Source organism: Bradyrhizobium sp. 159 (assembly GCF_023073795.1).
Lineage (GTDB): Bacteria > Pseudomonadota > Alphaproteobacteria > Rhizobiales > Xanthobacteraceae > Bradyrhizobium.
In genome coordinates this window covers 1-57,004 of record NZ_JADPKE010000057.1, presented here as the reverse complement: position 1 = coordinate 57,004, position 57,004 = coordinate 1, and the positions used below count along the sequence as shown (strand labels likewise).

Sequence of the window (57,004 nt, the reverse complement as noted above, 5' to 3'; positions counted from 1 at the left end):
GCGCGGCGTGACTTGGGCAGCCCCGTGTCAGTCAGGATCAGTTCGCCCGTCCAGCGATCCCTGCCCCTCCAACATTGACAGCGCGGACCGGACTCTCTCTCGGAATCAATACACCTTCTTCGTGCGGGCAACCGATAATTCCGTCGACCACCGCTATCGATGCGCACCGAATGCCGCTTAAGAAAACCGACAATTTCCGCAAGCGTGGTCTTATCCGACCGCACATCTGCGGATTCGAAAGCAAACGGCGCAACTCAGGCTCGGCTCCTTCAGCCCGGATGCAGGAGAGACAGCAACCTTGGAAGCGAACGTGTTGTCAGGACCGTAGAAGGCGATCGTCCGGACGGCAAAACCGCGCATGCGCTGGTTCGCTTTTCTTTCGCAGCCATTTGTCAGGACGCGGCCCGATCTTCATTGGCGTGACCAAATCCGCTCGCGGAATTCCTTGACCGGTACGCTCCGACGTCGCTGGATGAAATGGCGGAGAGGGAGGGATTCGAACCCCCGATAGGCTTGCACCTATGCCGCATTTCGAGTGCGGTGCATTCAACCACTCTGCCACCTCTCCTGAAGGTGCCGATAAGAGGTAGGAACCCCCTGTGGTCGGGGCGTGTAATAGGCGAGGATGGCCGGCCAGACAAGGCGCGAAAGGCGAAAATCCGCCGCCTGTTTCATCTCTTGGCCTGGAGCTCCGCTCCGGTGAATCGGAACGGAGCTTTAGATTTTAGTTTTGACGCGTTTTCTTGACGCCAACTGGTGTCACTTCGCTCGAAAACGCTGCTGCATTCCGAAAGGAACCGCCGTGGAGCATCTGACCGTCCCCGCCAATGGCGCCAATTTCCACCTGGTCCGCGCCGGGCGGGGCCAACCGCTGCTTTTGCTGCACGGTTGGCCGGAATTCTGGCTGACCTGGGAGCCGGTGATGATGCGGCTTTCGGACCGCTTCATGCTGATCGCGCCCGATTTGCGCGGCTTCGGTGACAGCGACAAGCCTGACGGCCCTTACGGGCCGGATGGCCACGCGGCGGACATGCTGGCGCTGATGGACCGGCTCGGCATCGAGCGATTCGGCGTCGTGGGTCATGACGTCGGTGGCGCCGTGATGCAGCCCCTGGCCCGGCGGGCACCGACGCGGCTCGCCGGGCTGCTCTTCTTCGATTTCGTCTATCCCGGCATCGGGCCGCGCATGGTGGCGCCCGACCGGCTCAACCACATCTGGTACCAGTCCTTTCACCAGATGGAGATGGCAGCCAGCCTCGTCGGCGCCAGCCGCGAGACCTGCCGGCTCTACATCGGCCACTTCCTGAAAGGCTGGGCGCACCGGAAGAGTGCTTTCGACGACGTGCTCGACGCCTTCGCCGACAACTTCCTCAAGGACGGCAATCTCGCCGGCGGCTTTGCGCATTATCGCGCCTCGCATGCCGGGCGCGTCGCGATGATGAAGGGTGAGGCGCCGCGCCTGCCGCCGATCAATGTGCCGACCTGCGTGCGCTGGGCCGAGCACGACCCGCTGTTTCCCTATGCCTGGACCGATCGGCTCGGGGAAACCTTCAGCGAGCTCGATCTGGCGATGTTTCCGGACGTGGGGCACTTCCCACATCGGGAAGATCCGGAGCGCGCGGCTGCGGAGATCGCGGCGTTCTTTCAGCGCATCGGCTGGAGCTGAATCAAGGGGAGCTCGTGCGATGATGGAGGTGCACTCCCTCTCCCGCTTGCGGAAGAGGGTCGGGGAGAGGGTGTTTCCGCAATGGGATTGTTGGATTGCTGAGGACGTCCCGACGCGGCGAGAACCCTCACCCGCCGCGCTCTGCGAGCGCGTCGGCCTCTCCCGCTTGCGGGAGAAGCGGGGGCAAGCCCGAGCTACGTCTGATCGCATATACTTCCAAAAACGGGGTGGGACCGCCAGACGCGGTAAACACTGGCGGTCCCGATGCCGCTCATTGAAATACTGGCCAGGAAGGGCGGCTTCGCCGGCCGAGTGAAGCGACGGTTCGACGGTAGCGCGCAGCCGGCATGGCGCAACGCAATCCGCCCCTTAACCTTGCCAGTCAAGGTTACTCCTTGTTGTCCTTGCCCTTTTTCTTCCCGTTCTCCGTGGAATCACGGTCTTTGCCGTTGCCGTTGTCCTTGCGGCGGTTGGTGAAGCGCGCATTGCCGAGCCCGGTGCCGATGGTGAGGACGCCCCAGCGGTCGACATCCTGCATGAACGGTACTTCCGAAAGGCCCTGAACCACGCCGTCATTGTGCATCAGGATCGCGGTGTCGTGCTCGCCGATCTGCGGGATGGCTTCGGTGAGGCTCGCCGGCAGGTTGAACTTGCTGCTCTCCCAATTGCCCGGGAGATTCTGCGCGCCCTTCTCGATGGAGCCGTCCGCGTTGATCACTCCGGGACAGGCGATGCCGATGAACGGCGCGAGCTTGAAGCCTTCGGCTTCGGCATCCTCGATGAGGCCTTCGAGCATCTTGACGAGCCGCTTCACCGCGGCCTCGCGGCTCGGCTCATCATCGGCATGGCGCCACAGATCGGATTTGAAGACGACGGCCTTGGACAGATCGGGCGCCTTCTTCCAGCGCGTCTCAACGATCCCGCAGCGGATGTTGGTGCCGCCGATATCGACCGCGAGGATGCTGTCATAGGCCTCGAAAATCCAGGACGGCGCAAGGTGCAGGGCTCCAATCAAGCCGGCGTCGTCAGGATCGAAGCGGATCGGCACCAGATCGACCTTGAAGCCTTCCGACTTGAGGATGATCTCGGCCCGGGCAATGGCGATTTCGCCGAGCCGGCTCGCACGAAAGCCGCCGCCGACCACGATGCACTCGGTCTTGGCCCAGGCCTTGGTCTTGAGGAACCGCCGCGTCACGTAGGCGAGCTCCTGCGCGAAATCCTCGATCGCGCTGTGCACGACGGCCGTGGCCTCGGTATCGTCGCCGACCAGAACGGCATCGAGGACCTTCTTGCTGATCTTGTCGGACGGTTCGTCGCCGAAGGGATCCTCGCCGCTCTTGCGAAGCGGTTTGCGCCACTCTTCGAGGATCTCGCGAAATGCGCCCTTGCTGGCGCGATCGCCCAGAAAGCCCTCGTCGTCCTTGATCTCGATGTTGAAGCTGTCGACGTCGACCGACGGCAGGCGGCTCGCCCCGTGCTGGGCGATGCTCGTCGTCTTGACCAGCTCGTCTGTTGCCATGATAGCCCTTGCCCGCGTGTTCGATTTGCGAGGACACAACGGGGAGGGAACTCGTTGGTTGCAAGCCGGCCGCAGATTCAGCCCAAGCACCGCAACGGGCCCAAAATCCTTCAAATCCTGGCCGTTTTCGGCGGTTTTCCTTGACTTGCGGCGTCCGGCGGCTATAAGTCCCACAACCGGCGCGGGGCGTTTCTCGCGCCGCTCGTTTTTGCGTGGGTTTTCAATGGGATAAGTCCCGCCCGCACAAAACTCGCATAAACCCGTAGCGACTGACAAAAAGCCGGCCCCGACGCTTCTCGTCGCGAGGCCGGGATTGAACACGAAGGAAAAAACGATGTTCGCAGTCATCAAAACCGGCGGCAAGCAATACCGCGTCGTGCCGGATGATGTTCTCGAAGTAGGCAAGATCGAAGGCGAAGTCGGCTCGATCGTGCAGCTGAATGACGTTCTGGTGGTCGGCGGCGACACGCCGGTCCTGGGCGTCCCGACGGTCGCAGGCGCGTCCGTTGCGGTCGAGGTGCTCGACCACAAGCGCGGACCGAAGGTCATCGCGTTCAAGAAGCGCCGCCGCAAGAACTCGCGCCGCAAGCGCGGCTACCGCGACGAGATCACGGTGCTGCGCGTCAGCGAGATCCTGACGGACGGCGCCAAGCCCACCAAGGGCCCGCGTCCGAAGAAGGAGAAGGTGGCCAAGGAGTCCGCACAGGAAGCCGCCGAATAAAAGATTTGATCACGCCAATTCACGAATTGATGCGTGAGAAATCGTGAAATGATTCCGTCAAGGAATTGATCTAGACATACGTAGGATTTCGGAGACGAGCCATGGCTCACAAAAAAGCAGGCGGTTCATCGCGTAACGGACGCGATTCGAAGGGCAAGCGCCTCGGCATCAAGGCGTTCGGCGGGGAGATCGTCACCCCCGGCAACATCATTGCGCGTCAGCGCGGCACCACCTGGCACCCCGGCCTTAATGTCGGCATGGGCACGGACCACACTTTGTTCGCCAAGGTCGAGGGTCGTGTTGCGTTCCAGGCCAAAGCCAACGGCCGCACCTTCGTATCGGTGCTCCCGATCGCTGAGGCGGCTGAATAGACGGTGGACCAAATTGGAGTCCGCCGGGTCCTGACCAAACCGGCGGAGTCCTAGAGATCAAGTGATCGAAGGCTCCAGGGGAGGCGGGAAACCGGCCTCCCCTTTTCTTTGACTTACTCACTTTGGAATTAGTGACTTTCCAGGAGCCGGACATGTTGCAGGATTTCTCGAGCGTGACCTTGCAGGAGGCGAGACCGAGCGTCGTCGCCACCGAGCGGCTGACGTTGCGGCGGCCGACACTGGCCGACGTCAGGACCATCGCGCGGCTCGCCAACGACCGCCGCATCGCAGAAAACACCCGCCGCCTCCCGCATCCCTATTCGCAGGATGACGCTGTTGAATTCATCCGCGCCACCGCCGCGCTCGGCAGCGAGACCGTATTCCTGATCGAGCACGATTCTGGGCCGATCGGCATGGTCGGCATCGACTGCTCCACACCGGACAATGCCGAGCTCGGCTACTGGCTCGGCGTCCAGCATTGGGGCCAGGGCTTTGCCACCGAGGCCGCGCGCGGCGCGATCGACTTCTTCTTCGAGGAGTTCGAGGACGACCAGCTCTATGCCGGCGCGCGCGTCACCAACCCGGCCTCGCGCAAGGTACTGGAGAAGTGCGGCTTCCAGTGGAGCGGCGTCCAGCTGCACCGCTTCCTGGCGCTTGGATCGTCCACGCCCGTCGATTGCTTCCGCCTGTCGCGCGGCGTGTGGGCGTCGCTCAAAAGCTGGAGCAGTGCAAGGCGGGTGAGGTAGTGGGCGAATCACCCTCCCCTGGAGGGGGAGGGTCGATCGCGCGAAGCGCGAGCGGGGGGTGATCTCCCCACTCGGGTAGCGTTCAATGCGGAGAGAGCGTCACCCCACCCCGCTACGCATTGCGCTTCGCTGCATGCGTAGCGACCCTCCCCCTCCAGGGGAGGGTGGGGATCAAGCCGGCGGATTCACTTCTGCGCTTTCACGCCCGAGATCGCGCTCCCGCAAGTAGATATAGAACCCGGCACCGATGATGATGGCTGCGCCGACGAGCGTTGCGACCTCAGGCACGTCGCCGAACACGACGAAGCCGAAGATCACGGCCCAGACGATCATCGAATATTGGTAGGGCACCACGACGCTGGCCGGCGCGAGCTTGAGCGAGCGGTTGACGCAGAACAGCGCGGTGACCGAGACGCATCCCGCCAGTGCGAAGATCAGGAGGCTGCCCGATGTCGGCGGCACCCAGTGAAATGCAGAGAGCACGGCCCCCAGCGAAAACGTGCCGATGAATTGCGAGGACGCCATCACGATGTCAGGCGTCTTGCGCAGGCTGCGCGTGATCAGCATCAGCGTCGCAAACGACAGGCTGCCGCCGAGCGCGATCAGCGCCGGCAGGCTTACGGTCTGCGCGGATGGCCGCAGCGCGATCAAGACGCCGCAGAAACCGATCAGGATCGCGGTCCAGCGCCGCCAGCCGACCCGCTCGCCCAGAAAGATCGCCGACATCGCGGTGACGAAGATGGGGCCGGCCAGATAATAAGTGATGACGTCGGCGAGCGGCAGATAGACGGTCGCGAGGAAGAAGGCGGCCACCTCCAGCGTCGACAGCACGACGCGAAACAGCTGCAGCCGCGGCCGCTCCAGCTCCAGGAATTGGCGACGCTGCCGCCAGATCAGCGGCGACAGCAAGAGCAGCGCCGCGCAGGCGCGCAGGAACAAGAGCTGCCCCACCGAATAGGTGCCGACCAGGAACTTGCCCATGGCGTCGCCGAACGAGAACAGGAAGATCGACAGCACCATCAAGGCGATGCCGGCGAGCCGTGCCGAGCGGTCGTCATAGGCGGAGAGAGACTTGAAGAAGGGCATTTGCGTCGTTTTAATCGCGTGGGCGCGCCGGACAAGTCCACCTCTGGTGAATTGAACGCATTGTCGCACTGCGCGGAGCGCGATAGGGATCATGCACCGGGTCCGTTCCGAATGGTGTAGCGCATGACCGACTTCGATCCCTCCCAGCACCGCATGATCCCCACGCAACGCTGGTTTGAGGATTTCGTCCTCGGCGAGCGCTTCGTGCTGCCCAGCCGCACCCAGACGTCCGCCGTGTTCGCGGCGTTCCAGACCGCGAGCGGCGACACTCATCCGGTGCACTACGACGTGGAATATTGCCGCAGCCGCGGCATGCCGCATCTGCTCGCCCACGGCTTTCAGACCTTGATTCACACCGCGCCAGGGGCCGGCCTGTTTCCGTTCATGGTCGAGGAGTCGCTGGTCGGCTTCCTCGAGCAATCAAGCCGGTTCCTCAAGCCCGTGTTCGCCGACGATACCATCTATCCCACGCTTGAAATCACCGAGCTGGTGCCGGGGCGCACGACCGGCGCCGTGACGCTCAGAAGCACCGTGTTCAACCAGCGCAAGGAGCTAGTGCTGGAGGGCACGCAGAAATTCCTGATCCGGCGGCGACCAGCGGGTTAAGCACGGGGCAAAATCGCCGAAATTCGGCCGATTGACGGAGAAGTTCGGGTTGCCGCGCGGGATCGGCTGGCCTACCTATGGCCCATGAAATTCCTCGACGAAGCAAAGGTCTATATCCGCTCCGGTGACGGCGGGAACGGCTGCGTGGCGTTCCGCCGCGAGAAGTTCATCGAATTCGGCGGCCCCTCCGGAGGCAATGGCGGCCGCGGCGGCAATGTCATTATCGAGGTCGCCGATGGCCTCAACACGCTGATCGACTATCGCTATCAGCAGCATTTTAAAGCCCAGAAGGGTGAGAATGGCTCGGGCTCGGACCGCCATGGCGCCAATGGCAAGAACATCGTGCTGAAAGTGCCGATGGGCACGCAGATCTTCGACGAAGACCGCGAGACGCTGATCCACGACTTCACCAAGGTCGGCGAAAGATTCGTCCTTGCCGAGGGCGGCAATGGCGGCTTCGGCAACGCGCATTTCAAGACCTCGACCAACCGCGCCCCACGCAACGCCAATCCCGGCCAGCCCGGCGAGGAGCGCTGGATCTGGCTGCGGCTGAAACTGATCGCGGATGCCGGACTCGTCGGCCTGCCCAATGCCGGCAAGTCGACCTTCCTCAGCAAGGTCAGCGCAGCAAAGCCGAAGATCGCCGACTATCCCTTCACCACGCTGCATCCGCAGCTCGGTGTCGTGAATGCCGACGGCCGCGAATTCGTGCTGGCGGACATTCCGGGTCTGATCGAAGGCGCGCATGAAGGCGCCGGTCTCGGCGACCGCTTCCTCGGCCATGTCGAACGCTGCCGCGTGCTGCTGCATCTTGTCGACGCGACCTGCGAACATGCCGGCAAGGCCTACAAGACGGTGCGGACCGAGCTCGATGCCTATGGCGGCCAGCTCACGGACAAGATCGAGATCGTCGCGCTCAACAAGATCGATGCGGTCGAGCCGGACGAATTGAAAAAGCAGAAGGACCGCTTGAAGCGCGCCGCCAAGAAGACGCCGCTGCTGCTGTCCGCCGTGACCGGCCAGGGCGTCAAGGAAGCGCTGCGCGCGCTGGCCGACGTGATCGGCGAGAACCCGGTCTCCGCCAAGGCCAAGAGCGCCGCCGAAGCGGAGCCGTGGTCGGCTTGAGGAGAGCGACGCGCTCCCTCCACACCTCTGCGCAGCGGGCCAACGTCCGACAAGAGAGCGGACCCCTCACCCGGCGCCGTAGCCGAAGCTTGCTTCGGCGTTCTGCTAAGTACGGCCGCCAAGGTCGGCCGATGCCGACCTCTCCCTTCGGGAGAGGTTTTCTTCGCGGCATCGATAGCGCAATATCCAGCAAACGAAGTCAGGAGCGAGACGCATGGCGGGCGCGAAGAACGTTCTCTGGATCATGTGCGACCAGCTTCGCTATGACTATCTCGGCTGCACCGGCCATCCCACGCTGAAGACGCCCAACATCGACGCCATGGCCAAGCGCGGCGTGCTCTTCACCAAGGCCTACGTGCAGTCGCCGATCTGCGGTCCGTCGCGGATGTCGTTCTACACCGGACGCTACATGCGCTCGCACGGCTCGCACTGGAATGGCTGGCCCTTGCGCGTCGGCGAGCCCACGCTCGGCGATCACCTCAACAAGATCGGCGTGCGCAACGTGCTGGTTGGCAAGACCCACATGGCGCCCGATCTGGAAGGCATGAAGGCGCTCGGCATCCCGCCGAAATCAGTCATCGGCGTGCATGTCTCCGAATGCGGCTTTGAACCTTACGAGCGTGATGACGGCCTGCACCCGACCGGTCGGCCGCGCCCGAAATACGATGAATATCTGCGCCAGCAGGGCTTTGAGGCTACTAATCCTTGGGAGCATTGGGCCAATTCCGGCGCGGCCGACGACGGCTCGTTGCAGAACGGCTGGCTGCTGGTGCATGCCGACAAGGCCGCGCGCGTGCCGGACGAGCACTCCGAGACGCCCTACATGACGCGGCGTGCGATGGACTTCATCACCGAGGCCGAGACCGATGGCAGCCCGTGGTGCCTGCATCTGTCCTACATCAAGCCGCACTGGCCCTATATCGCGCCAGAGCCCTACGCCAGCATGTATTCGACGTCAGACATGATTCCGGTGATCCGCTCCGAGCGCGAGCGCCAGAATCCGCATCCGGTGTTCGGCGCCTACATGGACATGCGCTACTCCCGCAACATGGCGCGCGACGATGCCCGCGAGAAAGTGATCCCGACCTATATGGGCCTGATCACCCAGATCGACGACCAGATGGGCGTGCTGATGAAGTTCCTGGAGGCGCGCGGCCTGTTGGAGACAACCATGATCGTGTTCACCTCCGATCACGGCGATTATCTCGGTGATCACTGGATGGGCGAGAAGGACCTGTTCCACGAGCAATCAGCGAAGATTCCGCTGATCGTGATCGATCCGTCGCAAGAGGCCGACGCCACGCGCGGCACACGTAGCGATGCACTGGTCGAGGCGATCGACCTCGCGCCGACCTTCCTCGACTATTTCGGTGGCAAGGTGCCGGGACACATTCTCGAAGGGCGTTCGCTGCTGCCGCTGCTGCGCGGCCGCACGCCATCAGATTGGCGCAGTGTGGCGTTCTCCGAATATGACTACGCCATGCAGGATGTGCGGCTGAAGTTGAACCAGCCCATCGAGCGCTGCCGCCTGTTCATGGTGTTCGACGGCCGCTGGAAATATATCCACGCCTCCGGCTTCCGCCCCATGCTGTATGACCTCGAAACCGATCCGGACGAATTTGTGGACCGCGGCGATGACCCCGGTTGCGCCGGCATCATCGCGCGGTTGCAGGCCGAGCTGTTCGACTGGGCGCTGCATCCGAACGACCACATCACGACGCCGCGCGAGAAGATCGCGGCCTATGCGGACAACCAGCTCCAGGTGAAGGGCGGCATTCTGATCGGCGTCTGGGACGAAGCCGAACTGGCGACGATCAAGGACGGCATTGCGCAGCGAGGGAAGCTCTAAGCCCCTCATGGTGAGGAGGCGCGAAGCGCCGTCTCGAACCATGCAGGCCTCGCTGCGACAGCGCGGGCCTTTCATCCTTCGAGACGCCGCTTTGCGGCGCCTCAGGATGAGGGATAGAGAGCGCGCTGCTCGCTCAGCTCGTCATGCCCGGGCTTGTGCCGGGCATCCACGTCTTGCGTCGAGCGCGGAAGCGCATGGATGGCCGAATCAATCCCGGCCATGACGGCGGGGTGCGTTGTGCGAGCAACGCCTTAATTCTCGATCCTGTATCCCGTCGCCTTCACGATCGGTTGCCATAACGCGATGCTTGCTGCGAGCTCTTTCGTCAAGCCTTCCGGTGTCGACCCGACCGGAATGAGCCCGATCGCCGTCAGCTTCTCCTTCACCTCGGGCTTGGCGAGCGCGGCGCGCGCGGCGGCGCCGAGCTTGCTCGCGAACTCCTGCGGGCTGCCCGCCGGAAGCCACATGCCGTACCAGGCGTCGGCGACAAATCGATGCCGCTCTCCCTCAGCGTCGGAACGTCTGGTGCAAACGGCGATCGTTCCGCGCTCGCGACCGCGATGATCTTCACGCCCTTGGCACGATGTTGCGGCAGAGCATCGGCCAACGTGGTGATGCCGAACGAGATGTGGTCGCCGACGATGTCGTTGAGGATGGGTGCGCTGCCGCGATAGGGCACGCGGGTCAGGGGAATGCCGAGGTCCTTCTCGAGCTTGGAGCCCATGAAATGTGGGATGGTGCCATTGTTGGGCACCCCGAACGAGGTCTTGTCCGGATGCGCCTTCAGCCATGTCACAAAGCTCTTGAAATCAGTGGCGTCGACCGCCGGGTTGATCACCAGCGCAAATTCGAACCGCGCCAAGAGCGACACCGGCAAGAAGTCCTTCGCCGTGTCGAAGCTCGGCGTCGTCTCCACCATCGGCAGCAGATACATGGTCGGCCCCGTCGTCACCAGCACCATGCTGCCGTCGGGACTGCCGCCTTTGACCGCCTTGATGCCGATCAGCCCGTCGCCGCCGGTGCGGTTCTCGACCACGATGGTCCGTTGCAGCACCGGCGCCATCTCCAGCGCGATCAGCCGGCACAGCGTGTCGCCGCCTGCTCCCGCTGCGAACGGGAAGATGATCTTTGTGAGCCCGGCCTGCGCTTGCGCCCCACCCGCCTGCGCCAGCAGCGGCAGCCCGAGACATCCGGCCATGAATTTGCGGCGATCCATTCGTTTCCTCTTCGGCCCTTTATCGTTGACCGCAATTAGAGCCGGGCGGACGCCCGACACAAGGCCGACATTCGCCGTTTACCATGGCGGCTGCCTTGCGCCCGTCACCGTCCTGCTGCAAAAGCAGGGCTCATCGGCGCCGTCTGCTCCGCCGTTTTCCGAACAATCGCATCCAGCGCCAACACATCTACCCACATGGCCAGCCCCGAACTCAGTCAATTCCGCCGTATCGTCGTCAAGGTCGGCTCCGCGCTGCTGGTCGATTCCGACAGGGGTGAGGTGCGCGCGTCCTGGCTCGCGGCGCTGGCGGACGACATGGCCAAGCTGCACCGCGAGGGCCGCGATGTGCTGGTGGTCTCCTCCGGTTCGATCGCGCTCGGCCGCAGCCGCCTCAAATTGCCGCGCGGCCCGCTGAAGCTCGAGGAGAGCCAGGCCGCCGCCGCCGTCGGCCAGATTGCGCTGGCGCGAATCTGGTCGGAAGTGCTCGGCGCGCACGGCATCGAAGCCGGCCAGATCCTGGTGACGCTTCAGGACACTGAGGAGCGCCGCCGCTATCTCAATGCGCGCTCCACCATCGGCAAGCTGCTGGAATGGCGCGCCATCCCCGTGATCAACGAGAATGACACGGTGGCCACCAACGAGATCCGCTACGGCGACAATGACCGCCTTGCCGCGCGCGTCGCCACCATGGCGAGCGCCGACCTGCTGGTGCTGCTGTCCGACATTGATGGCCTCTACGATGCTCCGCCCAAGAACAACCCGAACGCAACACTCATTCCTGTGGTCGAGAGCATCTCCTCAGAGATCGAGGCGGTGGCCGGGGACGCCGAGTCCGAGCTATCGCGCGGCGGCATGCGCACCAAGGTCGAGGCGGCCAAGATCGCCACCACGGGCGGCACGCACATGCTGATCGCCTCCGGCAAGATCGAGCACCCCCTCCAGGCCATCGCCGATGGCGGCCGCTGCACCTGGTTTCTGACGCCGGCCAATCCCATCACCTCGCGAAAGCGCTGGATCGCGGGCACGCTGGAGCCGAAGGGCACGCTGACCATCGATGCGGGCGCGGTGACGGCGCTGCGCGCCGGCGCCAGCCTGTTGCCGGCCGGCGTGATCAAGGTCGAGGGCCAGTTCGCCCGCGGCGACGCCGTGATCGTGCGCGGTCCCGATGCCAGCGAGGTCGGCCGCGGCCTGATCGCCTATGACGCCGAAGTCGCCGAGCGGATCAAGGGCCGCTCGTCCCCGGACGTGATGGCGATCCTCGGCATCAGCGGGCGGTCGGAGATGATCCACCGCGACGACCTGGTGGTGGGCGGTTAAGGCCTTTGCCGTCAGGCCGGGCTTGTCCCGGGCATCGACGTTCTTCGAGCCGCAAAAGGCGTGGATGGCCGGGTCAAGCCCGGCCATGACATCGCGGTTGGGCCAATGGCCTTGTTGCACCAGTTCGCCGGGAGACCAGCCATACCGTCCCCGCCCTTCGCAGACGCAGGATTTCCGTGCTAGGACACCGCCTTAGCAGAAGGTTGACTCCCATGGCCGCCCCCCTCAAAGCCGTTGACGGCAATGCCGATCTCCAGGCGCTGATGTCCGATCTCGGTACCCGTGCCCGCGCAGCCGCGCGCGTGCTCGCGCTGGCGCTGCCGGAGCAGAAGAACCGGGCGCTGGAAGCCATGGAGCGGGCGATCCGCGGCAACGCTGCGGCGATCCTCGCCGCCAATGCCGAGGACGTCGCTGAAGCCCGCGCCTCCGGCAACGCGACCGCCTCCTTCATCGACCGCCTGACGCTGACGCCGGCGCGCGTCGCAGGGATGGCGGAGGGCATCAGCACCGTGCGCGGCATTGCCGATCCGATCGGTGTCGTTACTGAAAGCTGGCAGCGGCCGAACGGCATGACCATCGAGCGCGTGCGCGTGCCGCTCGGCGTCGTCGGCGTGATCTTCGAGAGCAGGCCGAATGTTGCGGCCGATGCCGGCGTGCTGTGCCTGAAGTCCGGCAATGCCGTGATCCTGCGCGGCGGCTCCGACAGTTTCCGCTCCTGCCGCGCCATCCATGAATGCCTGGTGCAAGGCCTGCGCGAAGCCGGCCTGCCCGAAGCCGCGATCACGCTGGTGCCGACGCGCGACCGCGCGGCGGTCGGCATGATGCTGTCAGGATTGAATGGCGCGATCGACGTGATCGTGCCGCGCGGGGGCAAGAGCCTCGTCGCGCGCGTCGAGCAGGAAGCGCGCGTGCCGGTGTTCGCGCATCTCGAAGGGGTCAATCACGTCTACATCGATGCCAGCGCCGACCTCGCCATGGCAAAATCGATCGTGCTCAACGCAAAAATGCGCCGCACCGGTGTCTGCGGCGCCGCCGAGACGCTGCTGGTCGATCGTGCGGGAGCCGCAAGGAGCCTGAAGCCGCTGGTCGAGATGCTGTTGGATGCCGGGTGCGAAGTGCGCGGCGACGATGCGGTGCAGAAGACCGACGCACGCGTAAAGCCTGCCAGCGAAGACGATTGGAATACTGAATATCTCGATGCGATCATCGCAGCGAAAGTGGTCGACGGCGTCGACGGCGCGATCGCGCACATCCGGAACCACGGCTCGCATCACACCGACGCCATCGTGAGCGCGGACGAGGTCGCCGCGAAGAAATTCCTGAGCGAGGTCGATTCCGCGATCGTGCTGCACAACGCTTCGACGCAGTTTGCCGATGGCGGCGAGTTCGGCTTCGGTGCGGAGATCGGCATCGCCACCGGCCGCTTCCATGCCCGCGGACCTGTTGGCGCCGAGCAGCTGACGAGCTTCAAATACCGGGTCCTCGGCACCGGGCAGACGCGGCCGTAGCCGCTCGGGGCGGGCATTGAGCAACAATTTCGTCGTGCCGCGCTTCGTGGCGCAAGCGATCCCGCCCTACACCCAGGGCATGCGCGTCGGCCTGCTCGGCGGCTCGTTCAATCCGCCGCACCAGGCCCATCGCGCAATCAGCCAATTCGCGCTGAAGCGATTACAGCTCGATCGCGTCTGGTGGCTGGTGACGCCAGGCAATCCGCTCAAGGAGAACGGCACGCTGCATGAGGTCGGCGCGCGCATGCAGGCGGCGCGTGACGTCGCGGCCGATCCCAGGATCGAGGTGAGCTGTCTCGAATCCGTCATTCGCACGCGCTACACTATCGACACGATCAACATCTTGCGCCGCCGTTTACCCGGCTTGCGCTTTGTCTGGATCATGGGCGCCGACAACCTCGCTCAATTCCACCGTTGGCAGGACTGGCGGCGGATCGCCGCCCAGGTGCCGATTGCGGTCATCGATCGCCCGCCGCAAAGTTTTCGTGCCCTCGCCTCTCCTGCCGCCAAGGCACTGGCGCGCTACCGCTTGCCCGAGAATAAGGCGGCACTGCTTGCGGATCGGCCGGCGCCGGCCTGGGTGTTCCTGACCGGATTGAAGCTGAATCTCTCGTCGACGGGCCTGCGGAACCCGGACGGGAGCTGGAAAGGTACGAAGTGAGAAAAGGTACGAAGTGAGACGGAGTGTGTGGATTTGAGGCTCTCTGGCATATTGAAACCCTTAACCCCACATGATGTAGTGTAACCGGTGAGCGCCGGATTCGGCGTTCGCGATACAGTGAAAGGAATGGTCCCTGGCCACATCTGTATTGTCCAAGTCTGTTTTACCCAAGGTTGCTAAGCCTACGCGTAAAACATCGTCCAAAGCTGCCTTGAAGGCGCAACCCGACGCCGACAAGACGCTGAGCCTGATCCTCTCCCGCCTCGAGGACATGAAGGCGGAAGAGACGGTCACAATCGACCTTCGCGGCAAATCGGCGTACTCCGACTACATGATCGTTACCACCGGCCGGGTTAACCGGCACGTTGGCGCGATCGCGGAAAACGTCACCAAAAGCCTCAAGGAAAACGGCATCAAGAACATCCATGTCGAGGGCTTGCCCAATTGCGACTGGGTGCTGATCGATTCCGGCGACGTGATCGTGCACGTGTTCAGACCCGAGGTCCGCGAGTTCTACAATCTCGAGCGATTGTACACGCAGGGCCCAGGGGCGGCGAAGGCGATCTAGAGGCCTGACGAGCCGATTTCGAATCGGCTGACGCGCATGCTAGCGTCGTGCGCGCGTCTGATGCGCGCGACCTTGAAAACACGACGCTGAAGCCATCATGCGTGTTGCTGTCATTGCGGTGGGCCGGCTGAAGCAGGGCCCCGAACGGGAGCTTGCCGATCGCTATTTCGAGCGGTTCGCCGAGGCCGGCCGCAAGCTCGGATTTCGCGACCTCTCGATTTACGAACTTGCGGAGAGCCGGGCGCGCGACGCAGCAACGCGGATGGCTGAAGAGGCCGCGGCGATCTCGGCCCATATTCCGGAGAAGGCGGTCCTGGTGGCGCTGGACGAGCGCGGTCAGAATCTGGACTCCACCGTATTCGCACGGCATCTGGCGCGCTGGCGGGACGAAGGCGCCGGACATACTATCTTCGTGATCGGAGGGGCGGACGGACTTTCGCCCGAATTGCGCCGTAAGGCCAAGCTCGCGATCGCGTTCGGCTCTGCGACCTGGCCGCACCAAATGGTCCGCGTCATGCTTCTGGAACAGCTTTATCGGGCCGCCACCATTCTGGCCGGCCACCCCTATCACCGCGCGTGATGCGCGCCACAACGAGCACCTTTGCCGACGAGATGCGTGCGCCGATTCTCAACCTGCTGCTGATCACTGGCCTCGCAGGCACAAGCCTCGCGCACGCTCAGACGGCGACGCCGCCGCAGACCGCGGCTGTCTCGCCCGATGTAATCAAGCAGCGCGAGCAGGAGCTCGAGGCCGCGCGCGCCAGGCAGAAGAGCGCGGAGGAAGCGCAGGCCAAGCTCAAGGCCGAGATCACCGCGCTCGGCCAGGACCGCACTCAACTCAATCAGCAGCTGATCGACACCGCCGCCAATGTGCGCACCGTCGAGACCAAGATCGACGAAGCCGAAGCCCGGCTGCGGACGCTGAACGGCCGCGAGCAACAGATGCGCGCCTCGCTCGATTCGCGCCGCGCCGACATCGTCGAAGTGCTGGCCGCCTTGCAGCGCGCCGGAAGGCGCACGCCACCCGCGCTGCTGGTGCGCCCCGAAGATGCGCTGCAGTCGCTGCGCACCGCGATGCTGCTGGGCGCCGTCGTGCCGGAGTTGCGCGGCCGCGCCGAGAAGATCGCCGGCGACCTCGGCGAGCTCGTCGCCCTGCGCAAGAACATCGCCACCGAACGCGACCAGCTCGCCCTCGACCGCGACCGGGTTCGCAACGACCAGAGCCGGCTCACTGCTTTGGTCGACGAGCGGCAGCGCCAGCAGGCGGCGCGGGAAAAGGACCTCGACGCCGAGAATTCGCGCGCGATCATGCTGTCAAAGCAGGTCGGCGATCTCCAGGGCCTGATCACCAAGATGGAGCAGGATCTGCAAAGCGCCGCCAAGGCCGCTGAGAAGGCGGCCGAAGCGGCAAAGCAGGCCGAGGCGAAGGCGGCCGCCAGCGCCAAGTCCGGCCCGGGCGCTTTCAAGGACCGGTCCCGGACCACGCCCGCGATTGCCTTCGCGTCGGCAAAGGGGCTCCTGCCTCTTCCGGTGAATGGTAACAAGATCAGGGACTTTGGTGGTTCCGACGGGATCGGCGGGGTCCAGAAGGGCATTTCACTGGCCACCAAGCCCGGCTCTCAGGTCACAACGCCGTGTGACGGCTGGGTGGTCTATGCCGGCCCCTTCCGCAGCTATGGACAACTCTTGATCCTCAATGCCGGGGGCGGGTATCATGTCCTGATCGCCGGGATGGAGCGCATTTCGGTCAACATCGGACAGTTTGTGCTCACGGGGGAGCCGGTCGCGACCATGGGGTCGACCTCTCAGGTCGCCTCCATTCTCGCCACTAACGCGAGTCAACCTGTGCTGTATGTCGAGTTCCGCAAAGACGGCACTCCAATCGATCCAGGCCCATGGTGGGCCGCAAATGAAGGCGAGAAGGTTCGCGGATGATGCGCAAGACTTCAGTAATCCTCCTCAGCGCGGCCACCGGCGCGGCGCTGACGCTGTTCGTGACCCAACCGCGCGCCGTGTTCATGGGCTCCAGCGCGCGAGCCGCCACCGCGGACACCTATCGCCAGCTCAATCTGTTCGGCGACGTCTTCGAGCGCGTGCGCTCCGACTATGTCGAGAAGCCCGACGACACCAAGCTGATCGAATCCGCGATCAGCGGCATGCTGACCGGCCTTGATCCGCATTCGAGCTACATGGACGCCAAGAGCTTCCGTGACATGCAGGTGCAGACCCGCGGCGAGTTCGGCGGCCTCGGCATCGAGGTCACGATGGAAGACGGCCTGATCAAGGTGGTCTCGCCGATCGACGACACACCGGCCTCGCGCGCCGGCATCATGGCCAACGATATCATCACCAATCTCGACGACGAGGCGGTGCAGGGCCTGACCCTGAACCAGGCGGTCGAGAAGATGCGCGGTCCGGTCAACACCAAGATCAAGCTCAAGATCATCCGCAAGGGCCAGGACAATCCGCTCGACGTCACCTTGGTGCGCGACAACATCCGCGTGCGCTCGGTGCGCGCGCGCGTCGAAGCCGACGACATCGCCTATATCCGCATCACCACCTTCAACGAGCAGACCACCGAAGGCCTGAAGCGCGAGATCGGCAATCTCTCGAACCAGATCGGCGACAAGCTGAAGGGCTACATCATCGATCTCCGTAACAATCCGGGCGGCCTGCTGGAGGAAGCGGTCACCGTCTCCGACTCCTTCCTGGAGAAGGGCGAGATCGTGTCGACCCGCGGCCGCAATGCCGAGGAGACCCAGCGCCGTACCGCGCATGCGGGCGACCTCACCAAGGGCAAGCCGGTCATCGTGCTGGTCAATGGCGGCTCGGCCTCGGCCTCCGAGATCGTCGCCGGCGCGCTGCAGGACCACAAGCGGGCGACCATCGTCGGCACGCGCTCGTTCGGCAAGGGCTCGGTGCAGACCATCATTCCGCTCGGAAGCGGCAACGGCGCACTGCGGCTGACCACCGCGCGCTACTACACGCCGTCGGGCAAGTCGATCCAGGCCAAGGGCATCGTGCCGGACATCGAAGTGCTTCAGGACGTGCCGGACGAGCTGAAGTCCCGCACCGACACCAAGGGCGAGGCGTCGCTACGCGGCCACCTCAAGAACGATGGCGACGAGAAGACCGGCTCGCAGTCCTACGTCCCGCCGGACGCCAAGGACGACAAGGCGCTCAAGCTTGCCGACGATTTGCTCCACGGCATCAAGAACAGCGCCTCGGCCGCACCGACGCCGGGCGGCGACAAGGCCGCCGCCGACAAGCCCAAAGCGGCGAACTAGAATCGGCTCACACGAACTTCTTGCAAAGGGCGGCTGCAAAAGCCGCCCTTTTTGCTTGGAACTCCTGATGCCCCCGGCCGATCCCGGCCTGCCGCCGCTTGACCTCGGCGTGGTATCGTCGTTGCGAGTGATTCGGGATCGCGCATGACTGAAACGGCCGATGATCTGAGCGCCCCGCTCGGACAGGACAAGCCGCGCCGGAAACGCCGGCTGCGGCTGCCGTTTACGGCCATGCAGCTGCTTGCCGTCCTGCTTCTCCTGTTCCTGGTCACCTTTGCCGGCTTCGCCATCTTCAACAAGGATCCGCTCGGCGGCGAGCCGATGATGCGGATCGCGATCCGCGAGCCCAAGACAACGGACACAACAACGGACAAGACAGCGGACAAGGCTACCGAAGAGAAGCCGGCCGCCGCCGGCCACGGTCAGGACAGCAGGACCAAGGAGACGCCGAAGCAGGCCGCTCCCAGTGAGCAGAAGACCGTCACCATGATCGACGGCTCCACCGGCGCACGCCATGACGTCGTGATCGGCGCTGGCGAGGCCACCGACAAGGGCGGGGCGGCTTCGGCACCGCCGCCTGTTATGGCCGGGATCGAACCAAAACTGCTGGAGAAGTCGCGCTACGGCATGATCCCGGTGGTCGCCGGGGACTTGAAGCCGTTCAACGTCTACGCGGCCGATGCCGACCGCGCCAAGGCCGCAAAGATGCCGGTGGTCGCCATCGTGATCGGCGGCCTGGGGGTCGGCGCCGCCAAGACCACCGATGCGATCATGAAGCTGCCGCCTGCGGTGACGCTGGCCTTCACACCCTATGGGTCCGACCCTGGCAAGCTTGCCGAGCGGGCCCGCGCCCAGCGCCACGAGGTCTTCCTCCAGATCCCGATGGAGCCCTATGACTTCCCCGACAACGATCCCGGGCCGCAAACATTGCTGACCTCGCTCAGCACCGATCAGAACATGGACCGCCTGTACTGGCACCTGAGCCGGATGCAAGGCTATGCCGGCCTCACCAATTTCATGGGCGCTCGCTTCATCGCGACCGAGCCGGCGATGCAGCCGATCATCCGCGAAGCGGCCAAGCGCGGGCTCGGCTTCTTCGACGACGGCTCCTCACCCCGCAGTATCGCGTCCCAGGCCGCGGCCAACCAAGCGATGCCGTTCGGGAAGGGCGACATCGCGATCGACGTGGTGCCGACGCCGACCGAGATCGACCGCGCCCTGAACAAGCTCGAAGCGACGGCGCGCGAGCGCGGCGCCGCTGTCGGCACTGCCTCGGCCCTGCCCGTCTCGATCGAGCGCATCGGCGTCTGGACCAAGACATTGGGCGACCGGGGTATCCTTTTGGTGCCATTGACAACCGCGATGCTGAAATCAAAATCCAGCTAAATCAACGAATTGGTACGGCACGGGTGCCCGGCGGGCCGCATCAGGTCCTACCGACAACAGCATGCGAGGGGTCTGGCGGAATGGCGCGTTACGAGGATCTGCCCTACCGGACCTGCGTCGGTGTGATGCTGATCAACACGAAGGGGCTGGTGTTCATCGGCCGCCGCGCCGGCGGCATCGAGCATGTCGACGACGCCCATGTCTGGCAGATGCCGCAGGGCGGCGTCGATCCCGGCGAGGACACCTGGGAAGCCGCCAAGCGCGAGCTCTATGAAGAGACCAGCGTGCGCTCGGTCGAGCGGCTCGGTGAGGTGCCGGACTGGCTCACCTACGACATTCCGCGCACGGTGGCCGGGCGCACCTGGAAGGGCCGCTACCGCGGCCAGCGCCAAAAATGGTTCGCGGTGCGCTTCACCGGCAAGGATAGCGAGATCAATGTCGAAAAGCCCGGCGGTGGCGGCCACAAGGCCGAGTTCGTGAGCTGGCGCTGGGAGCCGATGAAGAACCTCCCGGGCTTGATCATCCCGTTCAAGCGTCCGGTCTATGAACGCGTGGTGAAGGAATTTTCCGCGCTGGCGGATCAATAATTCGAGTTGCCGTTCCAGGTTCGGTGCTAATCCATCGCGCGGAGTGACAGCGAAAGATGCACGCGTGACGGAAAAGCCCTACCGCCCCAATGTGGGCATCGCCCTGTTCAACGCCAATGGCCGCGTGCTGATCGGCCACCGCTTCAAGGGCGACGGGCCCGAGATCATCCTGCCGGGACTCGACTGGCAGATGCCGCAGGGCGGCGTCGATGAGGGCGAGAATCTGCGCGATGCGGCGATGCGCGAGCTCTGGGAGGAGACCAACGTCGTCAGCGCCGACTATCTCGGCGAGACCGACTGGTTCACCTACGAATTCCCACCTTACGACGGACCGCAGACGCACCGGCTGGCGAAATTCCGTGGCCAGCGCCAAAAATGGTTCGCGCTGCGCTTCACCGGGCGTGACGACGAGATCGATCCGCTGACGCCGCGGAACGGCCAGCCGGCGGAATTCGACGCCTGGCGCTGGGAGCGCCTCGACCGCGTCGCCGACCTCGTGGTCCCGTTCCGCCGCGACGTCTACCGCGCCGTGGCACGGCAGTTTGCGGGGTTCGGAAACTAAAACTGCGAAAACAACCCCATGCACAGTAGCCGAGCACCTTCGGCGCGATGCACTGTGGTTAGTGTGAAGCCTTTGAAGTGTCGGGTAGAATCGGCAGCAAAGCGCAATCGAATGGTGAAGGTGCCGACATCGGCGCCATCGCCGCGTGGCACTCGGCGGCGTCATCGGTGCCTTCGCGATTTGCGTCGGCATTGGGCCAGCTAAACTAGGCGCGCACGGCGCGGTGCAGCAAAGCTTCAGCGCCCGCCACGGTGTGACGAGCGCTGAATCTGTTCACGAATTCTAGGCTTGAGCCCCGGAGCAGTGCCCCGGGGCTTAGTGCATAGCCGTGGAGTTGAGCTGGTGCTGGATGCTCTTGAAGTGGTCCAGCCGCTCGATGGCGTGATCGAGCTCGCTGCCTTCGTGCTCCTTCAGATTCTCTTCCATCTCCGCGATCGTCTCGGCGAACTGCGCACGATCGAGCTCGGCCAGCGACGTCGCGACGTCGGCGAGCACAGTCAGGCCCCTTTCAGAGACTTCGGCAAGGCCGCCGAGCACGATGACCTTCTCGTGCCTGCCGCCCGTGGTCACGGTGAGAATGCCGGGGCGGATCGCAGCGACGACCGGCGCATGTCCCGCCAGCACGCCGAAGTCACCCTCGACGCCGGGGATGTCGACCTGGTCGACCTCGCCCGAGAAGGCGAGCTTTTCCGGAGAGACGAGATCGAAGTGAAAGGTGGCCATGAGCTATCCGTTTTTTCCGCTTGTCACCCGCGGGCTTGGCCCGCGGGTCCATCCATCAAAACGCTCTCGATGGATCGCCGGGTCAAGCCCGGCGATGACGAGATGAGAATGCTTAAGCCGCTTCAGCGGCGAGCTTCTTGCCCTTCTCGACGGCTTCTTCGATGGTGCCGACCATGTAGAAGGCAGCTTCCGGCAGGTGGTCGTACTTGCCTTCCACCAGGCCCTTGAAGCCCTTGATGGTGTCGGCGAGGTCGACGAACTTGCCCGGCGAACCCGTGAAGATTTCGGCGACGTGGAACGGCTGCGACAGGAAGCGCTCGATCTTGCGGGCACGGGCCACCGTCAGCTTGTCCTCTTCCGAGAGCTCGTCCATGCCGAGAATGGCGATGATGTCCTGCAGCGACTTGTAGCGCTGGAGCACCTGCTGGACCTGGCGCGCGGTGTCGTAGTGCTCCTGACCGACGACGAGCGGCGAGAGCATGCGCGAGGTCGAGTCGAGCGGGTCGACCGCGGGGTAGATGCCCTTTTCCGAGATCGCGCGCGACAGCACGGTGGTGGCGTCCAAATGCGCGAACGAGGTCGCCGGCGCCGGGTCGGTCAAGTCATCGGCCGGCACGTAGATGGCCTGCACCGAGGTGATCGAGCCCTTCTGCGTGGTGGTGATGCGCTCCTGCAGCGCGCCCATATCGGTGGCGAGCGTCGGCTGATAACCCACCGCCGAAGGAATACGGCCGAGCAGCGCCGACACTTCCGAGCCGGCTTGCGTGAAGCGGAAGATGTTGTCGACGAAGAACAGCACGTCCTGGCCCTGGTCGCGGAAGTGCTCGGCGACAGTCAGACCGGTGAGGCCGACGCGGGCGCGGGCGCCCGGCGGCTCGTTCATCTGGCCGAACACCAGCGCGCATTTCGACTTCACGCTCGGATCCGGATTGTGCGGATCGGCGTTGACCTTGGATTCGATGAACTCGTGATAGAGGTCGTTGCCCTCGCGGGTCCGCTCGCCGACGCCGGCGAACACGGAGTAACCGCCGTGCGCCTTGGCGACGTTGTTGATCAGCTCTTGAATCAGCACGGTCTTGCCGACGCCGGCGCCGCCGAACAGGCCGATCTTGCCGCCCTTCGCATACGGGGCCAAGAGATCGACGACCTTGATGCCGGTGACGAGAATTTCAGCTTCGGTCGACTGATCGGTGTAGGTCGGCGCTTCCTGGTGGATGGCGCGCTTGCCTTCCGACTGGATCGGGCCGGCTTCGTCGATCGGCTCGCCGATCACGTTCATGATGCGCCCGAGCGTGCCGGCGCCCACCGGAACCGCGATCGGCTGGCCGGTGTCGGTCACTTCCTGGCCGCGCACCAGACCTTCGGTCACGTCCATCGCGATCGTGCGCACGGTGGACTCGCCGAGATGCTGCGCAACTTCGAGTACCAGACGGATATTGCCGTTCTTGGTTTCCAGCGAATTGAGAATGGCCGGGAGGTGGCCTTCGAACTGAACGTCGACGACGGCGCCCATGACCTGGGTGACGCGACCGACCGGGTTAGCTGCTGTAGCCATGAAGCTCTCCTTCGAAATTCTGTACTTGAACGACCGTCGTTTAATTGGTGCGTCAGAGCGCCTCGGCGCCGGAGATGATCTCGATCAGCTCCTTGGTGATCTGGGCTTGACGGGTTCGGTTGTAGATCTGGGTTTGCTTGCGGATCATTTCACCGGCGTTGCGGGTGGCGTTGTCCATCGAACTCATCTGCGCGCCGTAGAACGAGGCATTGTTTTCGAGCAGCGCGCGGAAGATCTGCACCGCGATATTGCGCGGCAATAGGCGGGAGAGGAGTTCGTCCTCCTCCGGCTCGTATTCATAGGATGTCGCCGGCGCGTTCGCCGCCTTTTCTTCCACGGTCAGCGGAATGATCTGCTGGGCGGTCGGGATCTGCGCGATCACCGAACGGAAGCGCGCGTAGAACAGCGTGCAGACGTCGAACTCGCCGTTGTCGAAACGCGCCAGAACCTTCTTGGCGATGTCCTCGGCATTGATGAAGCCGAGCTGGCGGACGCTGCGCAGATCCATGTGCTCGACGATCTGCTTGTCGAACAGGCGGCGGAGCTGCTCATAGCCCTTGCGGCCGACGCAGAAGAATTTCACTTCCTTGCCTTGCGCGATCAACGCCTGCGCGCGCTCGCGCGCCAGGCGCACGATCGAGGAGTTGAAGGCGCCGGACAGGCCGCGCTCGCCGGTGCAGACGAGCAGCAGGTGAACCTGGTCCTTGCCGGTGCCGGCCAGCAATGCCGGCGCGCCGGGCGAGCCCGCGGCGGCGCTGGCGATATTGGCGATCACCGCGCTCATCTTGTCGGCATAGGGCCGCGCCGCTTCGGCCGCTTGCTGGGCGCGGCGCAATCTCGACGCCGCGACCATCTGCATGGCCTTGGTGATCTTTTGCGTCGCCTTGGTGGAGGCGATGCGGACGCGCATGTCTTTAAGTGACGCCATTCTTCGTTCACCCCGGCGGTTCGACCCTTACGATCAAGCCGCTAGCCTATCCCAATCGTCATGCCCGGGCTTGTCCCGGGGCATCCACGTCTTCATAACCCACGCGAAGGCGTGGATTGGCCGGGACTTTAGATGCGAAGACGCGCTTCGCGCCTTAGCCCGGCCCTGACGGCCTTCTTATGCGAAAGACTTCGCGTAGCCCTCGACGACCGACTTCAGCTTGGCAGCGGTGTCGTCGGAGAGATCGCGGCTGTCGCGGATCACGTTGAGGATGTCGACGTGCTTGCCGCGCAGCAGCGAGAGCAGGCCGTCCTCGAACGCGCGCACCTTGTTGAGCGGCAGCGGATCGAGGTAACCGTTGGTGCCGGCCCAGATCACGCAGACCTGCTCTTCCATCTTCAGCGGCGAGAACTGCGGCTGCTTCAGGAGCTCGGTGAGACGCGAGCCGCGGTTGAGCAGGCGCTGGGTCGAGGCGTCGAGGTCGGAGCCGAACTGCGCGAACGCCGCCATTTCGCGGTACTGCGCGAGCTCGCCCTTGATCTTGCCGGCGACCTTCTTGGTGGCCTTGGTCTGAGCCGAGGAGCCGACGCGCGACACCGACAGACCGACGTTCACCGCAGGACGGATGCCCTGGAAGAACAGATCGGTTTCCAGGAAGATCTGGCCGTCAGTGATTGAGATGACGTTGGTGGGAATGTAGGCCGACACGTCGTTGGCCTGGGTTTCGATGACCGGCAGCGCGGTCAGCGAGCCCGAGCCCTGGTCCTTGTTCAGCTTCGCCGCGCGCTCGAGCAGGCGGGAGTGCAGATAGAACACGTCACCCGGATAGGCTTCGCGGCCCGGCGGGCGGCGCAGCAGCAGCGACATCTGGCGGTAGGCGACGGCCTGCTTGGACAGATCGTCATAGATGATGACCGCGTGCATGCCGTTGTCGCGGAAGTACTCGCCCATGGTGCAGCCGGTGAACGGCGCGATGTACTGCATCGGTGCCGGATCCGAGGCGGTGGCGGCGACGACGATCGAGTATTCGAGCGCGCCCTGCTCTTCCAGCACCTTCACGAACTGGGCAACGGTCGAACGCTTCTGGCCGACCGCGACGTAGACGCAGTACAGCTTGATGTTCTCGTCCGGCTGCGCATTGAGCGGCTTCTGGTTCAGGATGGTGTCGAGCGCGATCGCGGTCTTGCCGGTCTGGCGGTCGCCGATGATCAGCTCGCGCTGGCCGCGGCCGATCGGGATCAGCGCGTCGATCGCCTTGAGGCCGGTCGCCATCGGTTCGTTCACCGACTTGCGCGGAATGATGCCGGGCGCCTTGACGTCGACACGCATGCGCTTGTCGGCCTGGATCGGGCCCTTGCCGTCGATGGGATTGCCGAGCGCGTCGACGACGCGACCGAGCAGGCCCTTGCCGACCGGCGCGTCCACGATGGCGCGGGTGCGCTTGACGGTCTGGCCTTCCTTGATCTCGCGGTCGGCACCGAAAATAACGACACCAACGTTGTCGGTCTCCAGATTCAGCGCCATGCCGCGGGTGCCGTTCTCGAACTCGACCATTTCACCGGCCTGGACGTTGTCCAGACCGTAGACGCGGGCGATACCGTCGCCGACGGACAGCACCTGTCCGACTTCGGAGACTTCAGCTTCCTGGCCGAAATTCTTGATCTGGTCCTTGAGGATCGCGGAAATTTCCGCGGCGCGGATGTCCATCAGCCTGCCTCTTTCATCGCGTGCTTGATCGAATTGAGTTTGGTGCGAAGCGAACTATCAACCATGCGGCTGCCCAGCTTGACGACAAGGCCACCGATGATCGAGGGATCGACTTTCACGTTCAGCGCGACGTCCTTGCCGGTCACCGACTTCAGGGCAACCTTGAGGGCGTCGAGATTCTTGCCCGAGAGCGTTTCCGCGACGGTGACATCGGCCGTCGTCTCGCCCTTGAACTTGGCGACGAGGGCGCGGTAGGCGCGGATGACGTCCGACACCGTGAACAGGCGGCGGTTGGCGGTCAGCACCTTCAGGAAATTGGCGGAGATGCCGGCGATGCCGGCCTTGGTCAGGACGGCCGACAAGGCCCTGGACTGGGTGTCAGCCGCGAACACCGGGCTGCGGACGAGGCGATTGAGATCGGCGCTCTCGGTCAGCAGGGCCTCGAATTTCTCAAGATCGGCTTTGACTTCGTCGACCACTTTCTGGTCGCGGGCCAGTTCGAACAAGGCCGTTGCATAACGGCCGGACACACCGGAAACGGACGTATCTTCTGCAGCCACAGACGCGCTCTTTTTGCTGTCAAACTCGCAAGGGAAAAACCGTCGCCACGAAGCGGCGCCTAGCGATCCAAGCCCTTGGAATTCAAGCGGGACTTCGATTTTTCGAACAGCACGGGAGGTGCCGGGCTCGTTAAAATCGCGGCTTTGCTAACATAGCAGGCGCGCAGGTGCAACATGACGCCAAATTAAAGGCATGAGGATCTGTCGCCAGTTCGTCGCACGCCACGATGGCGTGACGATGAGCTCCCGCATCACGGAATTGCCGTGAGCCTCGCGGCGGCTCGGCACCCATTCGTTCCTGCCCTTAGCGCATACCGGCCATGAACACGGATCGCTAAGGCGTGAATCCCGCCGCGTCAGTTCCATTAGCCGAATACTTACCCAATTCTAAACGCTGGCGAAAATGACTTCATTTTACAGTATTCCCAAGTAATCGATTAGTTAATGAATTGATAAAACAAAGGATTGCGGAACATCGACCGAATATCGGCACAGGTAACAAGATGTTTCATGACGACACAGAGCGGATTTACTGCCCAATTCACGCCGCATTGCGAAAGGAAACGCCATACCGCTCACAAACTGATGGGGGCTCCACTAGCCACATATGTGGCAATACTAGCTTAGGGACCACTAAATGCTGTCTTTGAAGACGCTGGGCTTTGCGACCCGGCCGCGCACGGCGATCGCTTTTGTTGCCGCAACTCTCTTCATCGGTGGAACTGCCACCGAGGCTTCCGCCAAATCCAGACATCACCGGCATCACCATCATCATCACCGCCACCACGCCCAGAACGATACCAACGCGAGCTCCGATTGGCGCAACGCCAATGCGTCGATGACGCCGTCGTCGGGCACGGGCCGCAGCTTCTCCGGCATCGCCTCCTATTATGGCAACGAATCCGGCAGCAAGACTGCTTCGGGCCAGCGCTTCAACCAGAACGCCATGACCGCCGCGCACCGTTCGCTGCCGTTCGGCACCAAGCTGCGCGTCACCCATGGCGGGCAGAGCGTCATCGTCACCATCAATGACCGCGGCCCGTTCATTCGCGGCCGCGTGCTCGACCTCTCCACCGGCGCTGCCCGCGCCATCGGCCTGACCGGCGCCGGCGTCGGCCGCGTCACCGCGGAAGTCGTCTCCTAACGCGCGAACCAGCGCCTCATCTCAGCCGCGCAGTTTTCATCAGTTTGATGCGCGCGTGAAGCAAGCCCGCGGTCTTGGGGGACCGCGGGCTTTTTTGTTGGCGTCGCCGTCATTCTGGGGCGCGCAACGAGGGTGGAGGCGCGCACCCCTCCCGCGCCGTCATTGCGAGCGCAGCGAAGCAATCCAGAAAATTTTCTGCGGGAAGACTCTGGATTGCTTCGTCGCTTCGCTCCTCGCAACGACGTGGAAAGAGTGCGCACAGCGCCTACAAAAAGCTCTGCGGATCGACGTCGACCTCGAGCTTGAGATTGCCCGTCGGCTTCGGGCACACGGCGAGCCAGTTCCGCAGATAATCCGACAGATCGAAGCCGCGCGCCGATTTCACCAGGATGCGGAAGCGGTAGCGGCCCTTGATGACCGCGAGCGGTGCTTCCGCCGGCCCCAGCACCACCACGCGCTCGTCTCGTGGCGCCAGCGCCACCAGGCAGCGGCCAAAGCCTTCCGCGCTCGGCCGGTCGCCTGCCGAGATGATCAGGCTGGCGAGCCGGCCGAACGGCGGATAGAGCGTCTTCTCGCGCAGGTCGATCTCGCTGTCGTAAAAGGCCTCGCGGTCGCAGGCGATCAGCGCCTTCATCACGGGATGATCGGGCTGGTGGGTCTGGAGATAGCCGACGCCGCGGCCCTGCTCGCGTCCGGCGCGGCCTATCACCTGGTTGAGCAATTGCCAGGTGCGCTCTGCCGCGCGCGGGTCGCCGTTGGAGAGGCCGAGATCCGCATCGACCACGCCGACCAGATTGAGCCGCGGGAAATTGTGCCCCTTCGCGACGAGCTGCGTGCCGATGATGATGTCGACACGACCCTCCGCGATCTCGGCAAGCTCGCTGCGCATCGTCTCGATCGAGGTGATGAGATCGCTCGACAGCACCATGGTGCGCGCGTCCGGGAACAGCGCGGCCGCCTCCTCCTGCAAGCGCTCGACACCTGGGCCGACGGCGACCAGCGATTCCTCCGCAGAGCAGTTCGGGCAGACGTGCGGGCGCGGCATCGAGAAACCGCAGTGATGACAGACGAGGCGCTGACGAAAGCGGTGATCGACCAGCCAGGCATCGCAGATGGTGCAGGCGAAGCGATGGCCGCAGGCACGGCACAGCGTCAGCGGCGCATAGCCGCGGCGATTGAGGAACAAGAGAGCCTGCTCGCGCCGCTCGATCGCGATCTTGATCTCGCCCGCAAGCCGGGGCGAGATGAAGCGGCCGCGCGCCGGCGGCTCGCGGCGGAGATCGATCGCCTCGATATGCGGCATGTGCTGGCCGCCGAAGCGCGAGGGCAGCGCGATGCGCTGATAGCGGTTCTTGCGCGCATTGACCTCGGACTCGACCGAGGGCGTCGCGGAGGCCAGCACGACCGGTATTTTGGCGATATGCGCGCGCACCACCGCCATGTCGCGGGCGTGGTAATGCACGCCATCGTCCTGCTTGTAGGCCTGGTCGTGCTCTTCGTCGACGACGATGAGGCCGAGATTGGCATAAGGCAGGAACAGCGCCGAGCGCGCGCCGACCACGACCGGCGCGCTGCCCGCGGAGATCGCCGCCCAATTGCGCGCACGGGTGCGCGGCGTCAGCTCCGAATGCCACTCCAGCGGCCGAACGCCGAAGCGCTGCGCGAAGCGGTCGAGGAATTGGCCGGTGAGCGCAATCTCCGGCATCAGGATCAGCGACTGTTTTCCGCGACGAATGGCTTCCGCCACGGCTTCGAAATAAACCTCGGTCTTGCCCGAGCCGGTGACGCCGTCGAGCAGCGCGACGTGGAAGGTGCCGTTGGCCGCGAGCGCGCGCATCGTATCGACCGCCGCGCGTTGGAGCGGTGTGAAATCCGGCCGGCCAAAATCCGGATCGGGTGCCGGCGGCGGCGGAGGCGGCGGCATCGGTTCGACCGTGAGCGTGCCTTCGTCGACGAGGCCGTCGATCACGCCGGCCGAGACGCCCGCTTCCTTGGCGGCCTCGGACTTGCCGTGCAGCAGCCGGTCCGACAGCACCGCAATCAGGCGCTGCCGCGCCGGCGTCAGGCGCTTCGGCGGATCGCCAACCAGCCGCACGCCGGCGCGCATCCGTTCAGGGCCGAGATTTTCGCCCATGCGCAGGCACATGCGCAGCACCATGCCGCGCGGGCTCAGCGTGTAATTGGCGACCCAATCGACGACCGCGCGCAGCTCGCCCTTCAAAGGCGGGATGTCGAGCTTCTCGCTGACGTCCTTGAGACGGTTATGCAGGCGCGGATCGGGATTGGCGTTTTCGGCCCAGACCACGGCCAGTACCTCGCGCGCCCCGAGCGGCACGCCGACGAGATCGCCGGCCTTCAGCTCCATCCCGCGCGGCACCTTGTAGGAATAGGTCTGGTCGAGCGCGACCGGCACCAGCACGTCGACCATGCGGGTCGCAGTGGCGGGGGCGGACGTGCTGCGCGACGAATGATCCATGAGCTGGCTTGGAGGGAGAATCGGAACCTTAGGACGCCTCAAGGCTAGCGCCCTGGGGCGGCCTTAGCGAACGATAAACGGGTGTGATGCGATATACTGTGCGGAATCACCACGTCCAGAGTGCATGAGCAAAGCGGCCGCCCCATCCATCGAACTCGCCAGCGCCGATCCCTCGGTCGCGCAAGAGATGGCGCGCTGGCTGTCGCATCTCGGCGCCGAACGGCGGCTGTCGCCGAAGACGCTGGAGGCCTATGGCCGCGACTTGCGGCAATGCCTGGATTTCCTCTGCTCCCATTGGGGCGAGCGCGTCACGCTTGAGCGCTTCGCCGCGCTGGAAGCCACTGATGTGCGCGCCTTCATGGCGATGCGCAGGGCCGACGATATTGCCGGTCGCTCGCTGATGCGCGCGCTCGCAGGCCTGCGCTCGTTCGGCCGCTTCCTCGAGCGCGAAGGCAAGGGCAAGGTCGGCGCGCTCTCCGCGATCCGCGCGCCGAAAGTCGCAAAAAGCCTGCCAAAGCCGCTGCCGATGGCGTCGGCCAAACGGCTTGCCGATGCCGACGAGCGCGCCGGCGAGGAACGCGAGACCTGGATTCTGGCGCGCGATGCTGCGGTGATGGCGCTGCTGTATGGCTCGGGCCTGCGCATCTCCGAAGCGCTCGGCCTGAAGCGTCGCGAGGTGCCGCGACCGGGCGAGGGCGACGTGCTCGTCGTCACCGGCAAAGGCAACAAGACCCGCATGGTGCCGGTGCTGCAAAACGTGCTCGCGCTGGTGCAGGAATACGTTGCGATGTGCCCGTATCCGCTGCCCCCCGAGGGCCCGATCTTCGTCGGCGCGCGCGGCGGGCCCTTGAGCCCCCGCATCATCCAGCTCGCGATGGAGCGGCTGCGCGGCGCGCTCGGCCTGCCCGACAGCGCCACCCCGCACGCGCTCCGCCATTCCTTCGCCACGCATCTGCTCTCGCGCGGCGGCGATCTGCGCGCGATTCAGGAATTGCTCGGCCATTCCTCGCTCTCGACCACACAGGTGTATACCGGCATCGATTCCGAGCGGCTGCTCGAAGTCTATGCCAGCGCGCATCCGCGGCGCTGACACACTGACGTCATAACGTGCTTGCCTCTTGCGCGGCGCACGCGGTTCGGTCAATCGTGGGGAACCGAGGCAGGAGGGACATCATGAGCGCACATGAAAGCATGGAGCATGCCGAGCACGCTGAACACGCGTCCGGCTCGAACAAGAAGATCGCGCTCCTGATCGCGGTTCTGGCGCTGTTCCTGGCGATCTCGGAAACGCTGGGCAAGGGCGCCCAGACCGAATCGATCAGCAAGAACGTCGAGGCTGCCAATCTCTGGGCGTTCTTCCAGGCCAAGAGCATCCGCCGCACCGTGGTGGTGACCGCGGCAGAACAGGGCAAGCTGACGCTGGGCGGCACGACCGACGAGGCCATGAAGGCGACGGTGCAGAAACAGGTCGACGACTGGACCAAGACCGCGCAGCGCTACCGCTCCGAGCCCGAGACCGGCGAGGGCACCGAGCAGCTCGCCGAGAAGGCCAAGCATGCCGAGCACGATCGCGACGAGGCGACCGCGAAGTACCATCACTTCGAGCTGGCCTCGGCCGCCTTCCAGATCGGCATCGTGCTGGCCTCGGCCACCATCATCACCGGCATGTTCGCGCTCGCCTATGTCAGTGGCGTGCTGACGATTGCCGGTCTGATCATGACCGCGCTCGGCCTGTGGTGGCCGCATCTATTGCATTTGCATTGAGGGCGGCGCGTGACGATGGCGCAGCGAATCCGTCGCCACACATTCCGCTGTCATGCCCCGGCTTGCCGCCTTGGCTAAAGCTCCGGCCGGCCGAGTACCCTTGTGGCCCCGGCGTAGCCTTGGCGGAGACGGGACCGGGCCATCCAGTACGCCGCGACGTCTCGGTTCAATCACCGACGTCTCTGGATACTGGATTGCCCGCCTTCGCGGGCAATGACAGTGAGTCTGTGGAGATGGCACCGAATATGAGGCGAGCAGCTATCGCGCTTCGTGCACGCTTTTGCGGAAGCGCTGGATCAGGCGGAGAGTGCGGGAGGACCATCCCTCGCCGTTGCCGGCGATCAGCTCGCGGATGCGCCGCTTGACCGGGTCGACCAGCGCGGCGGCCTTGGCGCGCACCTTCAACACCAGTTCGTAGAGCCGCTCGAACCAGTGCATCTCCAACAGTTTGGGGCGCGTCACGTCGAACACGAAGGCGGTGACGCCGAGGCCGAGCATCTTCGCGAAGACGATGGTGAACACCGCGCTCGTCCAGTATTCGTGCGCGAGCAGCCACAGGCCGACCAGCTTGAGCGGAAACAGCGGGATGATCGGGACCGCAAACACGATCAGCGTCATGGCCGGCGATAGCGCATCGACGCGCTCCGTCAGCCATTGCTTGAAGCGCGCGAGCGGGATCGCCGCGACGACTTTTGCAACGATCGGCTCGAGATGGTCCCACAGCCAGGCTTCGATCAGGAAGACGATCGCAAGCAGGACCCAGACCGGTTGAAGAAGGCGGCGCAGCATGTGTTGTCCCGCCCGATTCGGCTCGGGCCTTGGACTACATATGGATGGCCCGCTTGCCGACCGCAAGCGCGGCTTCCTTGACCGCTTCCGAGCGGGTCGGGTGGGCGTGGCAGGTGCGGGCGAGATCCTCCGCACTGCCACCAAACTCCATGAGAACGCACGCTTCATGGATCATTTCGCCGGCTTCGCGGCCGATAATGTGCACGCCGAGCACGCGATCGGTCTTCGCATCTGCGAGAATCTTCACAAAGCCGTCAGTGGTCTGGTTGACCTTGGAGCGACCGTTGGCGGTAAAGGGAAACTTGCCGACGGTATAGGCGACGCCGGCCTGCTTCAGTTCCTCCTCGGTCTTGCCGACGGAGGATACTTCCGGCGTGGTATACACGACGCCCGGAATGACTTCGTAGTTCACGTGGCCGGCCTGGCCCGCAATGATCTCTGCAACCGCAACGCCTTCATCCTCGGCCTTGTGCGCGAGCATCGGGCCTGCAACCACGTCGCCGATGGCGTACACGCCCCTCAGGCTGGTGGCGAAGTGCGGATCGATCTGGACGCGGCCGCGTGCGTCGAGCGCGACACCGGCTTCCTTCAGGCCGAGCCCGTCAGTGTAGGGCGTGCGGCCGATGCAGACCAGAACGACATCGGCCTCGATGGTCTCGGCGGCACCGCCGGCGGCCGGCTCGATTTTCGCGAGCAATGCCTTGCTGTTGGCTTCGACGCCGGTGACCTTCGAACCCAGCTTGAATGCAAATCCCTGCTTTTCAAGGATCCGCTGGAATTGCCGTGCGACCTCGCCGTCCATGCCGGGCAGAATGCGATCGAGGAATTCGACCACCATGACTTCGGATCCGAGCCGGCGCCACACAGAGCCAAGTTCGAGCCCGATCACGCCCGCACCAATAACCAGCAATCTGCCGGGCACCTTGTCCAGCGACAGCGCGCCGGTCGAGGACACGATGCGCTTCTCGTCGATCTCGATGCCCTTGAGACGCGCGATGTCCGAGCCGGTGGCGATCACGATGTTTTTGGTCTCGACTGTCTGCGACTTGCCGTCGGCGGAGACTTCGACCTTGCCGGTCCCCAAAATCTTGCCGGTGCCCTGGAGCACGTCGATCTTGTTCTTCTTCATCAGGAACTCGACGCCCTTGACGTTGCCGTCGATGCCCTGCTGCTTGAAGTTCATCATCGCCGGCAAATCGAGCTTCGGCGCGGAAACGCTCACGCCCATTTTCGCGAAGGAATGGCCGGCTTCCTCGAACATCTCGGACGCGTGCAGCAGCGCCTTGGAGGGCATGCAGCCGACATTGAGGCAGGTGCCGCCGAGGGTAGCGTTCTTTTCGACCACGGCGACTTTCATGCCGAGCTGGGCTGCACGCACCGCGCAGACATATCCGCCCGGTCCGGTGCCGATGACGACGAGATCGTAGGTAGCCATGAGAGAAAGTCCCGTAGGTTTAGCGTGATGAGCGTGATGAGAATGTGTCAGCGCCCGCCGGACACATCGAGAATGGCGGAGGTGACGTAGGAGGCCTCGTCCGAGATCAGCCAGACGATGGCGTTGGCGATTTCCTCGGCGGTGCCGACGCGCTTCATCGGCACCAGATGGGCCAGGCGATGGGCGCGGTCGGGCTCGCCGCCGGCGGCGTGGATTTCGGTGTCGATCAGGCCGGGGCGGATCGCGGCGACGCGGATGCCTTCGCCTGCGACCTCATAGCCGAGGCCGACGGTGAAGGAATCGACCGCGCCCTTGGACGCGGCGTAATCGACGTAGGTGTTGGGTGCTCCGAGCTTTGCCGCGACGGATGACAGGTTGACGATGACACCGCCCTTGCCGCCGTGCCTGGTCGACATCCGCTTCACCGCCTCGCGCGCGCAGAGAATGGAGCCGGTGACGTTCACGGCCATCACGCGCTGGATGCGTTCGGCCGACATCTCGTCGACGCGCACGCCGCTCTTGCCGACGATGCCGCCATTGTTGACGAGCGCGCCGAGCGTGCCGAACTTGTCGGCTTGCTTGAACAGTTCGAGGATATCGCTTTCCTCCGCGACATCGCATTTCACGGCGATGGCACTGCCGTTACCAGCCTCGATCTGCGCGACCACCTCGTCCGCGGCAATCTTGTTGCTGGCATAGCCGACCACGACGCGGAAGCCGCGCGCGGCCGCCGCAAGCGCGGTCGCCCGCCCGATGCCGCGGCTGCCGCCGGTAATGACAACGACCTTATCCGTCATGCGCGCCTCCATGGTTCGACACGCGCCGCCGCGAATGGCGACGGCGCTCGCAGAGCAACGGGAATCAGAGATCGAGCACCAGGCGTGCCGGATCTTCCAGGCTCTCCTTGACGCGGACCAGGAAGGTCACGGCTTCCTTGCCGTCGATGACGCGGTGATCGTAGGACAGCGCCAGATACATCATCGGGCGGACCTCGATCTTGCCGCCGACGACCATCGGCCGCTCCTGGATCTTGTGCATGCCCAAAATGCCGGACTGCGGCGCGTTCAGGATCGGGGTCGACATCAGCGAGCCGTAGATGCCGCCATTGGTGATGGTGAAGGTGCCGCCCTGCATCTCGTCGATCTTGAGCTGGCCGTCGCGGGCACGGCGGCCGAAATCGGCGATGCTCTTCTCGATGTCGGAGATCGACTTGTGGTCGCAGTCGCGCACCACGGGCACGACGAGACCCTTGTCGGTGCCGACGGCGACGCCGACGTGGTAGTAGTTCTTGTAGATCAGGTCGGTGCCGTCGATCTCGGCGTTGACGGCGGGAATGTCCTTCAGCGCCTGCACGACGGCCTTAGTGAAGAAGCCCATGAAGCCGAGCTTGGCGCCATGCTTCTTCTCGAACGCATCCTTGTAATGGGCACGCAGCGCCATGACGTTGGTCATGTCGACCTCGTTGAAGGTCGTGAGCATGGCGGCGGTGTTTTGCACGTCCTTGAGGCGGCGCGCGATGGTCTGGCGCAGGCGGGTCATCTTGACGCGCTCTTCGCGGGCGGCGTCATCGGCCGGCGACGGCGCGCGCACCTGCACGGCGGCGGCGGGTTGGTTGACCGGGGTCGGCGCGGACGCCGCACGCTCGATCGCGGCGAGCATGTCGCCCTTGGTGACGCGGCCGTCCTTGCCGGAGCCCGGAACGGTCGAGGCATCGATGCCGGTCTCGGCCGACAGCTTGCGCACCGAGGGGGCGAGCGGCGCATCGGCCGGCGGCGCTTTCGCGGCCGAGGCTGCTGCAGGAGCGGCGGCAGCGGCCGCAGGAGCAGCAGCGGCGGGCTTCGCGGCAGCAGCGGCCGGCTTTGCAGCACCTGCGCCTTCCGTGATCTGACCGAGCAGCGCACCGACTGCAACGGTCGCGCCATCGGCGGCGATGATCTCGCTCAGCGTGCCGGCGGAGGGCGCCGGGACCTCGATGGTGACCTTGTCGGTCTCGAGCTCCACCAAGGGCTCGTCCACGGCGACGGGGTCGCCGGCCTTCTTGAACCAGCGGCCGATGGTGGCCTCGGTGACGGATTCGCCGAGCGTCGGCACACGAATTTCAGTCATGGTCTTTTCCTTAAGGAGATCGCCAATGCGGTCATAAGTGCGGATGTCATCGCCTGCGAAAAGCAAGCCAGCCAGCAAACCGGGCGTGCGTATGCTGCACGGACGACACGGCGTACTGGATGCCCCACCCCAGTACGCAGTCGCGCACGAGGCGGGGCATGACACAGTTCAAAAAGTTCAGCTCAGTGCTTCGTCCAGGAACGCCTTCAGCTGCGCCTGATGCTTGGACATCAGACCCGTGGCGGTCGCGGCCGAGGCGGCACGACCGACATAACGCGGACGCCGGCTCGCGCCGTTCACCTGGTTCAGCACCCATTCCAGATAGGGCTCGATGAAGTGCCAGGCTCCCATGTTGCGGGGCTCTTCCTGGCACCAGATCACTTCGGCCTTCTTGAAGCGAGACAGCTCGGCCACCAGCGCCTTCAGCGGCACCGGATAGAGCTGCTCGACGCGCATCAGATAGATGTCGTCGATTCCGCGTTTCTCGCGCTCCTCATAGAGGTCGTAATAGACCTTGCCGGAGCAGAGCACGATGCGGCGGATCTTGTCGTCAGGGACGAGCTTGATCGCCTCGTTCGGCAGCATCTGGGCGTCATCATAGAGGATGCGGTGGAAAGTCGTGCCCTTCGCCAGCTCCTCGAGACGCGACACCGCCCGCTTGTGGCGCAGCAGCGATTTCGGCGTCATCATGATCAGCGGCTTGCGGATCTCGCGGTGGAGCTGACGCCGCAGCACGTGGAAGTAGTTCGCCGGCGTGGTCGGATAGACCACCTGCATGTTGTCTTCGGCGCACATCTGCAAATAACGCTCGAGACGTGCCGAGGAGTGCTCCGGTCCCTGGCCCTCATAGCCATGCGGCAAGAGGCAGACGAGACCGGACATGCGCAGCCATTTGCGCTCGCCCGAGGAGATGAACTGGTCGAACACGACCTGCGCGCCGTTGGCGAAGTCGCCGAACTGGGCTTCCCACAGCGTCAGCGTGTTCGGCTCCGCGAGCGAATAGCCGTATTCGAAGCCGAGCACGGCCTCTTCAGACAGCAGCGAGTTGATGACCTCGTAATGGCCCTGCTCGGTGCCCAGATGGTTGAACGGCGTGTAGCGGCTCTCGTCTTCCTGGTCGATCAGGACGGAGTGACGCTGCGAGAACGTGCCGCGCTCGGAATCCTGTCCGGACAGGCGGACGTGATGGTGTTCGTGAAGCAGCGTGCAGAACGCCAGCGCCTCGCCGGTCGCCCAGTCGATGCCGACGCCGTTCTCGATCGCCCTGGCGCGATTTTCCAGAAAACGCTGAATGGTGCGGTGGACCCGGAAGCCGTCCGGCACCTTGGTGATCTTCCGGCCGATGTCTTTGAGGATTGGCAGGTCGACGCCGGTGACGCCGCGGCGCGCATCCTCTTCCTGGTCGGCGATCTTGAAGCCCGCCCATTTGCCGTCGAGCCAGTCGGCCTTGTTCGGCTTGTAGGACGTGCCGGCCTCGAACTCGGCATCGAGCCGGGCGCGCCAGTCGGCCTTGGCCTTGTCGACCTCGCCCTCGGTGATCACGCCTTCGCTGATCAGACGCCGCGAGTAGAGCTCCAGCGTCGAGGGATGGGCGGCAATCCTCTTGTACATCACCGGCTGGGTGAAGGCCGGCTCGTCGCCCTCGTTATGGCCATGCCTGCGGTAGCAGAACATGTCGATAACGACGGGCTTGTGGAATTTCTGCCGGAACTCGGTAGCAACCTTGGCCGCGAACACGACCGCTTCCGGATCGTCGCCGTTCACGTGGAAGATCGGCGCATCGATCATCTTCGCCACGTCTGACGGGTAGGGCGACGAGCGCGAGTAACGCGGATAGGTGGTGAAGCCGATCTGGTTGTTGACGATGAAGTGCACGGAGCCGCCGGTGCGGTAGCCCTTCAGGTCCGACAGACCGAAGCATTCGGCAACGACACCTTGGCCAGCGAACGCCGCGTCGCCGTGCATCAGCAGCGGCATGACGGAGATGCGCATATCCGGCGGATCGCCGTGCTGGTCCTGCTTGGCGCGGACCTTGCCGAGCACGACGGGATCGACGATCTCGAGATGCGAGGGGTTCGCCGTCAGCGACAGGTGGATGCGGTTGCCGTCGAACTCGCGGTCCGAGGAGGCGCCGAGGTGATACTTGACGTCCCCGGAGCCTTCGACTGCATCGGGATTGGCCGAGCCGCCCTTGAATTCGTGGAACAGTGCACGGTGCGGCTTGCCCATCACCTGGGTCAGCACGTTGAGGCGGCCGCGATGCGGCATGCCCAGCACGATCTCCTTCACGCCGAGATTGCCGCCACGCTTGATGATCTGCTCCAGCGCGGGAATCAGCGATTCACCGCCGTCGAGGCCGAAGCGCTTGGTGCCGGTGAACTTGGTGTCGCAGAATTTCTCGAAGCCTTCGGCTTCGATCAGTTTCATCAGGATGGCGCGGCGACCTTCGCGGGTGAACGAGATCTCCTTGTCCGGCCCCTCGATGCGCTCCTGGATCCAGGCCTTCTGCGCGGCATTGCTGATGTGCATGAACTCGACGCCGAGGGTCTGGCAGTAGGTGCGCTCGCAGATCGCGGTGATCTCGCGCAGCGTGCCGTATTCGAGACCGAGCACGTGATCGAGGAAGATCTTGCGGTCGAAATCGGCTTCGCTGAAGCCGTAGGTGCGCGGGTCGAGCTCTTCGCGATTGCGCGGGGCTTCGATGCCGAGCGGATCGAGCTTGGCATGGAAGTGGCCGCGCATGCGGTAGGAGCGGATCAGCATCAGGGCGCGGACGGAGTCGCGCGTGGCCTGGAGCAGGTCGGCGGAAGATAGGCCGCCCCCCTTGGCCTGCGCCTTGGCGGCGATCTTGTTGCCGACCGATTTCTCGACCTCGGCCCAGTTGCCGTCGAGAGCGGAGGTCAGCTCGTCTTGCGGGGTCAGCGGCCAGTTGGCGCGCTCCCAGGAAGGACCTTCGGCGTTCTTGCTGATGTCGCCGGGCTGGTCATTCAGGCTCTTGAAGAACTCCTGCCACTCGGGGTCGACCGAGGACGGATCCTTCTGGTAGCGGGCGTAGATTTCGTCGATGTAGGTGGCGTTGGTGCCCTGCAAAAAGGATGAGAGGGCAAAGGCTGCGTTCGCGTCCTGGCGAGACATACTGGAGTTCCTGGCGATTTCGGTTCGCGCATAACAAACGGCGCTGGCGCCGAGCTCCCGGCAGAGGCTCGGCGCGACAGGCACCCTTTACCCTATTTGCTGCGAAACTTCGCCCGGAAAAATACGAAGAAGTGAATTACCCCTTCAACTTTTCGGCAAGCGTATGACCAAGGCGTGCGGGCGACGGAGAGACCAGGATTCCGGCCGATTTCATCGCTTCGGTCTTGGAACCGGCGTCGCCCTTGCCGCCCGAGATGATCGCGCCGGCGTGGCCCATCCGGCGGCCGGGAGGTGCGGTGACACCGGCAATGAAGCCGACCATCGGCTTGTTGCGGCCGCGCTTGGCCTCGTCCTTGAGGAACTGGGCGGCGTCCTCCTCGGCGGAACCGCCGATCTCGCCGATCATGATGATCGACTCGGTCTTGGGATCGGCGAGCAGCATTTCCAGCACGTCGATGAACTCGGTTCCCTTAACCGGGTCGCCGCCGATGCCGACGGCAGTGGTCTGGCCGAGGCCCTCCTGGGAGGTCTGGAACACGGCTTCATAGGTCAAAGTGCCGGAGCGGGAGACGATGCCGACGCTGCCGGTCTTGAAGATGTTGGCCGGCATGATGCCGATCTTGCACTCGCCCGCGGTCATGACGCCCGGGCAGTTCGGCCCGATCAGGCGCGACTTGGAACCGATCAGCGAGCGCTTCACCCGCACCATGTCGACGACCGGAATGCCTTCGGTGATGCAGACGATCAGCGGAATCTCGGCATCGATGGCTTCGCAGATCGCGTCCGCCGCGCCCGGCGGGGGCACGTAGATCACCGACGCATCGGCGCCGGTCTTCTCACGCGCCTCGCGCACGGTATCGAACACCGGCAGGCCCAGATGCGTCGCGCCGCCTTTACCCGGCGAGGTGCCGCCGACCATCTTGGTGCCATAGGCAATCGCGGCCTCGGAATGGAAGGTGCCGTTCTTGCCGGTAAAGCCCTGGCAGATGACCTTGGTGTTCTTGTCGATCAGGATGGACATGAGGTCTGCTTTCGCGAACTAACGAGTGAGAGGTCAGTGGATGCGGCGGTAGACGCCGGTGAGCACGTCGGCCCAGCCTTCCGCGTCCGGCGAGAACTGGATCTTCAACGAATAGGAATTGTCGTCGATGATCTCGTAGACGTGGCGCGCATTGCCGCGGAGCGAGCCGCGCACCAGCGTCAGGGTCTTGCCGACCCAGCCGCCGGAGGCGGGCGAGGGCGGCGTGTAGCCGAGCGAGTCGTACCAGAACAATTTGTAGGTCCGATCGTCGCGGTCGTAGGTGAAGATGCCGTGAGTGGCGAAGACCTGCTTGCCGTCGCGCATCTGGACCGAGTCCTGGATCAGATAGAACCCGTTGAGCTCCAACCGCGCGACGACGTGAGAGGTGGCCGGTCCGCCCTCCGTCCAGCGCGACGGGAAGACCATCTCTTCACCATCCCATTCGCCGGCAAACGCGGCGAGGCGCGCGTGCTCGGGGAGCGGAGATGATGCGGCGAGATGGTCCTGGGCCATGACCTTAGCCTCCCTTGACGGCCTTCACGATCTTCTGCGCGGCGTCGTCGAGATTGTCGGCCGGCACCACATTCAGGCCGGATTCACGGATGATCTTCTTGCCGAGCTCGACATTGGTGCCTTCGAGGCGCACCACCAGCGGCACGCTGAGACCGACCTCGCGGACGGCGGCTGTGACGCCCTCGGCGATCACGTCGCACTTCATGATGCCGCCGAAGATGTTGACCAGAATGCCCTTCACGTTGGGGTCCGCGGTGATGATCTTGAAGGCGGCCGCGACCTTCTCCTTGCTGGCGCTGCCGCCGACGTCGAGGAAGTTGGCCGGCGACATGCCGTAGAGCTTGATGATGTCCATCGTCGCCATGGCGAGACCGGCGCCGTTGACCATGCAGCCGATGTTGCCGTCGAGGGTGACGTAGTTCAGGTCGTATTTCGACGCCTCGATTTCCTTGGCATCTTCCTCGGTCTCGTCGCGCAGGGCGAGCACCTCGGGATGACGGAACAGCGCGTTGTCGTCGAACGAGACCTTGGCGTCGAGCACGCGGAGCTGGCCCTGCTTGGTCACGACCAGCGGGTTGATCTCCAGCATCGACATGTCCTTGGCGACGAAGGCGGCGTAGAGCTGCGCGGTGAGCTTTTCGGCCTGCTTGGCGAGATCGCCTGATAGCTTCAGCGCCTTCGCCACCGTGCGGCCGTGATGGCCCATGACGCCGGTCGCGGGATCGACCGAGAAGGTGACGATCTTCTCAGGGCTGTTGTGCGCGACCTCCTCGATGTTGACGCCGCCCTCGGTCGACACCACGAAGGAGACGCGCGAGGTCTCGCGATCGACCAGGATCGAGAGGTAGAATTCCTTGTCGATGTCGGAGCCGTCCTCGATGTAGAGGCGGTTGACCTGCTTGCCGGCGGGACCGGTTTGCACGGTCACCAGCGTCGCGCCCAGCATCTGCTTGGCGAATTCGGAGACCTCGGCGGCCGACTTGGCGATGCGGACGCCGCCCTTGTCGCCGGCGCTGGCTTCCTTGAATTTGCCTTTACCGCGGCCGCCGGCATGGATCTGGCTCTTCACGACCCAGACCGGACCCGGCAGCGCCTTGGCGGCGGCTTCCGCGTCGGCCGGCTTGAGGACGGGCACGCCCTTGGAAATTGGCACGCCGAACTCATTCAGCAGCGCTTTGGCCTGGTACTCATGAATATTCATATGGTCGCTCCCTGAACCCGCGGGCGGTGACCTCAAGGGCCCACCTCAGTCTTGTGGCTGGCATACCATATACCACAGGAACTGCAACCCGGATTCTTTGACTTCGAGATCTCTGGACTGCCGAACCGGAAAGCCCGGCACGATGCGCGGGCCCCGGAAACGGAACCGCCGAAGACCGGTTTTCGGACTTCGGCGGGAATTGCTGGCGCTTAGCGGCCGAGAAGATCGGGGGCGATCTTCTTGCAGGCGTCGACGAGGCCCTGCACCGCGCCGACCGACTTGTCGAAGGCCTCGCGGTCCTTGCCGGCGAGTTCGATCTCGACCACACGCTCGACGCCCTTGGAGCCGATCACGACGGGCACGCCGACATACATATCCTTCACGCTGTACTCGCCGTTCAGGTAGGCGGCGCAGGGCAGCACACGCTTCTTGTCCTTCAGATAGCTCTCGGCCATGGCGATCGCGGACGCCGCCGGGGCGTAGAAGGCCGAGCCGGTCTTGAGCAGATTGACGATCTCGGCGCCGCCGTTGCGGGTGCGGTCGACGATCTCGTCGAGACGCGCCTGCGAGGTCCAGCCCATCTTGACGAGGTCGGGCAGCGGGATGCCGGCGACGGTGGAGTACTTCACCAGCGGCACCATGGTGTCGCCATGGCCGCCGAGCACGAAGGCGGTGACGTCCTCGACGGAGACGTTGAACTCATCGGCCAGGAAGTAGCGGAAGCGTGCCGAATCCAGCACGCCGGCCATGCCGACGACCTTCTTGTGCGGCAAGCCCGAGGCCTTCTGCAGTGCCCAGACCATCGCGTCGAGCGGGTTGGTGATGCAGATGACGAAGGCGTCGGGGGCGTACTTCTTGATGCCGGCGCCGACCTGCTCCATGACCTTGAGGTTAATGGAGAGGAGGTCGTCGCGGCTCATGCCGGGCTTGCGCGGCACGCCGGCGGTGACGATGCAGACCTTTGCGTTGTCGAGCGCCTCGTAGGAGTTCGCACCGGCATAATGCGCGTCAAAACCGTCGACCGGGGAGGACTGCGCAATGTCGAGCGCCTTGCCCTGCGGCACACCCTCGGCGATGTCGAACATCACGACGTCGCCCAGTTCTTTCAGGCCGATGAGGTGAGCCAGCGTTCCGCCGATCTGACCGGAGCCAATCAAAGCAATCTTGTCGCGCGCCATGTGAGCCTGTCCTTTAGACACGTAAGGAGGGAAAACTGAGACGGGTGGTTATCCCTTTCGCCTCCCCCGTTCAAGTCGGTGGACGCCCAATTGTCGAGCTTGCCGCGATTCCGGCCAGCAGCCTCTAAGCCGTCATTCCGGGGCGCCTGCGCCATTGCGCGGGCGAACCCGGATCTCGAAATTGTAGCGCGAGATTCCGGGTTCGCGCTGGCGCGCGCCCCGGAATGACCGGAGGATAGAAATAGGACTTAAGTCTCTACCAGACCCTTGGTCGAGCCGCTGGCGGTGGAATCTTTGCGGCCGTGAGGCAACGCCAGATAGGATTCCGAGCTCATCTCGATCAGGCGTGACGCGGTCCGGTTGAACTCGTTGGCCTCGTTGCCTTCGGTCGCAAGGTACAGCGCGATCGGGTTGGCATCGGCCGAGGCCATCAGCTTCACCGCATTGTCATAGAGCGTGTCGATCAGCGTGATGAAGCGCTTGGCGGCGTTGCGCTGAGAGACGTCCATCACTGGAATATGGTCGACCAGGATCGTGTGATAGTCCTGCGCGAGCCTGAGGTAGTCCGATGCCCCAAGCGGCTTCTCGCAGAGATCGGCGAACGAGAATCGCGCGATGCCATGGGCCGAGCATGGTACGTGCAGGATGCGTCCCTTGATTGAGATGTCGCGCGGCTTGCATCTGGCGCCGCCGCTCATCTTCGACCAGGCGCGGTCGAGCGCGGCATCCGCATCGGCATCTGCCGGTGTCAGCCACATCGGCACGCCCTGAAGCTTCTCCAGGCGGAAATCGGTGCGCGCGTCGAGCCGCGCAACGTCCATGTGATCGGTGATCTGCTTGATGAAGGGCAGGAACAGCGACCGGTTCAGGCCGCCCTTGTAGAGATCGTCGGGCGCGACGTTCGAGGTCGCGACCACGACGGTGCCGAGCTCGAACAATTTTGCGAACAGACGGCCGAGGATCATCGCGTCGGCGATGTCGGTGACGTGGAATTCGTCGAAGCAGAGCAGCCAGCTCTCCTCGAAGATCGCACTCGCGGTTAGCGCGATGACGTCGCCGTCGGCGATCTCGCCGCGCGCGATGCTCTGGCGATAATCGTAGATGCGCTCATGCGCCTCCGCCATGAACTCGTGGAAATGCGCGCGGCGCTTGTGCTCGACCGAGGAATGCTGAAAGAACAGGTCCATCAGCATGGTCTTGCCGCGGCCGACCTCGCCATGGATGTAGAGTCCGCGCGGCGCCTCGTCCTTGTCGCTGCTGAACAGGCGGCTGAGCAGACCCTGCTTGCGCGCGGGCTTGTAAGCCGCGAGCCGCTGGTCGAGCGCTGCATAGGCTTCGGCGATTTCGGCCTGCGCGGCATCAGGCTCGATCGCCCCGGAGGCGATCTGGGCTTGATAGGCTTCGCGGAATGAGGAACTGGGGGTCGAGAGCATGGCCCTTTCCGCCAGAGAAGGACGGAAATTGCAAGCCGTGAATTGGTGGACGGGGTATGCGGATTCGTGTCCCGGACGCGCTGGGCCGGGACCCACTGTTTCGTTCATCGCCAAATTTCGTTCAACGCGGAGCGCGGGGCCCCGGCTCTACGGCCGGGGCACAAGAGCGACCTACGCACACAGCTCGTAGGCGTCCTCGACGACATACGGGCCGCCGCCGGTGGAGGCGCGGGATGAGAAGAGAACAAAACGCTCCGCCATGAACGCCTTGCTCGGGAAGTAGCCGCGCAGCGAGAGATAGTCGGCAACGTCGCGATCGGAGGCGTCGTGCAGCCGGGCCAGCGTGACATGCGGGATGAACTTGCGGCCTTCAGGGTCGAGACCGATCCGCTGCATCATCCGTTCGAGCTCGGCCTGCAATTCCATCAGCGGCTTGCTCGGCGCGATCGTCGCAACGACTGCCCGCGGTTTGCGGCCGCCAAAACTCGTGAGGCCCTGCACCTTCACCTCGAACGGCTTGCGGTCGACGCGAAACAGCATCGAGGCGATCTCGTTGGCGGAGACACCGTCGATATCGCCGATGAAGCGCAAGGTGACGTGATAATTTTCGGGATCGATCCAGCGGGCGCCGGGAAGGCCGCCCCTCAAGTTGGAAAGCGACTGGCCGATCTCGGCCGGAATTTCCAGACCCGTGAACAAACGCGGCATCGTTTCGCACTCCCGATGCTTGGGTACAGCCCTCAAGGCAAGGACGGTATCCAAATTAGAGCCGGCGACGAATCACCGGTACCCTGATTCCTATCGCAGTTGTGTGACTCTGCGAAGCTTGGCCAACCTCACCCCGGTAAAACCCTGGGAATTACGGTTAGCATTGCCTGCTTTTCAACGCCGTTGCTCAGCGATCGTGCCAATGAATGCCTCCACCGTAGGCATGATCCTGTCGACGATGATGTCGACGCCGCCCGCGGTCGGATGGATGCCGTCGGCTTGGTTGAGCTTGGCGTCGGCGGCGACGGCGTCGAGAAAGAACGGATAGAGCGGCACGTCGAATTTCTTCGCCAGATCCGGATAAATCGAATTGAAGCGCGCGGCATAATCTGCGCCGTAATTCGGCGGCGCCAGCATGCCGCACAGCATCACCGCGATCTTGCGTCCCTTGAGCCGCTGGATGATGTCGCTGAGCGCGGCGCGCGTCAAATCGGGATCGATGCCCCGCAACGCGTCGTTGGCGCCGAGTTCGACGATGACGCCCTCGGTTCCTTCAGGCACCGACCAGTCCAGCCGATCGCGGCCGCCGGAGGAGGTGTCGCCGGACACCCCGGCATTGACCATGTCGACCGTTATGCCTTTGGCTTGCAAGGCTTTTTGGAGTTTCGTCGGGAATGCCTCCTGGGCCGGCAGGCCGAGACCAGCGCTCAAGGAATCGCCCAGCACGACGAGCTTGATCGGCTTCTGCCCCCCGGCCGAAGCCGTCGTGACGACCGTCATCAAAGCGAGCATCAACACGGCTATGTGCATGAACAATCCGTAACGCCTCTCGACCGCGCCAGCGGAGTTGCCATATGACCGGACCATGGACACTCGCATCGAAACCTCTTCGCTCGCCGGCACCGCGCCGGACACCATCGCCATCTCCAACGTCAATCTCTCATTGGGCACGGGTGCGGCACGCGTTCACATCCTCAAGGATATCAGCCTGCGTGTGGGCCGCAGCGAAACGATCGGCCTGATCGGCCCGTCAGGCTCGGGCAAATCCACGCTGCTGATGGTGATGGCGGGGCTGGAGCGTCCTGATAGCGGAGAGGTGGTGGTCAATGGTACGCCTTTCAATGCCCTCGACGAGGACGCGCTGGCCCGCTTCCGCGGCCGCCAGGTCGGCATCGTCTTCCAATCCTTCCATCTGATCCCGACCATGACGGCGCTGGAGAACGTTGCGGTGCCGCTCGAGCTCGCCGGCAATCCGGACGCCGCCAGGCGTGCGGCGCAGGAGCTGCAATCGGTCGGGCTCGGCGATCGATTGCATCATTATCCGACGCAGCTTTCCGGCGGCGAGCAGCAGCGCGTTGCGCTCGCGCGCGCGCTGGCGCCCGATCCCGCCATCCTCGTCGCCGACGAGCCGACCGGCAATCTGGATGAGGCCACCGGACAGCAGATCGTCGATCTCCTGTTCAGCAAGCATGCCGAGCGCGGCATGACGCTGGTGCTGGTCACGCACGATTCCTCGCTCGCGCACCGCTGCGATCGCGTGATCCGCCTGCGCTCCGGGCGCATCGACACCCAGACTGCGCCGGCATGAGCACGGCTGCCGAACCGTTGGCGAGGCCTAATGGCGTCGCGCTCTCGCTGCGCTACGCATTGCGCGAATTGCGCGGCGGCCTGCGCGGCTTCTACGTCTTCATCGCCTGCATCGCGCTCGGCGTGATGGCGATCGCCGGCGTCGGCTCGGTCTCGGCGAGCCTCTCCGACGGTCTTGCCCGCGAAGGCCGCACCCTGCTCGGCGGCGACGTTTCGTTCGTGCTGTTCCAGCGCGAGGCCAAGCCGGAAGAAGTCGCCTTCCTGCGCTCGCGCGGCACCGTGTCGACCGCCGCGACCTTGCGCGGCATGGCGCGCTCGACGGACGGCAAGCTGGCGCTGGTCGAGATGAAGGCGGTCGACGACAGCTATCCGATGCTCGGCCAGCTGAAACTTGCGCCGCCGCTGCCGATGTCCGAGCTGCTGGCGATGCGCGACGGCGCGTTCGGCGCTGCCGCCGATCCGACGCTGCTGGCGCGGCTGTCGCTCAAGACCGGCGACCGCGTCACCATCGGCTCGGCGACGTTCGAGATCCGCAGCACCGTCGAGGCCGAACCGGACAAGCTCGCCGGCGGCATCGGCTTCGGCCCGCGCTTCCTGATCAGCGAGGCGGGCCTGCACGCCACCGGCCTGATCCAGCCGGGCAGCCTGGTTCGCTGGGTCTACCGGGTGAAGCTGCCTGACGCCGCCAACAACGAACGCGCCACCGAGACTTTCATCACCGATGCGCGCAATGCCGCGCCGCAGGCCGGCTGGGAGATCCGCAGCCGCTCCAACGCCTCGCCGCAGCTCGAGCGCAACATCAATCGTTTCACCCAATTCCTAACGCTGGTCGGGCTCGCCGCGCTGCTGGTCGGCGGCGTCGGGGTTGCCAATGCCGTGAAGAGTCATATCGACCGGAAGCTCGAGGTGATCGCGGCCTTCAAAGCCGTCGGCGCCACGGGCCGCGACGTGTTCGGCATCTATCTCGCGCAGGTGATCCTGCTCGCTGCGATCGGCTCGGCGATCGGCCTTGCGCTCGGCGCCGCGATGCCCTTCGCCATCGTCGGCCTGTTCGGCAAGCTGTTGCCGCTGCCGGTCGTGCCGGCCGTGCATGCCGACGAGCTCGCGTTGTCCTTCATCTATGGCCTGCTCACCGCGCTGGCCTTCGGCCTCTGGCCGCTCGGCCGCGTCCACGACGTGCCCGTGGCCGCGCTGTTCCGCGACACCATCAGCTCCGAATGGCACCGGCCGCGCCTGGGCTACCTCGTGTTCATGGGCGTTGTGATCGTCCTGCTCGTTGCCGTCGTGATCGGTCTCTCATTCGACAAGCGCATCGCCGCGGTGTTCGTGGCGTCCTCCATCGTCGTGTTCGCCCTGCTGCGCGGCATCGCCGCCTTGCTGATGGCCATCGCTCGGCGGCTGCCGCGAACGCAGCTGCCGATGCTGCGGCTCGCCATCGCCAACATCCACCGGCCGGGCGCGCTGACGCCGTCCGTCGTGCTGTCGCTGGGGCTCGGGCTCGCCGTGCTTGTCACCATCACCCAGATCGACGGCAATTTGCGTCGGCAGTTTCTGGCCGCGCTCCCCGATCAGGCGCCATCGTTCTTCTTCATCGACATCCCGAGCGCGCAAGCCGAGCAGTTCGACGGTTATCTGCGCCAGATCGCTCCCGGCGCCAAGGTCGAGGACGTGCCGATGCTGCGCGGCCGCATCGTCGGCGCGCGCGGGTTGCGCGCCGAGGAGCTCAAGCCCTCCACCGATTCCGAATGGGTGCTGCAGAGCGACCGTGGCCTGACCTACACCGGCGAGCTGCCGAAGGGTTCCAAGGTGGTCGAGGGCGAATGGTGGAGCGCCGACTATTCCGGCCCGCCGCTGGTCTCGATGGAAAAGAAGATTGCTGACGGTCTCGGCCTCAAGCTTGGCGACGAGGTCGTGGTCAACGTGCTCGGCCGCGACATCCCGGCTAAAATCGGCAATCTGCGCACCATCGACTGGCAGGGCCTCGGTATCAACTTCGTCCTTGTGTTCTCGCCCAACGCCTTCAAGGGCGCGCCGCATACCCATATCGCAACGTTGACTGAAGCCGACGGCAATGCTGCGGGCGACGGCCAGATCATCAAGCAGGTGGCGGATGCCTATCCGATGGTGACCAGCGTGCGCGTGCGCGAGGTGATGGAGACGGTCGGCTCGGTGGTGACCAACCTGGCGCTGGCGATCCGCGGCGCCAGCGCCGTGACCCTGATCTCGGCGATCCTGGTGCTCGGCGGGGCGCTCGCCGCTGGTCATCGCCACCGGGTCTATGATGCGGTGATCCTGAAGACGCTGGGCGCGACGCGGCTGCGGCTGCTCGGCGCCTATGCACTCGAATACCTCCTGATCGGGCTCGCCACCGCCTTGTTCGGCGTGATCGCCGGCAGCATCGCGGCCTGGATGATCGTGACGCGGCTGATGACGCTGAGTTTCGTCTGGCAGGCCGGCAGCGCGGCCGGCGTGGTCGCGGCCGCGCTCGTCGTCACGGTCGGGCTCGGGCTCGCCGGCACGTTGCTGGCATTGAACAAAAAGCCCGCGACGGTGTTGCGGAATTTGTGACAAAAGGTAGCGGCTGACCGCGCGGGAGCGGAATCGCACGATTCCTGCGGTTAACCACGTCCTCCCGTCAGGATTGTGGCCGAGGGCGACATTCGGCCGCGCGTGGACGGTTGCGGTGAATGTGTTAGTTTCCCACATATCGAGTGGGTTCGGAGCCCCGATTGTGAGCCAGAATTTAGTCGGCTGGCATCGGTATCCGAGATAGAACTGACGAACCGGCGGCATGGCGACCCTCGTGCCGGACCGGACCAACCAACGGGAATTCGACCATGTCGGACCTAGACCGTAACTACGCTTCTCCTTTCGGCAGGGCCGCCGGGCGTGTTGACGCCGCGACGGTCGATGCCGGCCTGCGCGCCTATATGCTGCGCATCTACAATTACATGAGCATTGGCCTGGCCATCACGGGCCTGGCGGCGCTCGGCGTCTACATGGCCGCCGTGACGGATGTCCCGACGCCGGAAGCCGTCCGCGTCGGCAAGCTGTTCCTGACGCCGTTCGGCTACGCGATGTTCGTGAGCCCCCTGAAGTGGCTGTTCATGCTGGCGCCGCTCGCGATGGTGTTCGTGATCTCGGCGGGCATCAACCGTCTGGCACCCTCGACTGCCCAGATCCTGTTCTGGGTTTTCTCGGCGCTGATGGGCATCTCGCTGTCGTCGATCTTCCTGGTGTTCACGCACACCTCGATCGTGCGGGTGTTCTTCATCACCGCAGCCACCTTCGGTGCGCTGAGCCTCTACGGCTACACCACCAAGCGTGACCTGACTGGCATGGGCTCGTTCCTGTTCATGGGCCTGATCGGCATCGTCATCGCGAGCCTGGTCAACCTGTTCCTGGCGAGCTCGATGCTGCAGTTCATCGTGTCGGTGGTCGGCGTGCTGGTGTTTGCGGGCCTCACCGCCTGGGATACCCAGCGGCTGAAGAACGACTACATCTACGGCTACGCCTCGGCCGGCGGTGACATCGCAGAGCGTGCGGCCATCACCGGCGCGCTATCGCTGTACCTGAACTTCATCAACCTGTTCACGCTGCTGTTGCAGCTCCTCGGCCAGCGCGATTAAGCGATAGGCTGAGAGAACGACATCAGCCCCGGCCGAAAGGCCGGGGTTTTTGTTTGGGGCAGATGTCGTCACATACCCGGTGTCGTCGCCCGCCACCGGGTCTCGCCTTTGGCGGGCCCGATGACGGGCTCCGGCGGGCGATCCAGTATCCAGAGACGTTCGTGATAAGCCGAGGAGCCGCGGCGTACTGGATGCCCCGCCCCCGTGCGCAATTGCGCACTAGGCGGGGCATGACAGCGGAGAAGATCGAGGCTGCTGCGCCTGCAATGACGGCTGGGAAGCAGCCCTGCCCTCTTCCAGCGGCCGCGGGAAGGCTCTAATCTTGCCGCCATGTCCGCACCCGAAATCAGGCCCGCGCTCGAGGCCGATCTTCCCGCCATCACCGCCATTTACCAGCAGGCCGTCCGCGAGGGCACCGCGACGTTCGAGTTGGAGCCGCCCGATGTTGCCGAGATGACGCGCCGCTATCGCGCACTGATCGACGGCGGCTATCCCTATTTCGTGGCGATCCTTGATCGTCGCGTCGCCGGCTATGCCTATGCCGGTGCCTACCGGCCGCGGCCGGCCTACCGCTTCACGGTGGAGAATTCGATCTATCTCGATCCCTCGTTCCACCGCCGCGGTGTCGGCTCTCTGCTGCTGGAGCGGCTGATCACCGAATGCGAGGCGCGCGGCTTTCGGCAGATGATCGCGGTGATCGGCGATTCCGCCAATGCCGGCTCGATCGGCGTTCACGCCAAGAGCGGCTTCAAGATGATCGGCACGCATCCCAATGTCGGGCTGAAATTCGGCCGCTGGCTCGATACGGTGATGATGCAGCGCGCCCTCGGCGAGGGTGCAAGCACGGTGCCGGGGAAGTAGGCGCGTTGCGCCCACCCGACGCCGCCTACACCACCGCCAGCTTGCGATCGATCACCAGCAGCACGCGCTCGAGCTCGTGACCGCGGCGCAGGATCAGGCCGGTCGCCGAGATCACGCTGTACATGCCCTGCTTGCGCGCGAGCCGCGGGTCCTTCTCGATGCGATAGATCGGCACTTCCGAGGCGCGGCGATAGACCGAGAACACGGCGCGGTCCTTCAGGAAGTCGATGGCGTAGTCGCGCCACTCGCCGTCGGCGACCATGCGGCCATAGAGATTGAGAATCCGGTGCAGTTCGAGGCGGTTGAACGTCACCCGGTTCGGCAGCGGCGTCGCAGCGGCGGGGCGCGTCGCCGCGCGCTGCTCGCTCGGAGCGGCATCCTCCGACATCAGACTCATGGGAAGCGCCTCCTGATCGCGCGACATGACCCCGCATCCCCGAAGACCGTCCCGGGAACTGCGCTCATGACAATTGCATGATCGCGCCAACCGTACCGCGCCGCAAGGGGCTCCCTTGCTCAACCAATGGAATCGGTTGCGGATCCGAACACACGCAGCGGTGGAACTCTGTCGCGGCAAACCGTCACGGCATCGTTAGCAGGAATCATAGTATCGCCGCTTTTCCGCCTAGCGACTGCCGCCCTGCATTGCGAAAAGACTTACGTGCGTTGACCCGGTCCTTCGGTTCCGGATTCCTCAGCCCCCAGCCCCCCGGGGTCGACAGGATCGGGTCTGTACGCACGGCAAGGAGGGCCAACGCAAGTTGGTCCTTTTTTGTTTGGATCGGGATGTTCCTGGTCCTGCGAACTTGTCTCTGATTCGCACTCTATGATCCGCACAAAAGCTGTCTCTCCTCATCCTGAAGGCCGCGCTCTTGCGCGGCGTCTCGAAGGATGGAGGCCCATTGCATCAGCGGGGGGCCTTTCATGGTTCGAGACGCGCGCAAGGGCGCGCTCCTCACCATGAGGATTGAAAGCAGAGTACGACGCCAAGAAATCAGTGCAGCGACGTGTACGCCGCGCCCAGCATCGGGCCCGGCTTCTCTCGGCTGCCATCCTGGACATAGACCACCGCGCCGTCGACGCCATCGCGCGTGAGATTCTCGATCGGCACCGTCCAGCTTTCCGGACGGCCGGTCCAGTCGCCGACCTTCAGCAGGTTGCGTACGACGTTGTGATAGGTGACCTGCTGTCCGCGATTTTCGCCGCGGGTGATCGTGATGGGCACCGACTTGGCGATCGAGCAGATCCAGACCTCGCCATGCGAGACCGTGGGCTCGTTGCTCCCGGCCACCGAGACGTTGATCTGCTTGCCCGCAAGCGACATCGTCACCGGCACGCTCATCACTCCCGTGCCCTTGTCGGTCTTACCGATTGCATTCTCGATGCCGGTCCGATCGCTGCCGATGACATGGGTCGAGCCATTGACGACGACCTGCGGCGTGTAGACCTCACGGTCGCCGCGCACGCGCGAGTAGGCACGCTGCCGTGCAGAGAAGCGTGAATCCGCCAGCGTGTCCTTCCAGCCGAGATAGTCCCAATAGTCGATCGGCATGCTCAACGCGATGACCGAGGGATCTTTGGACAGATCGCCGATGATCTTGTCGGCGGGCGGACAGGACGAGCAACCCTGCGAGGTAAACAATTCGACAACGGCGCGGGGATCAGCCTCGGCGGGGCGGATGACGGCGACGATCGCACAGATGCCGAGAGCACCCGACCAGAGGGCACTGGACCAACGTGAAACCGGATGAGAAGCCGTCATTGTTGTCATGTCGAACGCCGCACACCATTGCTTGTGAGAGGGAATCTTATCGCCTGATGGTCACCGTAGTCTTACGGGGCGCGGCACATTCGTCCTTCCAGGCAACCGTCCAGGAGGAGGTTTTCCACCGGCCGGGCCCATCCGAAACGTGCCGCAAACGCGCGAAGGCGGCCTTTTGATAGGCCGCCTTCGTTCAGGCTTCTACTCACTTCGCAGTGAGCCATCGTTCACAAATCCGCGCTTAGGCCGCGAGCTTGCGCAGCACGTAGTGCAGAATGCCGCCGTTGCGGTAGTAGTCGAGCTCGTCCAGCGTATCGATGCGGCAAAGCAGCGAAACGCGCTGCAATGAACCGTCGCCGGAGACGATCTCGGCGGTCAGCTTCTGGCGCGGCTTGAGGTCGCCGACGAGGCCGCGCAGCGTGACCTTCTCGTCGCCCTTGAGACCCAGCGACTGCCACGAGGTGCCCTCCTCGAAGGTCAGCGGCAGCACGCCCATGCCGACCAAGTTCGAGCGGTGGATGCGCTCGAAGCTCTGGCAAATCACCGCGCGAACGCCGAGCAGGCGCGTGCCCTTTGCGGCCCAGTCGCGCGAGGAGCCGTTGCCATATTCGGCGCCGGCGAACACCACCAGCGGCACCTTCTCTTCCTGGTACTTCATCGCGGCGTCGTAGATCGACATCTGCTCGCCGTCGGGCCAGTGCTTGGTCAGACCGCCTTCCGGAATGTTGCCGTCGGCGCCCTTCAGCATGAAGTTCTTGATGCGAATGTTGGCGAAGGTGCCGCGCATCATGACTTCGTGGTTGCCGCGGCGCGTGCCGTACTGGTTGAAGTCGGCAGGGCGCACCTGGTGCTCGCTGAGATATTTGCCCGCGGGCGAGGTGAGCTTGATCGAGCCGGCCGGCGAGATGTGGTCGGTGGTGATCTTGTGGCCGAACATGGCGAGGATGCGCGCCTCGACGATGTCGGTGACCGGCTCCGGCTCCTTCTTCATGCCGTCGAAGTATGGCGGGTTCTGCACGTAGGTCGAGCTCATGTTCCAGCGATAGGTCTCGCTCTCGACCGTCTTGATCTTGCGCCAGTTGGTGTCGCCCTTGAACACGTCGGCATACTTCTTCTTGAAGATCGACGCGGTCACGAACCTCTTCATGAAGGCGTTGATTTCTTTCGTCGTCGGCCAGATGTCCTTCAGGTACACCGCCTTGCCGTCCTTGCCTTCGCCGAGCGGCTCGGTGGCGAGGTTCTTGGTCACGCTGCCCGCGAGCGCGTAGGCGACGACCAGCGGCGGCGAGGCCAGATAGTTCGCCTGCACGTCCGGCGAGACGCGGCCCTCGAAATTGCGGTTGCCGGAGAGCACGGCGGCCGCGACGATGCCGTTGTCGTTGATCGACTTCGAGATCTCCTCCGGCAGCGGACCGGAATTGCCGATGCAGGTGGTGCAGCCGAAGCCGACCAGGTTGAAGCCGACCTTGTCGAGGTCGGCCTGAAGGCCGGAATTGGCGAGATATTCCGCGACTACCTGGCTGCCCGGGGCAAGCGAGGTCTTCACCCACGGCTTCGCCTTGAGGCCCTTCGCTGCCGCATTGCGTGCGAGCAGGCCGGCCCCGATCAGGACGCTCGGATTCGAGGTGTTGGTGCACGAGGTGATCGCGGCGATCACGACGTCGCCATGGCCGAGATCGAAATTCTTGCCTTCGACGGGGAAGCGCTTCGCAGGCTCCTCGGCCTTCTTGTACTCGCTGCTGAGCGCGAGCGAAAAGCCTTCCGCGACCGTGGGCAGCGCAATGCGGCCTTCGGGGCGCTTCGGGCCGGCCAGCGACGGCACGACGTCGCCGAGGTCGAGCGTCAGCGTTTCCGTGAACAGCGGGTCGGGCGATTTGGCGGTGCGGAAGAGCCCTTGCGCCTTCGCATAGGCCTGCACCAGCGCAACGCGCGCCGAGGCCCGGCCGGAGGTCTTGAGATAGTCGAGCGCGGCGGCGTCGACCGGGAAGAAGCCGCAGGTCGCGCCATACTCAGGGGCCATGTTGGCGATGGTCGCCTTGTCGGCGACGGAGAGATGGTCGAGACCGGGGCCGAAGAACTCGACGAACTTGCCGACGACGCCGAGCTTGCGCAGCATCTGCGTCACGGTCAGCACAAGGTCGGTCGCGGTGACGCCCTCCTTCAGCGCGCCCTTCAGCTTGAAGCCGACGACGTTGGGCAGCAGCATCGACAGCGGCTGGCCGAGCATGCAGGCTTCCGCCTCGATGCCGCCGACGCCCCAGCCGAGCACGGCCAGGCCGTTGACCATGGTGGTGTGGGAATCGGTGCCGACCAGCGAGTCGGGATAAGCGACCTCGAAGGTGCCGGTCTTCTTGCCGACCGTCATCTTTTCCTTCTTGGTCCAGACCGTCTGGGCCAGATATTCCAGATTGACCTGGTGGCAGATGCCGGTGCCGGGCGGCACGACGGAGAAGTTCGAGAACGCCTTCTGGCCCCACTTCAGGAACTCATAGCGCTCCTGATTCTGCTTGTATTCCTCGGTGACGTTCTTGCCGAAAGCCTTGTTGTCGCCGAAGAAGTTCACGATCACGGAATGGTCGATGACGAGATCGACGGGGACCAGCGGATTGATCTTCTCCGGCTCGCCGCCGAGCTTCTGCATCGCGTTGCGCATCGCGGCGAGGTCGACCACCGCGGGCACGCCGGTGAAGTCCTGCATCAGGACGCGCGCCGGGCGGAATGCGATCTCATGCTCCAGCGACTTCTTGCGCAGCCATTTCGAGACGGCGACGATGTCTTCTTTCTTGACCGAGCGGCCGTCCTCGTTGCGCAGCAGGTTCTCGAGCAGGACCTTCATCGAATAGGGAAGTTTCGAAATTCCCTTCAGACCATTCTTCTCGGCCGTGGGCAGGCTGTAATAGACATAGGTCTTGGCGCCGACCTTGAGGGTCTTTTTGCATTTGAAGCTGTCGAGCGAGGTCATGTAGGAATCCCAATTGCTAGTTATACCCGGCAGGGTATTTTAACACCGTCAGCGTATCAGGCTGGGCCGCTTGCAGGGGCAGGTTGAGTTGCTGCATCAAGTAGTTCCGGGCTTATAGAAGCTTTCTAACCGCGCCGCCACAGCCACAATCGTGCCGCAGCAATTCGCGAGCCAAAAATTCCCATGCGCTACCCCAAGATTTCCTGAGGCCCGGCTTTGAGCGGGTTGAAACGAAGCGAGATGCGGCTTTCCGGCAGCGGACTCAGATGCGTGCGGGGCGGACGCGAGGTGTTCGCCAGCCTCGATTTTGCGGCCGCCTCGGGCGAAGCCCTGGCGGTCGTCGGCCGCAACGGATCGGGCAAGACTTCGCTGCTGCGGCTGATCGCCGGCCTGCTCATTCCGGCCGGCGGGACGATCGCGCTGGACGGGGGCGATGGCGAGCTGACGCTGCCGGAGCAGTGCCATTATCTCGGCGATCGCGATGCACTGAAGCCGGCGCTGAGTGTGACGGAAAATCTGGCATTCTGGGCTGATTTTCTCGGCGGCGAGCGCTGCGATGCCGCCGAGAGCCTCACCAAGGTCGGCCTCGACCACGCCACCCACCTGCCGGCCGCCTTCCTCTCCGCGGGCCAGCGCCGCCGGTTGTCATTGGCCCGGCTGCTGACGGTGCGCCGCCCGGTCTGGCTGCTGGACGAGCCGACCACGGCGCTGGATGCCGGCGGTCAGAACATGTTTTCCGGATTGATGCGAGAGCACTTGGCAAGCGGCGGCCTCATCATCGCCGCCACCCACGCCCCGCTGGGGATCGACTCGCGCGAGCTGCGGATCGGGGGTATGGCGTGATCGGACCCGACCCTCAGCTTTCCGAGCGGCTGGGCACGGCTCTCTCCATTCCCTCCCCCCTTGTGGGGGAGGGTCCGGGAGGGGGGTGCCACACGGCGCGGCCTTTCGGTTCTAGCGTTGAAGTGGCGAGCGCTCTGTTGCCCGCAGTTCGCTTCCGACGAGCATCCCGCCCGGGGCTACCCCTCTCCCTAGCCCTCCCCCAC

49 protein-coding genes, 1 tRNA gene and 1 pseudogene (1 of these 51 cut by a window edge) are annotated in these 57,004 nt (G+C 64.4%); 26 read left to right on the top strand and 25 right to left on the bottom strand.

Translation table 11 applies throughout. The annotated features are described in order from the left end of the window. A protein-coding gene (locus IVA96_RS15510) for a PLP-dependent aminotransferase family protein (protein ID WP_247279918.1) crosses the window boundary here: on the top strand, positions 1-11 show its end. It extends 1,357 nt beyond the left edge of the window; the window shows 11 of its 1,368 coding nt (coding positions 1,358-1,368); the start codon falls outside the window, past its left edge; its stop codon occupies positions 9-11. 467 nt (positions 12-478) lie between these two features. Here the strand turns inward: IVA96_RS15510 and IVA96_RS15505 are convergent. Beyond that, positions 479-568, bottom strand: a tRNA-Ser gene (locus IVA96_RS15505). Positions 569-802: 234 nt separating this feature from the next. Between IVA96_RS15505 and IVA96_RS15500 the strand changes: the two genes are divergently transcribed. After that, complete coding sequence (locus IVA96_RS15500) at positions 803-1,666, top strand: alpha/beta hydrolase (protein ID WP_247279919.1); 864 nt, start codon at positions 803-805, stop codon at positions 1,664-1,666. 388 nt (positions 1,667-2,054) lie between these two features. On the opposite strand, the gene IVA96_RS15495 is transcribed toward IVA96_RS15500, so the two are convergent. After that, on the bottom strand, positions 2,055-3,185 hold the full coding sequence (locus IVA96_RS15495; protein WP_247418105.1) for an ROK family protein: 1,131 nt from the start codon (positions 3,183-3,185) through the stop codon (positions 2,055-2,057). Positions 3,186-3,519: 334 nt separating this feature from the next. Here IVA96_RS15495 and rplU point away from each other — a divergent pair, with 334 nt between their 5' ends. From rplU to IVA96_RS15480, 3 genes are all read left to right on the top strand, one after another. Further along, complete coding sequence (gene rplU, locus IVA96_RS15490; protein WP_247279921.1) at positions 3,520-3,906, top strand: 50S ribosomal protein L21; 387 nt, start codon at positions 3,520-3,522, stop codon at positions 3,904-3,906. 101 nt (positions 3,907-4,007) lie between these two features. Next, complete coding sequence (gene rpmA / locus IVA96_RS15485) at positions 4,008-4,277, top strand: 50S ribosomal protein L27 (RefSeq protein ID WP_018643862.1); 270 nt, start codon at positions 4,008-4,010, stop codon at positions 4,275-4,277. Positions 4,278-4,429: 152 nt separating this feature from the next. After that, a complete protein-coding gene (locus tag IVA96_RS15480; protein ID WP_247418103.1) occupies positions 4,430-5,023 on the top strand; it encodes a GNAT family N-acetyltransferase in 594 nt (197 codons plus the stop codon). Positions 5,024-5,194: 171 nt separating this feature from the next. On the opposite strand, the gene IVA96_RS15475 is transcribed toward IVA96_RS15480, so the two are convergent. Further along, positions 5,195-6,109, bottom strand: a complete 915-nt coding sequence (locus tag IVA96_RS15475; protein ID WP_247281215.1) for a DMT family transporter — start codon at positions 6,107-6,109, stop codon at positions 5,195-5,197. 123 nt (positions 6,110-6,232) lie between these two features. On the opposite strand from IVA96_RS15475, the gene IVA96_RS15470 reads away from it, so the two are divergent. From IVA96_RS15470 to IVA96_RS15460, 3 genes are all read left to right on the top strand, one after another. After that, positions 6,233-6,715 (top strand): MaoC family dehydratase, encoded by a 483-nt coding sequence (locus IVA96_RS15470; protein WP_247281216.1) that lies wholly within the window; start codon positions 6,233-6,235, stop codon positions 6,713-6,715. Between the two features lie 84 nt (positions 6,716-6,799). Beyond that, entirely contained in the window at positions 6,800-7,840 is a 1,041-nt protein-coding gene (gene obgE / locus IVA96_RS15465) for a GTPase ObgE (protein WP_247281217.1), read from the top strand. 214 nt (positions 7,841-8,054) lie between these two features. Continuing rightward, positions 8,055-9,689 (top strand): alkaline phosphatase family protein, encoded by a 1,635-nt coding sequence (locus IVA96_RS15460; RefSeq protein ID WP_247281218.1) that lies wholly within the window; start codon positions 8,055-8,057, stop codon positions 9,687-9,689. A 251-nt stretch (positions 9,690-9,940) separates the two neighbouring features. On the opposite strand, the pseudogene IVA96_RS15455 reads toward IVA96_RS15460, so the two are convergent. Further along, positions 9,941-10,752: pseudogene (locus IVA96_RS15455) on the bottom strand (tripartite tricarboxylate transporter substrate-binding protein). Positions 10,753-11,100: 348 nt separating this feature from the next. Here IVA96_RS15455 and proB point away from each other — a divergent pair. The 10 genes from proB (at position 11,101) to IVA96_RS15405 (ending at position 20,781) form a co-directional block, all read left to right on the top strand. Next, on the top strand, positions 11,101-12,222 hold the full coding sequence (gene proB, locus IVA96_RS15450) for a glutamate 5-kinase (protein ID WP_247281220.1): 1,122 nt from the start codon (positions 11,101-11,103) through the stop codon (positions 12,220-12,222). A gap of 212 nt (positions 12,223-12,434) precedes the next feature. Continuing rightward, positions 12,435-13,730, top strand: a complete 1,296-nt coding sequence (locus IVA96_RS15445) for a glutamate-5-semialdehyde dehydrogenase (protein WP_247281221.1) — start codon at positions 12,435-12,437, stop codon at positions 13,728-13,730. 16 nt (positions 13,731-13,746) lie between these two features. Beyond that, a complete protein-coding gene (locus tag IVA96_RS15440) occupies positions 13,747-14,391 on the top strand; it encodes a nicotinate-nucleotide adenylyltransferase (RefSeq protein WP_247281222.1) in 645 nt (214 codons plus the stop codon). 211 nt (positions 14,392-14,602) lie between these two features. Next, complete coding sequence (rsfS, locus tag IVA96_RS15435) at positions 14,603-14,959, top strand: ribosome silencing factor (protein ID WP_024338888.1); 357 nt, start codon at positions 14,603-14,605, stop codon at positions 14,957-14,959. 97 nt (positions 14,960-15,056) lie between these two features. Further along, positions 15,057-15,539, top strand: coding sequence for a 23S rRNA (pseudouridine(1915)-N(3))-methyltransferase RlmH (gene rlmH / locus IVA96_RS15430; RefSeq protein WP_247281223.1), 483 nt, complete (start codon positions 15,057-15,059; stop codon positions 15,537-15,539). Positions 15,540-15,571: 32 nt separating this feature from the next. Then, positions 15,572-16,894 carry a peptidoglycan DD-metalloendopeptidase family protein gene (locus IVA96_RS15425; RefSeq protein ID WP_247281265.1) on the top strand — a complete coding sequence of 441 codons (1,323 nt, stop codon included), beginning with the start codon at positions 15,572-15,574 and terminating at the stop codon, positions 16,892-16,894. Beyond that, entirely contained in the window at positions 16,891-18,246 is a 1,356-nt protein-coding gene (locus tag IVA96_RS15420) for a S41 family peptidase (protein ID WP_247281224.1), read from the top strand. The genes IVA96_RS15425 and IVA96_RS15420 overlap by 4 nt, the downstream gene beginning before the upstream one ends. Positions 18,247-18,390: 144 nt before the next feature. After that, positions 18,391-19,632, top strand: coding sequence for a divergent polysaccharide deacetylase family protein (locus tag IVA96_RS15415; protein ID WP_247281225.1), 1,242 nt, complete (start codon positions 18,391-18,393; stop codon positions 19,630-19,632). A gap of 80 nt (positions 19,633-19,712) precedes the next feature. Beyond that, positions 19,713-20,219 carry an RNA pyrophosphohydrolase gene (locus IVA96_RS15410; RefSeq protein WP_247418099.1) on the top strand — a complete coding sequence of 169 codons (507 nt, stop codon included), beginning with the start codon at positions 19,713-19,715 and terminating at the stop codon, positions 20,217-20,219. Positions 20,220-20,283: 64 nt separating this feature from the next. Next, positions 20,284-20,781, top strand: a complete 498-nt coding sequence (locus tag IVA96_RS15405) for an RNA pyrophosphohydrolase (protein WP_247281227.1) — start codon at positions 20,284-20,286, stop codon at positions 20,779-20,781. A 315-nt stretch (positions 20,782-21,096) separates the two neighbouring features. Here IVA96_RS15405 and IVA96_RS15400 read toward each other — a convergent pair whose 3' ends face one another. The 5 genes from IVA96_RS15400 to IVA96_RS15380 form a co-directional block, all read right to left on the bottom strand. Continuing rightward, a complete protein-coding gene (locus tag IVA96_RS15400) occupies positions 21,097-21,504 on the bottom strand; it encodes a F0F1 ATP synthase subunit epsilon (RefSeq protein ID WP_247281228.1) in 408 nt (135 codons plus the stop codon). A 112-nt stretch (positions 21,505-21,616) separates the two neighbouring features. Further along, positions 21,617-23,059 (bottom strand): F0F1 ATP synthase subunit beta, encoded by a 1,443-nt coding sequence (gene atpD / locus IVA96_RS15395; RefSeq protein ID WP_247281229.1) that lies wholly within the window; start codon positions 23,057-23,059, stop codon positions 21,617-21,619. Positions 23,060-23,111: 52 nt separating this feature from the next. After that, a complete protein-coding gene (locus IVA96_RS15390) occupies positions 23,112-23,987 on the bottom strand; it encodes a F0F1 ATP synthase subunit gamma (protein WP_247281230.1) in 876 nt (291 codons plus the stop codon). A gap of 177 nt (positions 23,988-24,164) precedes the next feature. Next, positions 24,165-25,694 carry a F0F1 ATP synthase subunit alpha gene (atpA, locus tag IVA96_RS15385; protein WP_247281231.1) on the bottom strand — a complete coding sequence of 510 codons (1,530 nt, stop codon included), beginning with the start codon at positions 25,692-25,694 and terminating at the stop codon, positions 24,165-24,167. Then, on the bottom strand, positions 25,694-26,254 hold the full coding sequence (locus IVA96_RS15380; RefSeq protein ID WP_247281232.1) for a F0F1 ATP synthase subunit delta: 561 nt from the start codon (positions 26,252-26,254) through the stop codon (positions 25,694-25,696). The genes atpA and IVA96_RS15380 overlap by 1 nt, the downstream gene beginning before the upstream one ends. A gap of 637 nt (positions 26,255-26,891) precedes the next feature. Here IVA96_RS15380 and IVA96_RS15375 point away from each other — a divergent pair. After that, the gene (locus IVA96_RS15375) at positions 26,892-27,398 is read left to right on the top strand and encodes a septal ring lytic transglycosylase RlpA family protein (protein WP_247281233.1); all 507 of its coding nucleotides are present in this window, start codon (positions 26,892-26,894) and stop codon (positions 27,396-27,398) included. A 265-nt stretch (positions 27,399-27,663) separates the two neighbouring features. Here the strand turns inward: IVA96_RS15375 and IVA96_RS15370 are convergent, their stop codons facing one another. Continuing rightward, complete coding sequence (locus IVA96_RS15370; RefSeq protein ID WP_247281234.1) at positions 27,664-29,874, bottom strand: primosomal protein N'; 2,211 nt, start codon at positions 29,872-29,874, stop codon at positions 27,664-27,666. Between the two features lie 124 nt (positions 29,875-29,998). Between IVA96_RS15370 and IVA96_RS15365 the strand changes: the two genes are divergently transcribed. Together IVA96_RS15365 and IVA96_RS15360 are read left to right on the top strand one after the other, a co-directional pair. Next, a complete protein-coding gene (locus IVA96_RS15365) occupies positions 29,999-30,964 on the top strand; it encodes a tyrosine recombinase XerC (RefSeq protein ID WP_247281235.1) in 966 nt (321 codons plus the stop codon). 83 nt (positions 30,965-31,047) lie between these two features. Further along, positions 31,048-31,638, top strand: coding sequence for a DUF4337 domain-containing protein (locus IVA96_RS15360; RefSeq protein ID WP_247281236.1), 591 nt, complete (start codon positions 31,048-31,050; stop codon positions 31,636-31,638). Between the two features lie 258 nt (positions 31,639-31,896). Here the strand turns inward: IVA96_RS15360 and IVA96_RS15355 are convergent, their stop codons facing one another. From IVA96_RS15355 to IVA96_RS15300, 12 genes are all read right to left on the bottom strand, one after another. Then, positions 31,897-32,427, bottom strand: a complete 531-nt coding sequence (locus tag IVA96_RS15355; protein WP_247281237.1) for a hypothetical protein — start codon at positions 32,425-32,427, stop codon at positions 31,897-31,899. 34 nt (positions 32,428-32,461) lie between these two features. Next, the gene (lpdA, locus tag IVA96_RS15350) at positions 32,462-33,862 is read right to left on the bottom strand and encodes a dihydrolipoyl dehydrogenase (protein ID WP_247281238.1); all 1,401 of its coding nucleotides are present in this window, start codon (positions 33,860-33,862) and stop codon (positions 32,462-32,464) included. A gap of 47 nt (positions 33,863-33,909) precedes the next feature. Next, on the bottom strand, positions 33,910-34,659 hold the full coding sequence (locus IVA96_RS15345) for an SDR family oxidoreductase (protein ID WP_247281239.1): 750 nt from the start codon (positions 34,657-34,659) through the stop codon (positions 33,910-33,912). Between the two features lie 64 nt (positions 34,660-34,723). Further along, positions 34,724-35,968 carry a 2-oxoglutarate dehydrogenase complex dihydrolipoyllysine-residue succinyltransferase gene (gene odhB / locus IVA96_RS15340; protein ID WP_247281240.1) on the bottom strand — a complete coding sequence of 415 codons (1,245 nt, stop codon included), beginning with the start codon at positions 35,966-35,968 and terminating at the stop codon, positions 34,724-34,726. Between the two features lie 177 nt (positions 35,969-36,145). Continuing rightward, positions 36,146-39,103: a 2-oxoglutarate dehydrogenase E1 component gene (locus IVA96_RS15335; protein ID WP_247281241.1), complete on the bottom strand. Its 2,958-nt coding sequence runs from the start codon at positions 39,101-39,103 to the stop codon at positions 36,146-36,148. Between the two features lie 136 nt (positions 39,104-39,239). Further along, complete coding sequence (gene sucD, locus IVA96_RS15330; protein ID WP_247281242.1) at positions 39,240-40,124, bottom strand: succinate--CoA ligase subunit alpha; 885 nt, start codon at positions 40,122-40,124, stop codon at positions 39,240-39,242. Between the two features lie 33 nt (positions 40,125-40,157). Then, positions 40,158-40,637 carry a DUF1579 family protein gene (locus IVA96_RS15325; protein ID WP_247281243.1) on the bottom strand — a complete coding sequence of 160 codons (480 nt, stop codon included), beginning with the start codon at positions 40,635-40,637 and terminating at the stop codon, positions 40,158-40,160. A 4-nt stretch (positions 40,638-40,641) separates the two neighbouring features. Beyond that, positions 40,642-41,838: an ADP-forming succinate--CoA ligase subunit beta gene (gene sucC, locus IVA96_RS15320; RefSeq protein WP_247281244.1), complete on the bottom strand. Its 1,197-nt coding sequence runs from the start codon at positions 41,836-41,838 to the stop codon at positions 40,642-40,644. 209 nt (positions 41,839-42,047) lie between these two features. Then, positions 42,048-43,016 (bottom strand): malate dehydrogenase, encoded by a 969-nt coding sequence (gene mdh / locus IVA96_RS15315; RefSeq protein ID WP_247418083.1) that lies wholly within the window; start codon positions 43,014-43,016, stop codon positions 42,048-42,050. A gap of 248 nt (positions 43,017-43,264) precedes the next feature. Continuing rightward, a complete protein-coding gene (zapE, locus tag IVA96_RS15310) occupies positions 43,265-44,449 on the bottom strand; it encodes a cell division protein ZapE (protein ID WP_247281246.1) in 1,185 nt (394 codons plus the stop codon). A gap of 171 nt (positions 44,450-44,620) precedes the next feature. Beyond that, positions 44,621-45,157, bottom strand: coding sequence for an RNA 2',3'-cyclic phosphodiesterase (gene thpR, locus IVA96_RS15305; protein WP_091893084.1), 537 nt, complete (start codon positions 45,155-45,157; stop codon positions 44,621-44,623). Positions 45,158-45,331: 174 nt separating this feature from the next. Beyond that, the gene (locus tag IVA96_RS15300) at positions 45,332-45,967 is read right to left on the bottom strand and encodes an arylesterase (RefSeq protein ID WP_247281247.1); all 636 of its coding nucleotides are present in this window, start codon (positions 45,965-45,967) and stop codon (positions 45,332-45,334) included. A gap of 55 nt (positions 45,968-46,022) precedes the next feature. Here IVA96_RS15300 and IVA96_RS15295 point away from each other — a divergent pair, with 55 nt between their 5' ends. The 4 genes from IVA96_RS15295 (at position 46,023) to IVA96_RS15280 (ending at position 51,234) form a co-directional block, all read left to right on the top strand. Then, positions 46,023-46,745, top strand: a complete 723-nt coding sequence (locus IVA96_RS15295) for an ABC transporter ATP-binding protein (RefSeq protein ID WP_247281248.1) — start codon at positions 46,023-46,025, stop codon at positions 46,743-46,745. Then, positions 46,742-49,312 (top strand): FtsX-like permease family protein, encoded by a 2,571-nt coding sequence (locus tag IVA96_RS15290; RefSeq protein ID WP_247281249.1) that lies wholly within the window; start codon positions 46,742-46,744, stop codon positions 49,310-49,312. Before IVA96_RS15295 ends, IVA96_RS15290 begins: the two co-directional genes overlap by 4 nt. Before the next feature lie 269 nt (positions 49,313-49,581). After that, a complete protein-coding gene (locus IVA96_RS15285) occupies positions 49,582-50,373 on the top strand; it encodes a Bax inhibitor-1/YccA family protein (RefSeq protein WP_247281250.1) in 792 nt (263 codons plus the stop codon). Positions 50,374-50,703: 330 nt separating this feature from the next. Then, on the top strand, positions 50,704-51,234 hold the full coding sequence (locus IVA96_RS15280; protein WP_247281251.1) for a GNAT family N-acetyltransferase: 531 nt from the start codon (positions 50,704-50,706) through the stop codon (positions 51,232-51,234). A gap of 25 nt (positions 51,235-51,259) precedes the next feature. On the opposite strand, the gene IVA96_RS15275 is transcribed toward IVA96_RS15280, so the two are convergent. From IVA96_RS15275 to acnA, 3 genes are all read right to left on the bottom strand, one after another. Beyond that, positions 51,260-51,631 carry a DUF2794 domain-containing protein gene (locus tag IVA96_RS15275; protein WP_247281252.1) on the bottom strand — a complete coding sequence of 124 codons (372 nt, stop codon included), beginning with the start codon at positions 51,629-51,631 and terminating at the stop codon, positions 51,260-51,262. 597 nt (positions 51,632-52,228) lie between these two features. Further along, positions 52,229-53,005 (bottom strand): DUF1223 domain-containing protein, encoded by a 777-nt coding sequence (locus IVA96_RS15270; protein WP_247281253.1) that lies wholly within the window; start codon positions 53,003-53,005, stop codon positions 52,229-52,231. Between the two features lie 232 nt (positions 53,006-53,237). Beyond that, a complete protein-coding gene (acnA, locus tag IVA96_RS15265) occupies positions 53,238-55,958 on the bottom strand; it encodes an aconitate hydratase AcnA (RefSeq protein WP_247281254.1) in 2,721 nt (906 codons plus the stop codon). 240 nt (positions 55,959-56,198) lie between these two features. Here acnA and ccmA point away from each other — a divergent pair, with 240 nt between their 5' ends. Then, positions 56,199-56,801: a heme ABC exporter ATP-binding protein CcmA gene (gene ccmA / locus IVA96_RS15260; RefSeq protein WP_247281255.1), complete on the top strand. Its 603-nt coding sequence runs from the start codon at positions 56,199-56,201 to the stop codon at positions 56,799-56,801. The last annotated feature ends 203 nt before the right edge of the window (positions 56,802-57,004 follow it).

Excerpts from the sequence above, each read along its gene's own strand:
- rplU (WP_247279921.1), top strand. The coding sequence starts at position 3,520 with ATGTTCGCAGTCATCAAAACCGGCGGCAAGCAATACCGCGTCGTGCCG.
- IVA96_RS15480 (WP_247418103.1), top strand. The coding sequence starts at position 4,430 with ATGTTGCAGGATTTCTCGAGCGTGACCTTGCAGGAGGCGAGACCGAGC.
- IVA96_RS15325 (WP_247281243.1), bottom strand. The coding sequence starts at position 40,637 with ATGGCCCAGGACCATCTCGCCGCATCATCTCCGCTCCCCGAGCACGCG.
- IVA96_RS15335 (WP_247281241.1), bottom strand. The coding sequence starts at position 39,103 with ATGTCTCGCCAGGACGCGAACGCAGCCTTTGCCCTCTCATCCTTTTTG.
- IVA96_RS15345 (WP_247281239.1), bottom strand. The coding sequence starts at position 34,659 with ATGACGGATAAGGTCGTTGTCATTACCGGCGGCAGCCGCGGCATCGGG.
- sucD (WP_247281242.1), bottom strand. The coding sequence starts at position 40,124 with ATGTCCATCCTGATCGACAAGAACACCAAGGTCATCTGCCAGGGCTTT.
- IVA96_RS15410 (WP_247418099.1), top strand. The coding sequence starts at position 19,713 with ATGGCGCGTTACGAGGATCTGCCCTACCGGACCTGCGTCGGTGTGATG.
- IVA96_RS15425 (WP_247281265.1), top strand. The coding sequence starts at position 15,572 with ATGCGTGCGCCGATTCTCAACCTGCTGCTGATCACTGGCCTCGCAGGC.
- IVA96_RS15295 (WP_247281248.1), top strand. The coding sequence starts at position 46,023 with ATGGACACTCGCATCGAAACCTCTTCGCTCGCCGGCACCGCGCCGGAC.
- IVA96_RS15390 (WP_247281230.1), bottom strand. The coding sequence starts at position 23,987 with ATGGCGTCACTTAAAGACATGCGCGTCCGCATCGCCTCCACCAAGGCG.
- odhB (WP_247281240.1), bottom strand. The coding sequence starts at position 35,968 with ATGACTGAAATTCGTGTGCCGACGCTCGGCGAATCCGTCACCGAGGCC.
- IVA96_RS15460 (WP_247281218.1), top strand. The coding sequence starts at position 8,055 with ATGGCGGGCGCGAAGAACGTTCTCTGGATCATGTGCGACCAGCTTCGC.
- IVA96_RS15370 (WP_247281234.1), bottom strand. The coding sequence starts at position 29,874 with ATGGATCATTCGTCGCGCAGCACGTCCGCCCCCGCCACTGCGACCCGC.
- atpD (WP_247281229.1), bottom strand. The coding sequence starts at position 23,059 with ATGGCTACAGCAGCTAACCCGGTCGGTCGCGTCACCCAGGTCATGGGC.
- proB (WP_247281220.1), top strand. The coding sequence starts at position 11,101 with ATGGCCAGCCCCGAACTCAGTCAATTCCGCCGTATCGTCGTCAAGGTC.
- IVA96_RS15495 (WP_247418105.1), bottom strand. The coding sequence starts at position 3,185 with ATGGCAACAGACGAGCTGGTCAAGACGACGAGCATCGCCCAGCACGGG.
- acnA (WP_247281254.1), bottom strand. The coding sequence starts at position 55,958 with ATGACCTCGCTCGACAGCTTCAAATGCAAAAAGACCCTCAAGGTCGGC.
- IVA96_RS15400 (WP_247281228.1), bottom strand. The coding sequence starts at position 21,504 with ATGGCCACCTTTCACTTCGATCTCGTCTCTCCGGAAAAGCTCGCCTTC.
- IVA96_RS15475 (WP_247281215.1), bottom strand. The coding sequence starts at position 6,109 with ATGCCCTTCTTCAAGTCTCTCTCCGCCTATGACGACCGCTCGGCACGG.
- obgE (WP_247281217.1), top strand. The coding sequence starts at position 6,800 with ATGAAATTCCTCGACGAAGCAAAGGTCTATATCCGCTCCGGTGACGGC.
- IVA96_RS15270 (WP_247281253.1), bottom strand. The coding sequence starts at position 53,005 with ATGACAACAATGACGGCTTCTCATCCGGTTTCACGTTGGTCCAGTGCC.
- IVA96_RS15290 (WP_247281249.1), top strand. The coding sequence starts at position 46,742 with ATGAGCACGGCTGCCGAACCGTTGGCGAGGCCTAATGGCGTCGCGCTC.
- IVA96_RS15355 (WP_247281237.1), bottom strand. The coding sequence starts at position 32,427 with ATGCTGCGCCGCCTTCTTCAACCGGTCTGGGTCCTGCTTGCGATCGTC.
- atpA (WP_247281231.1), bottom strand. The coding sequence starts at position 25,694 with ATGGACATCCGCGCCGCGGAAATTTCCGCGATCCTCAAGGACCAGATC.
- IVA96_RS15470 (WP_247281216.1), top strand. The coding sequence starts at position 6,233 with ATGACCGACTTCGATCCCTCCCAGCACCGCATGATCCCCACGCAACGC.
- thpR (WP_091893084.1), bottom strand. The coding sequence starts at position 45,157 with ATGCCGCGTTTGTTCACGGGTCTGGAAATTCCGGCCGAGATCGGCCAG.
- IVA96_RS15285 (WP_247281250.1), top strand. The coding sequence starts at position 49,582 with ATGTCGGACCTAGACCGTAACTACGCTTCTCCTTTCGGCAGGGCCGCC.
- mdh (WP_247418083.1), bottom strand. The coding sequence starts at position 43,016 with ATGGCGCGCGACAAGATTGCTTTGATTGGCTCCGGTCAGATCGGCGGA.
- IVA96_RS15300 (WP_247281247.1), bottom strand. The coding sequence starts at position 45,967 with ATGCACATAGCCGTGTTGATGCTCGCTTTGATGACGGTCGTCACGACG.
- IVA96_RS15365 (WP_247281235.1), top strand. The coding sequence starts at position 29,999 with ATGAGCAAAGCGGCCGCCCCATCCATCGAACTCGCCAGCGCCGATCCC.
- IVA96_RS15445 (WP_247281221.1), top strand. The coding sequence starts at position 12,435 with ATGGCCGCCCCCCTCAAAGCCGTTGACGGCAATGCCGATCTCCAGGCG.
- IVA96_RS15415 (WP_247281225.1), top strand. The coding sequence starts at position 18,391 with ATGACTGAAACGGCCGATGATCTGAGCGCCCCGCTCGGACAGGACAAG.
- ccmA (WP_247281255.1), top strand. The coding sequence starts at position 56,199 with ATGCGGCTTTCCGGCAGCGGACTCAGATGCGTGCGGGGCGGACGCGAG.
- lpdA (WP_247281238.1), bottom strand. The coding sequence starts at position 33,862 with ATGGCTACCTACGATCTCGTCGTCATCGGCACCGGACCGGGCGGATAT.
- IVA96_RS15280 (WP_247281251.1), top strand. The coding sequence starts at position 50,704 with ATGTCCGCACCCGAAATCAGGCCCGCGCTCGAGGCCGATCTTCCCGCC.
- IVA96_RS15420 (WP_247281224.1), top strand. The coding sequence starts at position 16,891 with ATGATGCGCAAGACTTCAGTAATCCTCCTCAGCGCGGCCACCGGCGCG.
- rlmH (WP_247281223.1), top strand. The coding sequence starts at position 15,057 with ATGCGTGTTGCTGTCATTGCGGTGGGCCGGCTGAAGCAGGGCCCCGAA.
- rpmA (WP_018643862.1), top strand. The coding sequence starts at position 4,008 with ATGGCTCACAAAAAAGCAGGCGGTTCATCGCGTAACGGACGCGATTCG.
- sucC (WP_247281244.1), bottom strand. The coding sequence starts at position 41,838 with ATGAATATTCATGAGTACCAGGCCAAAGCGCTGCTGAATGAGTTCGGC.
- IVA96_RS15375 (WP_247281233.1), top strand. The coding sequence starts at position 26,892 with ATGCTGTCTTTGAAGACGCTGGGCTTTGCGACCCGGCCGCGCACGGCG.
- IVA96_RS15275 (WP_247281252.1), bottom strand. The coding sequence starts at position 51,631 with ATGAGTCTGATGTCGGAGGATGCCGCTCCGAGCGAGCAGCGCGCGGCG.
- zapE (WP_247281246.1), bottom strand. The coding sequence starts at position 44,449 with ATGCTCTCGACCCCCAGTTCCTCATTCCGCGAAGCCTATCAAGCCCAG.
- IVA96_RS15360 (WP_247281236.1), top strand. The coding sequence starts at position 31,048 with ATGAGCGCACATGAAAGCATGGAGCATGCCGAGCACGCTGAACACGCG.